Source organism: Streptomyces sp. NPDC029466, assembly GCF_055574515.1.
The window spans coordinates 141470-196335 of the sequence record NZ_JBVHZH010000003.1 but is presented as its reverse complement, the minus strand read 5'-3'; the positions used below and the strand labels follow the sequence as shown (position 1 = coordinate 196335).

53 protein-coding genes (1 of these 53 cut by a window edge) are annotated in these 54866 nt (G+C 71.0%); 25 read left to right on the top strand and 28 right to left on the bottom strand.

The annotated features are described in order from the left end of the window. The 5 genes in view from ACZ4XD_RS04460 to ACZ4XD_RS04440 are tightly spaced (at most 49 nt apart) and all read right to left on the bottom strand, a layout consistent with a single transcriptional unit that may run on beyond the window. Positions 1-1299, bottom strand: the 5' portion of a protein-coding gene (locus tag ACZ4XD_RS04460; protein ID WP_468038092.1) for an endo-beta-N-acetylglucosaminidase. It extends 795 nt beyond the left edge of the window; 1299 of the gene's 2094 nt are visible here — the first part of the coding sequence; its start codon is at positions 1297-1299; the stop codon falls past the left edge of the window. Then, positions 1296-2585, bottom strand: coding sequence for a glycoside hydrolase 5 family protein (locus ACZ4XD_RS04455; RefSeq protein ID WP_468038090.1), 1290 nt, complete (start codon positions 2583-2585; stop codon positions 1296-1298). The genes ACZ4XD_RS04460 and ACZ4XD_RS04455 overlap by 4 nt, the downstream gene beginning before the upstream one ends. A 49-nt stretch (positions 2586-2634) precedes the next feature. Next, positions 2635-3519 carry a carbohydrate ABC transporter permease gene (locus ACZ4XD_RS04450; RefSeq protein ID WP_468038088.1) on the bottom strand — a complete coding sequence of 295 codons (885 nt, stop codon included), beginning with the start codon at positions 3517-3519 and terminating at the stop codon, positions 2635-2637. Further along, entirely contained in the window at positions 3516-4469 is a 954-nt protein-coding gene (locus ACZ4XD_RS04445) for a carbohydrate ABC transporter permease (protein ID WP_468038086.1), read from the bottom strand. Before ACZ4XD_RS04445 ends, ACZ4XD_RS04450 begins: the two co-directional genes overlap by 4 nt. Before the next feature lie 27 nt (positions 4470-4496). Further along, positions 4497-5786 (bottom strand): ABC transporter substrate-binding protein, encoded by a 1290-nt coding sequence (locus tag ACZ4XD_RS04440; RefSeq protein ID WP_468038084.1) that lies wholly within the window; start codon positions 5784-5786, stop codon positions 4497-4499. 315 nt (positions 5787-6101) lie between these two features. Here ACZ4XD_RS04440 and ACZ4XD_RS04435 point away from each other — a divergent pair, with 315 nt between their 5' ends. Then, complete coding sequence (locus ACZ4XD_RS04435) at positions 6102-7214, top strand: LacI family DNA-binding transcriptional regulator (RefSeq protein ID WP_468038082.1); 1113 nt, start codon at positions 6102-6104, stop codon at positions 7212-7214. 98 nt (positions 7215-7312) lie between these two features. Beyond that, entirely contained in the window at positions 7313-8863 is a 1551-nt protein-coding gene (locus ACZ4XD_RS04430; RefSeq protein WP_468038080.1) for an SDR family oxidoreductase, read from the top strand. A gap of 113 nt (positions 8864-8976) precedes the next feature. Here the strand turns inward: ACZ4XD_RS04430 and ACZ4XD_RS04425 are convergent, their stop codons facing one another. The 3 genes from ACZ4XD_RS04425 to ACZ4XD_RS04415 form a co-directional block, all read right to left on the bottom strand. Next, positions 8977-9429, bottom strand: a complete 453-nt coding sequence (locus tag ACZ4XD_RS04425) for a hypothetical protein (RefSeq protein ID WP_042158109.1) — start codon at positions 9427-9429, stop codon at positions 8977-8979. Between the two features lie 207 nt (positions 9430-9636). Next, positions 9637-10503: a lysozyme gene (locus ACZ4XD_RS04420; protein ID WP_468038077.1), complete on the bottom strand. Its 867-nt coding sequence runs from the start codon at positions 10501-10503 to the stop codon at positions 9637-9639. Positions 10504-10890: 387 nt separating this feature from the next. Beyond that, positions 10891-11544 (bottom strand): transglycosylase SLT domain-containing protein, encoded by a 654-nt coding sequence (locus tag ACZ4XD_RS04415; protein WP_078885925.1) that lies wholly within the window; start codon positions 11542-11544, stop codon positions 10891-10893. 711 nt (positions 11545-12255) lie between these two features. Between ACZ4XD_RS04415 and ACZ4XD_RS04410 the strand changes: the two genes are divergently transcribed. Beyond that, positions 12256-12453: a hypothetical protein gene (locus ACZ4XD_RS04410; RefSeq protein ID WP_468038075.1), complete on the top strand. Its 198-nt coding sequence runs from the start codon at positions 12256-12258 to the stop codon at positions 12451-12453. A gap of 164 nt (positions 12454-12617) precedes the next feature. Here the strand turns inward: ACZ4XD_RS04410 and ACZ4XD_RS04405 are convergent, their stop codons facing one another. From ACZ4XD_RS04405 to ACZ4XD_RS04375, 7 genes are all read right to left on the bottom strand, one after another. After that, entirely contained in the window at positions 12618-13334 is a 717-nt protein-coding gene (locus ACZ4XD_RS04405; RefSeq protein ID WP_468038073.1) for a transglycosylase SLT domain-containing protein, read from the bottom strand. Between the two features lie 479 nt (positions 13335-13813). Further along, positions 13814-14662, bottom strand: a complete 849-nt coding sequence (locus ACZ4XD_RS04400) for an SRPBCC family protein (RefSeq protein WP_468038071.1) — start codon at positions 14660-14662, stop codon at positions 13814-13816. Then, positions 14659-14976, bottom strand: coding sequence for an ArsR/SmtB family transcription factor (locus tag ACZ4XD_RS04395; protein ID WP_042158115.1), 318 nt, complete (start codon positions 14974-14976; stop codon positions 14659-14661). The genes ACZ4XD_RS04400 and ACZ4XD_RS04395 overlap by 4 nt, the downstream gene beginning before the upstream one ends. 58 nt (positions 14977-15034) lie before the next feature. After that, positions 15035-15934: an alpha/beta fold hydrolase gene (locus tag ACZ4XD_RS04390; RefSeq protein ID WP_468038069.1), complete on the bottom strand. Its 900-nt coding sequence runs from the start codon at positions 15932-15934 to the stop codon at positions 15035-15037. Between the two features lie 122 nt (positions 15935-16056). After that, a complete protein-coding gene (locus tag ACZ4XD_RS04385; RefSeq protein ID WP_468038067.1) occupies positions 16057-17295 on the bottom strand; it encodes a beta-ketoacyl-[acyl-carrier-protein] synthase family protein in 1239 nt (412 codons plus the stop codon). After that, a complete protein-coding gene (locus ACZ4XD_RS04380; RefSeq protein WP_042158118.1) occupies positions 17292-17525 on the bottom strand; it encodes an acyl carrier protein in 234 nt (77 codons plus the stop codon). Before ACZ4XD_RS04380 ends, ACZ4XD_RS04385 begins: the two co-directional genes overlap by 4 nt. Before the next feature lie 270 nt (positions 17526-17795). Then, positions 17796-18257, bottom strand: a complete 462-nt coding sequence (locus tag ACZ4XD_RS04375) for a MarR family winged helix-turn-helix transcriptional regulator (RefSeq protein WP_468038065.1) — start codon at positions 18255-18257, stop codon at positions 17796-17798. 128 nt (positions 18258-18385) lie between these two features. On the opposite strand from ACZ4XD_RS04375, the gene ACZ4XD_RS04370 reads away from it, so the two are divergent. Beyond that, positions 18386-18796: an organic hydroperoxide resistance protein gene (locus tag ACZ4XD_RS04370; protein WP_388186863.1), complete on the top strand. Its 411-nt coding sequence runs from the start codon at positions 18386-18388 to the stop codon at positions 18794-18796. A gap of 65 nt (positions 18797-18861) precedes the next feature. Here ACZ4XD_RS04370 and ACZ4XD_RS04365 read toward each other — a convergent pair whose 3' ends face one another. From ACZ4XD_RS04365 to ACZ4XD_RS04350, 4 genes are read right to left on the bottom strand one after another with little or no spacing between them, the layout of a single operon-like run. Further along, complete coding sequence (locus ACZ4XD_RS04365; protein ID WP_468038063.1) at positions 18862-20253, bottom strand: GH1 family beta-glucosidase; 1392 nt, start codon at positions 20251-20253, stop codon at positions 18862-18864. Then, on the bottom strand, positions 20250-21143 hold the full coding sequence (locus tag ACZ4XD_RS04360) for a carbohydrate ABC transporter permease (RefSeq protein WP_468038061.1): 894 nt from the start codon (positions 21141-21143) through the stop codon (positions 20250-20252). Before ACZ4XD_RS04360 ends, ACZ4XD_RS04365 begins: the two co-directional genes overlap by 4 nt. After that, positions 21136-22059, bottom strand: a complete 924-nt coding sequence (locus tag ACZ4XD_RS04355) for a carbohydrate ABC transporter permease (protein WP_468038059.1) — start codon at positions 22057-22059, stop codon at positions 21136-21138. Before ACZ4XD_RS04355 ends, ACZ4XD_RS04360 begins: the two co-directional genes overlap by 8 nt. Beyond that, positions 22056-23372: an ABC transporter substrate-binding protein gene (locus ACZ4XD_RS04350; RefSeq protein ID WP_468038057.1), complete on the bottom strand. Its 1317-nt coding sequence runs from the start codon at positions 23370-23372 to the stop codon at positions 22056-22058. The genes ACZ4XD_RS04355 and ACZ4XD_RS04350 overlap by 4 nt, the downstream gene beginning before the upstream one ends. Before the next feature lie 153 nt (positions 23373-23525). Here ACZ4XD_RS04350 and ACZ4XD_RS04345 point away from each other — a divergent pair, with 153 nt between their 5' ends. Then, positions 23526-24854 carry an ROK family transcriptional regulator gene (locus ACZ4XD_RS04345; RefSeq protein ID WP_468038055.1) on the top strand — a complete coding sequence of 443 codons (1329 nt, stop codon included), beginning with the start codon at positions 23526-23528 and terminating at the stop codon, positions 24852-24854. A 139-nt stretch (positions 24855-24993) separates the two neighbouring features. On the opposite strand, the gene ACZ4XD_RS04340 is transcribed toward ACZ4XD_RS04345, so the two are convergent. Next, complete coding sequence (locus tag ACZ4XD_RS04340; RefSeq protein WP_468038053.1) at positions 24994-26691, bottom strand: amidohydrolase; 1698 nt, start codon at positions 26689-26691, stop codon at positions 24994-24996. 83 nt (positions 26692-26774) lie between these two features. Then, on the bottom strand, positions 26775-28301 hold the full coding sequence (locus ACZ4XD_RS04335; protein ID WP_468038051.1) for an APC family permease: 1527 nt from the start codon (positions 28299-28301) through the stop codon (positions 26775-26777). A 291-nt stretch (positions 28302-28592) separates the two neighbouring features. On the opposite strand from ACZ4XD_RS04335, the gene ACZ4XD_RS04330 reads away from it, so the two are divergent. The 4 genes from ACZ4XD_RS04330 to ACZ4XD_RS04315 all read left to right on the top strand — a co-directional run bounded on the left by ACZ4XD_RS04330 (position 28593) and on the right by ACZ4XD_RS04315 (position 31495). Further along, positions 28593-29297, top strand: coding sequence for a TetR family transcriptional regulator (locus ACZ4XD_RS04330; protein WP_468038049.1), 705 nt, complete (start codon positions 28593-28595; stop codon positions 29295-29297). A gap of 102 nt (positions 29298-29399) precedes the next feature. Then, positions 29400-30632 (top strand): PP2C family protein-serine/threonine phosphatase, encoded by a 1233-nt coding sequence (locus ACZ4XD_RS04325; protein WP_468038047.1) that lies wholly within the window; start codon positions 29400-29402, stop codon positions 30630-30632. Between the two features lie 378 nt (positions 30633-31010). After that, complete coding sequence (locus ACZ4XD_RS04320; protein WP_042158132.1) at positions 31011-31262, top strand: DUF6400 family protein; 252 nt, start codon at positions 31011-31013, stop codon at positions 31260-31262. Between the two features lie 2 nt (positions 31263-31264). After that, positions 31265-31495 (top strand): hypothetical protein, encoded by a 231-nt coding sequence (locus tag ACZ4XD_RS04315; RefSeq protein ID WP_386682650.1) that lies wholly within the window; start codon positions 31265-31267, stop codon positions 31493-31495. Positions 31496-31627: 132 nt separating this feature from the next. On the opposite strand, the gene ACZ4XD_RS04310 is transcribed toward ACZ4XD_RS04315, so the two are convergent. Further along, a complete protein-coding gene (locus ACZ4XD_RS04310; protein WP_468038045.1) occupies positions 31628-32515 on the bottom strand; it encodes a S41 family peptidase in 888 nt (295 codons plus the stop codon). Positions 32516-32657: 142 nt separating this feature from the next. Here ACZ4XD_RS04310 and ACZ4XD_RS04305 point away from each other — a divergent pair, with 142 nt between their 5' ends. After that, a complete protein-coding gene (locus tag ACZ4XD_RS04305; RefSeq protein ID WP_468038043.1) occupies positions 32658-33530 on the top strand; it encodes an SCO6745 family protein in 873 nt (290 codons plus the stop codon). A 35-nt stretch (positions 33531-33565) separates the two neighbouring features. Here the strand turns inward: ACZ4XD_RS04305 and ACZ4XD_RS04300 are convergent, their stop codons facing one another. Beyond that, positions 33566-34432 carry an SCO4651 family lipoprotein gene (locus ACZ4XD_RS04300; protein ID WP_468038041.1) on the bottom strand — a complete coding sequence of 289 codons (867 nt, stop codon included), beginning with the start codon at positions 34430-34432 and terminating at the stop codon, positions 33566-33568. Positions 34433-34669: 237 nt separating this feature from the next. Here ACZ4XD_RS04300 and ACZ4XD_RS04295 point away from each other — a divergent pair, with 237 nt between their 5' ends. Further along, on the top strand, positions 34670-35524 hold the full coding sequence (locus ACZ4XD_RS04295) for a hypothetical protein (RefSeq protein ID WP_468038039.1): 855 nt from the start codon (positions 34670-34672) through the stop codon (positions 35522-35524). 587 nt (positions 35525-36111) lie between these two features. Here the strand turns inward: ACZ4XD_RS04295 and ACZ4XD_RS04290 are convergent. Continuing rightward, on the bottom strand, positions 36112-36984 hold the full coding sequence (locus ACZ4XD_RS04290) for an undecaprenyl-diphosphate phosphatase (protein WP_468038038.1): 873 nt from the start codon (positions 36982-36984) through the stop codon (positions 36112-36114). A gap of 195 nt (positions 36985-37179) precedes the next feature. Further along, positions 37180-37881, bottom strand: coding sequence for a TVP38/TMEM64 family protein (locus ACZ4XD_RS04285; protein WP_468038036.1), 702 nt, complete (start codon positions 37879-37881; stop codon positions 37180-37182). 94 nt (positions 37882-37975) lie between these two features. Between ACZ4XD_RS04285 and ACZ4XD_RS04280 the strand changes: the two genes are divergently transcribed. The 4 genes from ACZ4XD_RS04280 to ACZ4XD_RS04265 all read left to right on the top strand — a co-directional run bounded on the left by ACZ4XD_RS04280 (position 37976) and on the right by ACZ4XD_RS04265 (position 41371). Then, positions 37976-38164 carry a hypothetical protein gene (locus ACZ4XD_RS04280; protein WP_468038034.1) on the top strand — a complete coding sequence of 63 codons (189 nt, stop codon included), beginning with the start codon at positions 37976-37978 and terminating at the stop codon, positions 38162-38164. Between the two features lie 109 nt (positions 38165-38273). Beyond that, the gene (tuf, locus tag ACZ4XD_RS04275; protein WP_468038032.1) at positions 38274-39446 is read left to right on the top strand and encodes an elongation factor Tu; all 1173 of its coding nucleotides are present in this window, start codon (positions 38274-38276) and stop codon (positions 39444-39446) included. 166 nt (positions 39447-39612) lie between these two features. After that, complete coding sequence (locus ACZ4XD_RS04270; RefSeq protein WP_468038030.1) at positions 39613-40455, top strand: patatin-like phospholipase family protein; 843 nt, start codon at positions 39613-39615, stop codon at positions 40453-40455. A 61-nt stretch (positions 40456-40516) separates the two neighbouring features. Continuing rightward, positions 40517-41371, top strand: coding sequence for a spermidine synthase (locus tag ACZ4XD_RS04265; protein ID WP_468038028.1), 855 nt, complete (start codon positions 40517-40519; stop codon positions 41369-41371). A gap of 36 nt (positions 41372-41407) precedes the next feature. Here ACZ4XD_RS04265 and ACZ4XD_RS04260 read toward each other — a convergent pair whose 3' ends face one another. Then, the gene (locus ACZ4XD_RS04260) at positions 41408-42694 is read right to left on the bottom strand and encodes an MFS transporter (RefSeq protein ID WP_468038026.1); all 1287 of its coding nucleotides are present in this window, start codon (positions 42692-42694) and stop codon (positions 41408-41410) included. A gap of 244 nt (positions 42695-42938) precedes the next feature. Between ACZ4XD_RS04260 and ACZ4XD_RS04255 the strand changes: the two genes are divergently transcribed. Then, complete coding sequence (locus ACZ4XD_RS04255; RefSeq protein WP_468038024.1) at positions 42939-43394, top strand: DUF4442 domain-containing protein; 456 nt, start codon at positions 42939-42941, stop codon at positions 43392-43394. A 224-nt stretch (positions 43395-43618) separates the two neighbouring features. Beyond that, positions 43619-44269 (top strand): DedA family protein, encoded by a 651-nt coding sequence (locus ACZ4XD_RS04250; protein ID WP_468038022.1) that lies wholly within the window; start codon positions 43619-43621, stop codon positions 44267-44269. Between the two features lie 129 nt (positions 44270-44398). On the opposite strand, the gene ACZ4XD_RS04245 is transcribed toward ACZ4XD_RS04250, so the two are convergent. Together ACZ4XD_RS04245 and ACZ4XD_RS04240 are read right to left on the bottom strand one after the other, a co-directional pair. Then, positions 44399-44608 (bottom strand): hypothetical protein, encoded by a 210-nt coding sequence (locus tag ACZ4XD_RS04245; protein ID WP_468038020.1) that lies wholly within the window; start codon positions 44606-44608, stop codon positions 44399-44401. 55 nt (positions 44609-44663) lie between these two features. Next, positions 44664-46760, bottom strand: a complete 2097-nt coding sequence (locus ACZ4XD_RS04240) for an ATP-binding protein (RefSeq protein ID WP_468038018.1) — start codon at positions 46758-46760, stop codon at positions 44664-44666. A gap of 294 nt (positions 46761-47054) precedes the next feature. Between ACZ4XD_RS04240 and ACZ4XD_RS04235 the strand changes: the two genes are divergently transcribed. The 8 genes from ACZ4XD_RS04235 to ACZ4XD_RS04200 all read left to right on the top strand — a co-directional run bounded on the left by ACZ4XD_RS04235 (position 47055) and on the right by ACZ4XD_RS04200 (position 54794). Next, complete coding sequence (locus ACZ4XD_RS04235) at positions 47055-48047, top strand: alpha/beta hydrolase (protein WP_468038016.1); 993 nt, start codon at positions 47055-47057, stop codon at positions 48045-48047. Positions 48048-48672: 625 nt separating this feature from the next. Next, the gene (locus ACZ4XD_RS04230) at positions 48673-49905 is read left to right on the top strand and encodes an ATP-binding protein (protein ID WP_468038014.1); all 1233 of its coding nucleotides are present in this window, start codon (positions 48673-48675) and stop codon (positions 49903-49905) included. Then, positions 49902-50315, top strand: a complete 414-nt coding sequence (locus ACZ4XD_RS04225; protein ID WP_468038012.1) for a roadblock/LC7 domain-containing protein — start codon at positions 49902-49904, stop codon at positions 50313-50315. Before ACZ4XD_RS04230 ends, ACZ4XD_RS04225 begins: the two co-directional genes overlap by 4 nt. Then, positions 50312-50692 carry a DUF742 domain-containing protein gene (locus tag ACZ4XD_RS04220; RefSeq protein ID WP_042158149.1) on the top strand — a complete coding sequence of 127 codons (381 nt, stop codon included), beginning with the start codon at positions 50312-50314 and terminating at the stop codon, positions 50690-50692. The genes ACZ4XD_RS04225 and ACZ4XD_RS04220 overlap by 4 nt, the downstream gene beginning before the upstream one ends. After that, positions 50667-51257: a GTP-binding protein gene (locus ACZ4XD_RS04215; protein ID WP_042158150.1), complete on the top strand. Its 591-nt coding sequence runs from the start codon at positions 50667-50669 to the stop codon at positions 51255-51257. Before ACZ4XD_RS04220 ends, ACZ4XD_RS04215 begins: the two co-directional genes overlap by 26 nt. A 10-nt stretch (positions 51258-51267) precedes the next feature. Then, positions 51268-52623 carry a cytochrome P450 gene (locus ACZ4XD_RS04210; protein ID WP_468038009.1) on the top strand — a complete coding sequence of 452 codons (1356 nt, stop codon included), beginning with the start codon at positions 51268-51270 and terminating at the stop codon, positions 52621-52623. A 223-nt stretch (positions 52624-52846) separates the two neighbouring features. Continuing rightward, positions 52847-53980, top strand: coding sequence for a cytochrome P450 (locus ACZ4XD_RS04205; RefSeq protein WP_468038007.1), 1134 nt, complete (start codon positions 52847-52849; stop codon positions 53978-53980). A gap of 52 nt (positions 53981-54032) precedes the next feature. Continuing rightward, on the top strand, positions 54033-54794 hold the full coding sequence (locus ACZ4XD_RS04200; RefSeq protein ID WP_468038005.1) for an enoyl-CoA hydratase/isomerase family protein: 762 nt from the start codon (positions 54033-54035) through the stop codon (positions 54792-54794). Positions 54795-54866 lie beyond the last annotated feature (72 nt).

The following is a 54866-nucleotide window of genomic DNA, read 5'->3' as shown; positions in this document are numbered from 1 at the left end:
CCAGCGCAGGCCGTGCCCCGTGTTGAAGGTGGTGGCGAAGGGCAGCGCGGTGAGCGTCGAACGGTCGGCGACGGCCAAGGCCGGTGCCCGCCAGCCGTCGCCCGTGCCGCCCGGCCCGGCCGGATCCAGCCCCTCGCCGCACCAGAACCGGTCGTCCGCGGCATGGAACCGGCCGGGCGTACGCCCCGCGGGCAGATGGCGCAGCGTCCACTCGGGACGGTAGAAGCCGTACGAGACGACATGGTCCCGCCCGGTGGGGAGGATCGCCTCCCAGTCCGTGCCGCTGTCCCAGCCCGCCGATTCGACATCGACCCCGGCCCACAACTCATAGCGGCTGCGGCCGAGTTCCTCCGCCAGCCGCCCCGAGTCCGCCAGCCGCCCGGCGGTCCACCGGAAGTCCAGGAACATCGAGTCGGCGACCGGCCCGGCACCGTCCTGGAAGAACGGCCGGTTCAGCTCGTCGAGCGCGCCCTGCCAGCCGACCTGCCCGGTCCGGTTCATCGCGTCGTACCAGGTGATCCGCAGACCGTGCCGGGCGCCCGCGGTACGCAGGGCCCGCAGGAACGCCTGCGTCTCGGCGGCCAGCGCGGCGTCGCCGCCACCGGTCTCCGCGTTGAGGAACCAGCCGTCGAAGCCGTACACCCGCGCGACCTGCACCAGCTTCGCGGCCAGCGGGAAGCGCCCCGCCGCGTCCCGCCGCACCAGATCGCGGGTCCAGCGCAGCTGCCCGCCGTAGGCGACCGGCGGGAGGAAGACCGTGCCCAGTACGGGGACACCGTTGCGGTGGGCGGCATCGACGACCGGGGCGTTCGGCGCCAGGATCAGGCCCTCGCCGGACGAGCCGCCCCAGAAGACCAGCTCATCAAGGTAGGCCCAGTGGGTCGGCGCGTAGTAGTCGGCGGTCGCCGAGCCCTGCGAGGGATTGCCGGCGGTGTGGTCGAAGGCCGCCAGCGCACTGATCCGGGCCTGCCCGGCGCGGGCGGTGGTGTGCGCCGGGACCGGCGTGAACCGCTCGGCCAGCGGCACCGTCGCGGTGTTGAACGGCAGATCACGGTCGGCCCCGGGCGTCCAGGCCGCCAGGCTCCGCCAGGTGATGCCGTCGCCCGGGGTGCCCGACGGCAGCGAGTCGGGGAACCAGTACGAGGCGTAGGGCTGCAAGGAGTCCGCGGCGCCGGCCCCGGGCGGTCCGGCGGCTGCCGCCGCACCGCCCCCGGGGGACGGCCCGAGCAGGGCGGCCGCGGTGCCCGCGCCGGCCAGCAGCACCCGGCGGCGGGAGACGGGGGACGGGTGCCGGTTCATGAGGTGCTCCTCCGGTGGGGGACGTCCGGTGACGAGCGGCGCCGGATCCGTCCGACGTCCTCGGGTGTGCAGACCTCGGTGATGCCACGTGACGTCATATGTGCGGTGTCCGTGGCGAGTTCGGACAGTACGAGGGCGGGCCGGGCCCCCTGGGCGGTGAGCTCGGCCCAGGCCTCGAAGACCGGGCCGCCGGGGGCGCACACCGAGCGGCGGGGCGCGGCCTCGGCCCCGCCGGCATCGACGGTCAGCGCGGTGCTACGGACCGGCGGCCGGTGTGCGCGGCCGCGCTGCTCCGCGATCAGCGCCGCGAGGGCCCGCCCGGCCGGCTTGAGCGTACGGTCGCTGCCGAGCAGCCCCAGCCCGTACTCCAGCTCGGGGAAGTCCGCGAGCGACCGCGGCACATCGTGCGAACACCACCAGGTGACGCCCCAGACGTCCGGGCAGTCCAGCGCGGCGGTGACGGTGGCCTCGGTGAACCGCGCCGCGCCCGCCGCCGGGATGTGCGGGGCCGGCGCGCCGACCTCCTGGAGCCACACCGGGCGGTGCGGGTCCGTCGCCCACGCCTTGGACAACTCGATCAGATAGGCGGCGTGCTGTTCGGTGGCGGTACCCGTCGGACCGTGCCGCTGCGCGGTGCCGTTGAAGACCCAGGAGTGCACGGCCGTGACGGCGCCCAGCCGGGCGGCGTGCGCCGGGGTGAAGGGATGCCCGTCCCGGTACCAGGCCGCGTCATAGGCGGCGTGCAGATGCGTCCGGCCCGGCGCGCCCCGCTCGCACGCGGCCAGCATCCGTATCAGCCAGGCCCCCGCCTGCTCGTCGGTGATCCGGTCGGGGTCCGGGTGCGGCCGGTCCGAGAACTGGTTGATCTCGTTGCCGAGCGTCATGCCGAGGAAGTGCGGCCGGTCGGCGAGCGCGGCCGCCAGCGTCCGCAGATACTCCTCCTGGCCGGACAGCACCTCGGGGTCGGTGAAGAGGTTGCGGCGGTGCCAGGTCCGGGTCCAGGCGGGCAGGAAGTCGAAGCTCGACAGATGGCCCTGCAACCCGTCGACATTGACGTGCAGCCCGCGTTCGCCCGCGGCGTCCACGAGCTGCACCAGCTGTTCCACGGCGCGCGGCCGGATCAGCGTGCGGTTGGGCTGGAACAGCGGCCAGAGCGGGAAGACCCGGATGTGGTCCAGGCCCAGGCCGGCGAGGGAGTCGAGGTCGGCGCGTACGGAATCCAGGTCGAAGTCCAGCCAGTGGTGGAACCAGCCCTGGGTGGGCGTGTAGTTGACACCGAAGCGCATGGGGCTCCTGTGGGTATGGGGGTGGGGACGCACCGGCGGGGCGGGCAGGTCAGCCCTTGACGGCGCCCTCGCCGACGCCGCGGAAGAAGAAGCGCTGGAGACACGCGAACAGCACGAGCAGCGGGAGCACGGCGATGACGGAGCCGGCCGCGACCAGCCGCTGATTGTCCGCGAAGGTGCCGTGCAGAAAGTTCAGCCCGATGGTCAGGGTGAACTTCGACTGGTCGCTCAGCACGATCAGCGGCCACAGGAAGTCGTCCCAGGCCCCCATGAAGGCGAAGATCGCGACCACCGCGAGGGTGCCCTTGACCGACGGCAGCGCGATCCGTACGAACCGCTGCCAGGCGTTGACGCCGTCGACATACGCGGCCTCCTCCACCTCGTACGGCAGCGCCGCGAAGGCATTGCGCATCAGCAGCACATTCATCGCGCCGACGCAGCCGGGCAGCACCACCCCGAGCAGGGTGTTGTTCAGCTGGAGCGCCCGCATCGTCACGAACTGGGCGATCAGGATGCTCTCGACCGGCACCAGCATCGCCATGATGAACACCACCAGCGCGCTCCGACGGCCCGGGAAGCGCAGTCGGGCCAGCGCATAGCCCGCGAGCGCCGCGCCCGCGCAGTTGGTGAGCACATTGGTGACCGCCACCTTGACGGAGTTCAGCGCGAAGTCCCAGACGGGGACGGTCTCGGCGACGCCGGCGTAGTTGTCCAGGGTGACCTGGTGCGGCAGCAGGCTCGGGGGAGAGCGGTAGAGGTCCTCGCCGGGGCCCTTGAGGGAGGTGGACAGCTGCCACAGGAACGGCCCGATGGTCAGCGCCAGTACGGCGAGCAGCAGCAGATAGCGGAGCAGCAGCCGCCACCGCGGCATCCGGCGCCCGGCGCGCGCCCACCCGGCCCGGCACTCCGGCTCCCGCTCAACGGTGGCGCTCATGCGTCCTCCTTGCGGTGGGCCCGCAGCACCAGCAGCATCAGCCCGAGCGTGAGGACGAAGACCACGACGGACAGCGCCGAGGCATAGCCGACCCGGCCGCTGAGGCCGGTGCCGACCTGCTGGACGAGCATCACCAGTGTGGTGTCGTCACCGCCGGGGCCGCCGGTCGGACCGGCCATCAGATAGACCTCGGAGAACACCTTGAACGCCGCGACCGAGGACAGCGCCGCCACCAGCACCATCGTGGAGCGCACCGCGGGGACGGTGACGGTCAGGAAGCGGCGCACCGCCCCCGCGCCGTCCACCGCGCAGGCCTCGTGCAGCTCCCGGGGGACGTTGGCCAGCGCCGCCAGATAAATGATCATGTAGTAGCCGAGGCCCTTCCAGACCGTGACCGCCATCGCGCTGAGCAGCAGCAGCCAGGGATCGCTGAGAAAGCCGACCCGGCCGAAGCCCAGGCCCTCCAGCAGCGCGTTGATCAGCCCCCGGTCGTCCAGCAGCCATACCCAGATCAGCCCGACCACCACGACGGAGGCGACCACCGGGGTGTAGAACGCGGCCCGGAAGAAGGCCATCCCGGGAAGGTGCCGCTGCACCAGCATCGCCAGCAGCAACGGCAGCATGACCAGGAGCGGTACCACCCCGAGGACATAAAGCAGGCTGTTGCGCAGCCCGGTCCAGAACATCGCGTCATGGATCAGCTCCTGGTAATTGGCCCCGCCGACGAATTGCCCCGCGGTGAGGGTGCGCGCATCGGTGAAGGAATGGGCCACCGTGCTCAGGAACGGATACAGGCTGAATGCGGCCACGATCAGCAGCCCGGGAGCCAGAAAAAGCCAGGGGCTGGACGGCAGTTGGGTACGGGTGCCTCCGGCGCGCCGCCGTGACGGGGCCGGCGGGGGAGCGGGGGCCGGTGCCCCGGCCGTCGCGCCCCGGGGGCGCGCGGTCATTCCGGTCTTCACCGAAATACCCCCGGCTCAGGCGGTCTTGAGCAGGCGATTGCACTCGGCCACCGCGCCGTCCAGTGCCGCCTGTGGGGACTGCTTTCCCTGTACGGCCTTGGCGACCGCATTGCGCAGCACGGTCTTCATCTGGTCACTGAGCAGTACCGGGGTGTAATTCACCGCGGTCTTCAGCGACTTGGCCGCGGCCACCCGCACCCGGGTCGCATCGGTGCCGTCCTCCTTGGTGAAGTACGGATCGTCCAGCGAGCCTTTGGTGCTGGGGAAGACCGTGACCTCCTTGGCGAAGGCCATCTGGTTCTTCCTGTCGGTGACGAAGTGCGCGAACGCGACCGCCGCCGGCTTGACCTTGCTCCGCGCATGCACCATCAGGCCCTGGACGTACATATTGGCCTTACCGGTGTTGTTGACCGCGTCGGTGATGCCGATGTGCCGGTAGAGGCCCGGCGCCTCCTTCTTGAAGTTCTCCAGGTCGTGCGCACTGCCCGGATTCATCGCCACCGACTGCTGCTGGAACTTCCGGCCCGCGGACTCGGCCTGCGCGGTCAGCGCCTGGGAGTCCAGGGCCCCGGCGGCATACAGCTTCTTGTAGTGCTCCAGCAGCTCGACGCCCGTCGGCTCGTTGAAGGTGAACTTCGTGCCCCGGGCGTTCATCAGCCGCACGCCATAGCGCCCGAAGTCCTCGATCGAGGGCGTGCCGGCGAGCATCGCTATCTTCCGGTCGCTCTGCCGCGCCATCGTCAGGGCGTCCCTGAAGAGCTGGTCGTACGACGTCGGCGGCCGCTCCGGATCGAGCCCGGCCTTGCTGAACAGCTCCTTGTTGTAGAACATCGGGCCGGTGTTCAGATACCAGGGGAAGGCATAGACGCCCGTCATCCCCGGCATCTTATGGCTCGCCCAGGCGCCGTCGAGATACTCCTTACGGTATTTCCCGGCGGTCTTTTCCAGATCGAGTGCGAGCCCGGCCTTGGCCAGCGGATAGGCGAGATCCGGCGACACATTGACGACATCGGGCAGCGTGCCGCCGGCCGCGTCCGCGCTCAATTTCTCCGGATATCCCTCGGCCGGCTGGTCGACCCAGGTGACCTTGGCATCGGGATACTTTTCCTCGAAGTCCGCGATCACGCCTTCGAAATATTTCTTGAAATTGGCCTTGAGGTTCCAGGTCTGGAAGGTGACCCGGCCCTCGACCTTCCCCGAGGCACTGTCCGGTCCGCCGGCCCCCGTGGAGCCGCATGCGGTCAGGGCGAGCGCCGAGGTGACCAGGGCCGCGGTGGTGGCGGCTGCTCGACGGAGTGGACGCATGGCTGGCGCTCCTTTGCTCGGACCGGACACCAGGAGAATTGTCACGAGCGGCCGGGAATTCCCATTGTTTTATGGCAGCCAGAAACGACGTGGCGACCTCTTCGGCCGTTGAGCAGGTGATTGCGCGAGTCCTCGGGCGACGATGCGGGTGACGCTACTAATGCGTTTTAGTAGGTGTCAACACCCCGACGGTCAACTTCCCTTACGGTGCGACGGACCGACCTGATTCCGGACACCCCGGCGACGTTTGACAGGCCACTCGGCGCTGATCAAACTGTGCGCACTAATGCGGTTCAGTACGAGGGAGAGCCCGCCATGACAGCGCCCGGTGAGGCGGCCCGGCGGAAACCGGCCCGCCGCCCGACGATCAAGGACATCGCCCGCCGGGCCGGGGTCTCGGAGAGCGCCGTCTCGTTCGCGCTCAACGACCGGCCGGGTGTCTCCCAGGACACCCGCGCCCGGGTACGCCGGGTCGCGGAGGAACTCGGCTGGCAGGCCAACAGCGCCGCCCGCGCCCTGTCCGGCGAACGCGCCGGCGCCCTGGGACTGGTGTTCGCCCGGCCCGCCCGGACCCTGGGTGTGGAGTCCTTCTTCCTCCAACTTGTCTCCGGCATCCAGGAAGTGCTCTCCGCGCGGCAGATCGCGCTCCTCTTCCAGGTCGTCGAGGACCTCGACACCGAGTGCGCGCTCTACCGCCGCTGGTGGGCCGAACGGCGGGTGGACGGCGTCCTCGTGGTGGACCCGCGCACCGAGGACCCCCGCCCGGAACTGCTCACCGCACTCGGCCTGCCCGCCGTCGTCGTCGGTGGCCCCGCCACACCCGGGCCGGGCCCCTCGGAACCGGCCGCCGCACCCGCCGCCGACCCGGCCCACCCGCTGCTCTCCACCGTCTGGGCCGACGACGCCAAGGCCATGGCACGGATCCTGGACCACCTCCACGGCCTCGGCCACCGCCGGATCGTGCATATCGCCGGACTGCCCGGCCTCGCCCACACCGCACGCCGGATCCACTCGCTGCGTACGGAAGCGGACCGGCGGGGCCTCGACCACCGCCAGGTCCACTCGGTGACCACCGACTACTCCGACGCCGAGGGAGCCGAGGCCACCCGCCGTCTCCTCGACGCCGAGCGGCCGCCGACGGCGATCGTCTACGACAACGATGTGATGGCCGTGGCCGGCGCCTCGGTGGCCGCCGAGCGCGGTATCCCCGTACCGGGCGCGCTGTCGATCGTGGCCTGGGACGACTCGGCGCTGTGCCGGGTCACCCACCCCCGGCTCACCGCACTCGTCCGCGACACCCCCGGCTTCGGCAGGCTCGCCGCCCAGGAACTCCTCGCGGTCCTCGACGGCGGCCCGCTGCGCACCGTCCAGGGCGAACTGCCGCACCTGGAGGCCCGGGAGAGCACCGCGTCGCCTCCGCCCCGCTGACCCCCTGACCCGCGCCGTGATGCCTGGCAGCGGAACCGGTGACAGACTTGGCGGGCAGGCTGATCATGCTGCTAACGAGCCCGGAGGAGGCCGCGCGGATGGCCGGCACAGGCGGCAGGCGGCGCGCCACGTCGCCCCCGTGCGCCCTGGTCACCGGCGCCACCGGCTATATCGGCGGCCGTCTGATCCCCGAGCTGCTGGCCGCCGGATACGCCGTACGGGCACTGGCCAGGACACCGGAGAAGCTGCGCGATCACCCCTGGGCCGGGCGGACGGAGGTGCTGCGCGGCGACGTCACCGACGAGGACTCGGTCCGTACCGCGATGGCCGGTGTCGAGGTCGCGTACTACCTGGTGCACGCCCTGGGCAGCGGGGGCCGGTTCGAGGACACCGACCGCCGGGCCGCGCAGATCTTCGCCCGGCAGGCCCGCGCCGCCGGAGTCCGCCGGATCGTCTACCTCGGCGGCCTCACCCCCGAGGGGATCCCGGAGCGGGAGCTGTCGCCCCACCTGCGCTCCCGTGCCGAGGTCGCGGACATCCTGCTGGCGTCCGGCGTCCCCACCGCCGTGCTGCGCGCCGCCGTCATCATCGGCTCCGGCTCGGCCTCGTTCGAGATGCTGCGCTACCTCACGGAGCGGCTGCCGGTCATGGTCACCCCCAGCTGGGTGCGCACCCGCATCCAGCCGGTCGCCGTCCGCGATGTACTGCGCTATCTGGTGGGCTGCGCCCGCCTCCCCGACGACGTCAGCCGGGCCTTCGACATCGGCGGACCCGACATCCTCACCTACCGCGACATGATGCAGCGCTACGCACGGGTCGCCGCACTGCCGGAACGGCTGATCCTCCCCGTGCCCATGCTCACCCCGCGCCTCTCCAGCCTCTGGATCGGCCTGGTCACCCCCGTGCCGCCCGGCCTGGCCCGCCCGCTCGCCGAATCCCTGCGCTACGAGGTCGTCTGCCACGAGCACGACATCGCCCGCTACGTCCCCGACCCGGACCCGCCGGGGCACCCCATCGCCTTCGACGACGCACTGGAACTCGCGCTGCGCCGGGTACGGGACGCCGAGGTCGCCACCCGCTGGTCCAACGCGGCGGTGCCCGGAGCGCCGAGCGACCCGCTGCCGACCGACCCCGACTGGGCCGGCGGCAGCCTCTACACCGACCGGCGGGAGCGGGCCGTGGACGCGCCGCCCGAGGCGCTGTGGCGGGTGGTCGAAGGCATCGGCGGCGACAACGGCTGGTACTCCCTTCCGTTCGCCTGGGCGGTGCGCGGCTGGCTGGACCGGCTGGTCGGCGGGGTGGGGCTGCGCCGCGGCCGACGGGACGCCGGCCGGCTGCGCGTCGGCGACTCGCTCGACTTCTGGCGCGTCGAGGAGGTCGAGCCGGGCCGGCTGCTGCGGCTGCGCGCCGAGATGCGGCTCCCCGGCCTGGCCTGGCTGGAACTGACGGTCGGCCGCGACGCCGAGGGCCGTACGCTCTACGGCCAGCGGGCCCTGTTCCACCCGCACGGACTGACCGGCCACGCCTACTGGTGGTCCGTCTCCCCCTTCCACGCCGCGGTGTTCGGCGGTATGGCCCGCAACATCGCGGCCGCCGCGGCGGCCGAGCACCGGAGCCGCCCGGAGCGATCGGACCGCGCCCAACCCTGAGTGCCGTCAAGTGGCCGCACAGTCAAGTGAGTTGAGGACGGCGACCCGCCCCGCGATACGCCGAAGGCGGGTTCCCGGGCGGACGCTGCCCCGGGAACCCGCCGTCGTGGGGATCAGTGGTGTGTCACCACACCGGGCGCCATCCGGCCGCAGTTGGAGCCGGAGACGCTGACGCTGACCGACTCGATCGCGCCGCCCCAGTCCACACAGATGCCCTTTCCGGGCAGATAGACGGGACCGGCGTACGAGGTGTACTGGCCGCTGTCGTAAACCCAGTCGGAACTGCCGTCGGTGGCCGTGAGATAGGTGTACATGTACACCCGCTTACCGGGACTGTTCCGCACGGTCACGACACAGTTCTTTCCGGTCCTGGCGCTGTACGTCAGGTACACGGTCCCCTTTCCGGTGACCGGTACGGAATTCACTACGCTGTAGCCGCTTCCGCAGGCTCCGTTGTACGCGGCGGCGGCCGTCGGTGCGGCGGACGCGGTGGTGGCTGTCGCCATCGTGGCGATACCGGCCACGGCCAGTGCCGCGGCTCCTGCGATGGCACGAGAACGCTTCATGGAAAACCCCCCGTTGGGTGAAGTGCGTCGCGTGGTCGTTTCACCGTGTTGGACAGCGTTCGGCCGTGGATGGTTGTATCGCGGCGGGAATTCGCGGTGCTCCCGCAGCAGTTGTCCAAAAACGGTGCCCGGCCGTCGCCGCGCACCGGAAAAGGCCGGTCCCCGGCGCCGCAGTGGCGCGCCGGGGACCGGCCGTAACGTGTGGGGTCAGTTGCCGTCCGCGAGGACCTTGAGGCGGGTGTACGAGCCGTTGAAGCGGTTCCGGTCGCCGACCACATGGCCCGAGGAGGTGTGCTGCCAGATGCTGTGGAAGTGCCAGCCGGCCGGCAGCGCGCCGACGGACGAGCCGTACCGCGGGATCCACAGCGGGTTCGTCCGGCCGAACTTCCCGGAATTGCCGGTGCACTTCTTCCACCAGTTGGTGGAGGTGTAAATGACCGCGTGGCGGCCGGTCTCCTCCCGGTAGGTCCGCACGAAGTCGCGGATCCAGCTGACCATCGCCCGGTGGCTCTTGCCGTAGCAGGTCGCGCCGTAGGGGTTGTACTCCATGTCGAGCGCGCCGGGCAGCGTCCTGCCGTCCCGGGACCAATCGCCGCCGTGGTCGGCGAAGTACCGCGCCTGGGAGCCCCCGCTGGAGTGGTCGGGCAGGGCGAAGTGGTAGGCGCCGTGGATCATGCCGGAGTTGTACGAGCCCCTGTACTGCTGCGTGAAGTACGGGTTCGTGTAGCTGGTCCCCTCGGTGGCCTTGACGTACGCGAAACGCACGCCGGACCTGCGCAGCGAGTGCCAACCGACCTTTTTGTTGTGGCTGGAGACGTCGACGCCGGACACGCCTCTTCTGGACGAGGCCCGCGCCCCGGAACCGCCGGCCACCGCCCGGTCGCCGCCCTCGTGGGCCATGATCGTGGACCCCATCCAGTCCTGCTCGGGGTGGGCGGGTCTCTTCTCGGCATCCGACGCCGTGGCGGAGCCGGGCAGCGCGAGGGGCAGAGCGAGCACGGAGAGAAGAGAAACGAGAGTTCCGGCCGCAAGAGGGACTGTACGGCGGGCCGGACCGGATCTGCGCAAGGGCATCGCATGCCTCCGAAGGCCTTCGGTTGAGTCAGGTTCGGCAGCTTTTGAGCAGAATCCTGCCGATAAGTGACATATACGCAGAACCGCCTGACTCTATGACCCAATGGCCCGTCAGTCCGCCGACCGGCTCTGCATCTCACTCGTCCGGCGGGCGGAAACGGTCACCCACGCCCCCGATGCGGGCCTCCGGGTCGCACGACAGAGCGAAGCGGGCCCCGGCACCAGCCAGGACCCGCTCCACCGCGCAGCGGCGAACGCGCCATTCCGCCGCTTCGCAAGCTGCTCTATGCCGAGCCTGCCGGCTCGCTTGTGTGGTCCGTCATGTCCCTCGCCTCATCTGGCTCGGCCGGCCTGGGGTGCCGGTGACGGCTCTTCCGCTCGGTCGGCTCAGTAGGCCGAGTCGACGTTGTCGATCGAGCCGTACCGGTCGGCGGCGTAGTTGGCCGCTGCGGTGATGTTGGCGATCGGGTCGGTGAGCTTATGGGGGGTGCCGGCGACGTGGTAGGCGTCGAAGGTGGGCTGGATCACCTGGAGGAGGCCCTTGGAGGGCACGCCGTTGATGGCGTTGATGTCCCAGTCGTTGACGGCGTTGGGGTCACCGGCGGACTCCCGCATGATGTTGCGGTGCAGTCCCTCGTAGGAGCCGGGGATGCCCTTGGCCTTCATGATGTCCAGGGACTCACGGATCCAGCCGTCAAGGTTGTTCGGGTACTCCTTGACGTCCTTGCGCTCGGCGGAGCGGTTGGCGGCCTGCTGGGCGCTGTGCTGCTTCTCGACGGCGGTGACCTTCACGTGGTCGGCGACCGAGGCGGTCACCGGACGGCTGGTCTTGGCGTCGTCCGCCTTTGCCGGCTGACCCTTCGCGCTGACGGGCTTGACCGCGGCGGGGGCGTGCTCAGAAGCGGCCTGAGCGGTGTCCGGGGCGGAGGTGAGGGCCAGGCCCGAGGTGGCACCCGCGGCGGCCAGGACGGCCACGGCGACCTTGTGGGTACGGGTGATGCGGGTGATACGGGCAGCGCGGGGCAGGGTGAAGCTGGGCATGCAGAGTGACCTCTTCCAGGTACTGGGGACGGGGAGGCGGCCTTTTTTGGCGGCGCGTAACGAACCGGAGGTCTTTGTTGCGTCCGCCTTGGGGCGTGACCCGCAAACTCGCTCTCGGTGCGTCGGAATCCATGGTTAACGCCGGTCCCGAATCGAGGCAATGGTGCTCTGTACTACTCATCTTCGTGAGATAAACCCGTATCCCGGAAGTGGTAAGCGTTTCCGGCGGCGTTGGCCCGGAATGGGCGCACGAGTATCAACTAGGCAGGGTCGTAAGTGACATACATCGCGTGCCTCGGGTCACCCGATAACACCCTCAAAGGCCGCTCGTACCCCGCCCATAAGTTGCCTGGTTCACACCGGATTTAGCGTCATCCGGCACCGGTTCGGGCACCGCTGGCAGCGAATTCAGCCGGATGCGGGGACGGCGGGGCGGGCCGGTAATCCGTAAATGTGGCGCAGGGCACTGTGGCGGCGCCCAAAAGGGCGGCAATTGTGCCCCGATTCACGATCGGCCACGGCCGGATTTCGCTGCGGTGCGGAGCAGGAGAAGGCCGGGTGGGCTCGGCCGTTGGTGAGAGCTCCGCTACGGCAATACGGCGGTGCCGCTGGTCCGTTCGCAGCAGCGCCCGGAGCTGTCGCATGACTCCGGGCCCGCCGCCCCGGAAGGTGGCAGCGCACACAGTCACCACTCACCGTAGGGACATTCATATGCTCCGTCGTATTTCCGTCGTGCTCACCGGCCTTCTCGTCACCGGCTTCCTCGCGACCGGTGCGGCCGCCGCGGCGCCGGTCGATGGCCGCCACCAGGACCGCCTCACGGCCAAGGAACGGCAGGGACTCCGGATCGCCGCCGAGGTTCTCGACACGCTCTTCGGCGAGGGCCTGCACCGGCACGACCGCTACTGACCGGCGGCGCCGGGCGTCAGAGCCCGGCGCCGGACGGCACATGGCAACGGCAGTGGCCCCACCCGCGGGATGCGGGCAGGGCCACTGCCGTTGCTGTGTTCGGGGCCGCGCGTGGCGCCCGGATCAGTCTGCTCCGACCGTCCTGACGGTCGCCTCTCCCCGGCTCAGTAGGCCGAGTCGACGTTGTCGATCGAGCCGTACCGGTCGGCGGCGTAGTTGGCCGCTGCGGTGATGTTGGCGATCGGGTCGGTGAGCTTATGGGGGGTGCCGGCGACGTGGTAGGCGTCGAAGGTGGGCTGGATCACCTGGAGCAGGCCCTTGGAGGGCACGCCGTTGATGGCGTTGATGTCCCAGTCGTTGACGGCGTTGGGGTCACCGGCGGACTCCCGCATGATGTTGCGGTGCAGGCCCTCGTAGGAGCCGGGGATGCCCTTGGCCTTCATGATGTCCAGGGACTCACGGATCCAGCCGTCAAGGTTGTTCGCGTAGCGCTTCGGGGCGTCCTTGTGAACCTTCGGGGCGGCCTTGGGGGCGGCCTTCGGCGCGACCAGGGCCTTGCGCTCGATGGAGCGGTTGGCGGCCTGCTCGGCGGTGTGGCTCTGCTTCTCGGCCGGGGCCGCCTTGAGGCCGACGGCGACGGAGGAGGCGACCGCACGGGCCTGCTTGCCGTCGTCGGACCGGTCCTTCGCGGTGAGCGGCATGCCGTTGGCGCTGACCGGCTTGACCGCGGCCGGCGCGTCGGCGGCCGTGGTGGTCTCGGCGTTGCCGGGCGCCGCGGTGAACGCCAGGGCGGCGGCGCAGCCCGCGCCGGCCACGAGTGCGGCGGAGACCTTGTGCGTACGGGTGAGGCGGGCAGCGCGGGGCAGGGTGAAGTTGGGCATGCGGAGGTGACCTCTTCCAGGGCTTGGTGGCGGGGGAAACGGCCTTCGGTTGGCGCGTGAGGACCGAGGGTCATTGCCGCGTTACGCCGCTCCGGCTGAGATCGCGGGCTCGTTCTCGGTGCTAACGGGAAACATGGTTAGCGCGGGCCCGGGATGGTGGCAAAGATGCCTTGTACTACCTATCTTCGTGAGATTGGGCGGAATGTCCGTTGTAAATGCCGAACATCGCGGTAAGCGCGGGGTGGGCCGCGACTAGGAATGCTCGTACGTGACGTACGTCGCGTGCCACGCATCACGCGGCCCGGGCACGGCATTCCGTTTCGCGGCACCGCGGAGTTGCCTGGCTCACACCTCGCGGGGGCGATTTCCGCGGCTGTTGCCGACGGCTCGGCAATGCCGAGGAGCGGCACCGTGCGCGACGCCCCCTATGGAGTCCATAGGGGGCGTGAGTATGCGGCGGTAAACGGGGAGGCGGGAATTCAGTCCGCCATCAGCTGCGCGGCGAGCTGCTCGATCCGTTCGTGCCAGGCGTCCAGCGCGGCCTCGGTATCGAAGTTCTGCGGGCCGGTCTGGGTGAGGATGAGCCGCGGGCCGTGGCCGGTGCCCCGGCCCAGCTCCCAGCGGACCGTGCCCTCCGGGTGCCAGCGGTACGCGAGCACCGCCGGGGCCGCGACCTCGGTGACGGGCCCGGCCGGCGCCTGCCGATTGGTGAAGCCCGCCGGCGCGGGCGCCCCGGCGGCGGGCTCGTCCCCCGAGGTCAGCGCGGCCCAGACGGTCTCGGTCGACCGTACGAGCTGACGCTCGAAACGGACCCGCGGCCCGTCCGCGGTGTCCTCGACCACCCCGCGCCCGAGGTCGAACTGCTCCAGATACGCCTCGTGCAGCTCACCCCTGTCCCGCTCGACATGCGGCGAGTCGCCGTCGAGCAGCTGTGACAGCGCGGTGAGGCACAGATGCCAGCCGGAGGCGAAGCTGGCGCCGCCGAACCGGTCGCCGAACGTGTGCACCAGGACCAGCAGTGAGCCGTCGCCATCCGGGGTGATCTCCCAGCGCAGATGGTCCTCGCCCCAGGTGAAGGCGAACAGCCGGGGCTCCTCGGCGTCGGTGACCGTGCCGGTCATGGCGATATCGCTCACCCCGGGCATGGCGAAGGTCATCGCGCCGCCGGGGCGGAGCTCCACGGTGACCTCGGAGGGGAACCACTGTCCGAGGTGCGCCGGGTCGGTGATCGCCGACCAGACCTTCGCGGGCGGATGGGCGAGTCTGCGCTCCATACGCAGTCGGTTGCGGCCGTCGCCGCTGGTGAGGGTGTCGGAGTGCGGGTTCATCGGGGGTCGTCCTCCATGGCGTCGAGGTGCCGTTCCAGGGCATCCAGGCGGCCGGTCCACAGATGCCGGTAGTGGGCGAGCCAGGCGTCCAGCTCCGCCAGGGGCTCGGGCCGGAGCTCGTACCAGCGGCGCTGAGCGTCCTGCCGGACCTGGACGAGCCCGGCCTCGCGCAGCACCCGGAGGTGCTTGGAGGTGCCGGGCTGGCTCAGCCCGAGCTGCTGCGTGAGCTCACCGACCAGTCGCGGGCGCTCCAGCAGCAGGTCGAGGATCTTGCGCCGGCTCGGCTCCGCGAGTACGTCGAACGGTAGGGGCATGCAGCCAGCATGCCACTCGGGTTATATAGCCGCAAGGGAATGATGTGGACCCGGGGGCTCACACGCAGGCCGGATCGGCCGGCGACGGCTCCTCGCGCACCACCGGCGCCAGGCAGGGCGCCGAGCTCAGCGGGCCGTCGGTGAAGAACCGGGCCGCCAAGTCCGCGACCTCCTGCGGGCGTTCGAGCACCACCCAGTGATCGGCATCGGGAATCGTCAGAAAGCGGCTGTCCGAGATGGTGGCCGCGAAGTCCCGCTGGCGGGCCGGGGAGGTCACCGTGTCGTGCTCGCCGCTGAAGACGAGGGTGGGGACGTCGGTGAGCCCGCCGGAGAAGTCCGGACGGTCCAGGATCCCGCGGCGCAGCGAGTCGAGCGCATGCCGGGAGTTCCGGGCCGCATGCAGCATCGAGCGCCGGACATAGCGATAGGCCAGCTTCCGGCGGGCGACGTGCCGACGGTCGTCGAGGCACATCAGGCCCTGGGCGACCAGGGTGGCGAAGGCCTCGTTGTCGCCCTCCGCGAGGTGGTCGGAAGCCCGCCGCCACAGCTCGACCTGGGCGTCGCTGATGTGGGCCGGCACCCCGCCGAGGGCGAGCCGTGCGATGCGCCCGGGAAACCGCCGGGCACACCCGTAGGCCAGACCTGCCCCGTACGAGAACCCGAAGAGGTTGATCCGCGGGACCTCCAGATCGTCGATGATCCGCTCGATCGCCGCGCACACGACATCGATGCTCGGCCCCGGGGGGAGCGGGTCAGCGCTGCCCATGCCCGGCAGATCGGCGGTGACCACGTCCGCGACCGGCCCCACGTGATCCTCCATCTGCGGCCAGCCGTACATCCCCTGGAGGGCGCCGCCCAGCACCAGAACGGGCTCGGTGATCCGCTCCGGCTGGCACAGCCGCCGGTAGGAGTAGGACACCCCGCGCACCGACAATGAACGGATCATTTCCTCGGACATGGCAGATTCCTTCTCGGGGCACCGGCGGGAGGGGCGCGCCGGCAAGGGCGCGCGGTGGCGGACAGGCCCTAGGGGGTGTCTCCGCGATCTCCGTGGGCCTGCGGACATCGAAGAGACCCCCGCTAGCGGGTCAGTACGAGCGCGGCATTGTGCCCGCCGAAGCCGAGCGACGTCTTGACCGCGCAGTCGAACGCCGCCTGCCGGGCCTCCTTGCGGACGATGTCGATGGGGATCCGCGGATCCGGTACCTCGAGGTTGGCGGTCGGCGGCACCAGCTGCTGTTCCAGGGCGAGCACGGTGAGCGCGGTCTCGATCCCGCCGGCGGCGCCCAGCGCGTGCCCGGTCATCGCCTTGGTCGAGGTGACCAGCGGATGATCGCCGAGGACCCGCCGCAGCACGGTGGCCTCGACGCGGTCGTTGACGACCGTCGAGGTGCCGTGCGCGTTGACATGGCCGACGTCCCGGCCCTGCACCTGCGCGTCCGCCAGCGCGCTGCGCAGCGCCCGCTCGATGCCGTTGCCCTCGGGGTCCGGGGCGACCGCCGCATAGGCATCGCTCGACGCGCCGTAGCCGCGGATGCGGGCACGGACGGGGGCCCGGCGGGCGCTCGCGTGCTCGGGCCGTTCCAGTACGAGGAGCCCGGCGCCCTCGCCGACCACGAAGCCGTCCCGGCCCGCGTCGAAGGGGCGGCAGGCGGTGGCCGGGTCGTCCCGGCGGGTGGAGACCGCCTTCATCTGGCAGGCGCTGGCGATCAGCAGCCGGGACAGCACCGACTCCGCGCCGCCGGCGATGGCGATATCGCAGACCCCGGCGCGCAGCAGCTGGTGTGCGGTGCCCACGGCGACCGTGCCGGAGGAGCAGGCCGTCGCCACGCCCATGCTGGGACCCTGCGCGCCGAGGTCCATACAGACGCTGCTCGCGGCACTGTTGACGACGGTCAGCGGGGCGAGCTTGGGGGAGACCCGGCGGGCGCCGCGCCCGGCCATCGCGACATGCTGCTGGTCGTAGAAGGGCAGCCCGCCGTGCGCGGAGCCGATGACCACCGCGACCCGGCTGCTGTCCCAGGACTCCGGGTCCAGCCCGGCATCGGCGACGGCCTCCCGGGCGGCGATCACCGCGAGCTGCGAGAAGCGGTCCATCAGCCGCTGAGTGGCCACGCCGAGCAGCTCGGTCGGGTCCAGATCCGCGATGGTGTACATGAAGTCGCAGGGCAGATCGGCGAGTTCTTCCTGGTGGCTCACGCCGCCGGGCACGGTTTCCTGGGTGACGGTGTGCCAGGTGGCCTTCGCCCCCACGCCCGCCGCGGTCACCAGTCCCAGTCCTGTCACGGCCGCGGAGAACGGCTCCTGGCGGGCCGTCATGCCGGCACGTTGCCGTCGACGGCCGTCACCAGCTGGCCCACGGTGTTCCGCGGGGTCAGCGACACCTCGTCGAGGTCGATGTCCAGTCGCTCCTCGATGAGGACGCGGAGCTCCTCCAGGGCCAGGGAGTCCAGGCGCAGGCTGCGCAGCGGAGTCTCATCGGTGATGTCGGCGGGGGAAACCCCGAATCGTTGGACCAGCAAGGTGTTGACAACTTCTGCCGCGTTCACGTGGCGCTCCTCCGCTTGTCGTAGGCGATGCTGCCAACCGCGTCGTGGGCGGGATATCACCGGCGGCTCCGGCTGGTTTGACCACCCTTTATACGCCTTTGTCCCGATGACTCCCCAACCTTGGTAGCTCAATGGGGTGATGAGCGACCGGGGTGGACAACGTGTCCGCACCTCGCCTTGCGGACACCGCGGAAAGCACCTACGTACGTAACGCCGCGGGCCACCGAGAGGTACGGGGCGAAGGCCGGCGGACTCGGGGAGCGTCCGGGGTCAGGCCTCGTCGAGGGCGCTCGTCACCCGGCCCAACAGGCTCTGGAGCGTGCGCAGTTCCTCGATCGTGAGGCCGGTCGCGGCCAGCATCCTGCGGGGGACCGGCAGGGCCTGTTCGCGCAGCTCGTCGCCGGACGGGGTGAGGTGGATGGTGACCGACCGCTCGTCCTCGGTGCTCCGTTCGCGGCGGACCAGACCGGCCGACTCCAGGCGCTTGAGCAGCGGGGAGAGGGTTCCGGAGTCCAGCCGGAGCTGTTCGCCGATGGTTTTGACCGGCTGGGGGCCGTGCTCCCACAGGACCAGCATGACCAGGTACTGGGGGTAGGTCAGGCCCAGACCCTTGAGGGCGTCCCGGTAGACGCCGCCGAAGGCGCGCGAGGCGGCGTGCAGGGAGAAGCAGACCTGGTGGTCGAGGCGGAGCAGTTCGGCGTCGGGTACCGGGGGCCTGGTCGCAGGGGTCATGGCCCCAGGTTAGCCCGCCGAGTCATTTAGTTGTGCACAACTGAGTTGCGTGCAATTTAGATGTGTGCGACGGTGTGGGACATCGGGCGGCCGGGGAACGGCCGCCGCGCTACCGAAGGGGAACCGTGATGGACGCGCTGTACACCGCTGTCGCCACCGCCAATGGCCGTGAGGGCCGGGCCGTCAGCTCCGACGGCCGGATCGACCTGGCCCTGGCCATGCCTCCCGAGCTCGGCGGCAACGGCGCCGGCACCAATCCGGAGCAGCTCTTCGCCGCCGGATACGCGGCCTGCTTCGCCAGCGCGATGGCCAATGTCGGCCGGCAGATGAAGATCGACACCAAGGACGTCTCGGTCACCGCCGAGGTCTCCATCGGCAAGGACGACACCGGTTTCGGCCTGGGCGTCGTCATGCGGGTGGAGCTGCCGGAGACCCTCGCGGGCGAGACCGGCCGGCAACTGGTCGAGGCGACGCACCAGTACTGCCCGTACTCCAAGGCCACCCGCGGCAACATCGAGGTCGAGCTGGTCATCGAGTAGCGGCGCGCCGCCCGGCGGACGGACCCGGCCGGGGTGCGGGGGCCGGTCCGCCGGGCGGGGACGGCTCAGGAGATGTGCGGGGCGCCGCGGCGCGCATGGCCGCGGATCAGCCCGGCGTAGTGCCGGCCGCTGTCCTTGAGGGTGCGGACCTGGGTCTCCCGGTCGACATGGAACAGGCCGAAGCGCTGGTCGTAGCCGTAAGCCCATTCGAAGTTGTCCATCAGTGACCAGGCGAAATACCCGGCGAGCGGGGCACCCTTGCGGGCCGCGCGGGCGCAGGACGCCACATGCCGGTGCAGATAGTCCGTGCGCTCGGGGTCGGCGACGGTGCCGTCGGGGCGGAGCACGTCCGGGTAGGCGGAGCCGTTCTCGGTGACATACAGCGTGCGTGCCCCGTATTTGTGCGTCAGCCGCAGCAGCAGGGTCTCGATGCCGGCCGCGTCGATCTCCCAGTCCATGCCCGTACGGGGGACCTGTGGCCGGCGCATCGGGCGGGCGAACGGGGGTGGGCCGTCCGGATCGGCGGTGACCACGGCCGGGAAGTAGTAGTTCAGCCCCAGCCAGTCCAGTGGCCGGGCGATGGTCTCCGCGTCACCGGCGCGCTCCGGCAGCGGCACGCCGTACAGCTCGCGCATGTCCGCCGGGAAGCCGCGGCCGTGCACCGGATCGAGCCACCAGCGGTTGGTGTGCCCGTCCATCCGCCGGGCCGCCGCGGCATCGGCCTCGGACCCGGTGGCGGGCTCGACGGTGCTGAGGTTGTTGACGAGGCCGACCCGGGCGTCCGGCGCCGCTGACCGGATCGCCTGGACGGCCAGACCGTGCCCGAGCAGCAGGTGGTACGAGGCGCGGACCGCCGCGGTGAGATCCGTGTGGCCGGGCGCCATCCGGCCTTCGAGATGGCCGATCCAGGCCGAGCACAGCGGCTCATTGAGCGTGGCCCAGTGGGAGACGCGGTCGCCGAGCTTCCCGGCGACCACGGCGGCGTACGCCGCGAAGTGCTCGGCGGTCTCCCGCACGGGCCAGCCGCCCCGGTCCTGGAGGGCCTGCGGCAGATCCCAGTGGTAGAGGGTGACGAAGGGGGCGATGCCCGCTTCGAGGAGCCCGTCGACCAGCCGGTCGTAGAAGGCCAGGCCCGCGGCGTTGACCGGGCCGTCCCCGGCCGGCCGGATCCGCGGCCAGGCGATCGAGAACCGGTAGGCGCCGACGCCCAGTTGACGCATCAGGCCGATGTCCGCGCGCCAGCGGTGGTAGTGGTCGCAGGCCCGGTCACCGGTGTCGCCGTTGTCGGTCATTCCCGGGGTGTGGGCGTAGGTGTCCCAGATGGACGGGCCGCGGCCGTCCTCGGCGACCGCTCCCTCGATCTGGTACGCCGATGTGGCCACGCCCCAGGCGAAGTCGTCCGGCAGGGCGGCGAAGTCGATCCGGTCGCTCACGGAGGTCCTTTCGGCAAGGGTCATTTGACGGCTCCGGCGGTGAGCCCGGCCACCAGATAGCGCTGGAGCAGCAGGAATCCGGCGACCACCGGGACGCTGACGACCAGGGAGGCGGCCATCACCTGGTTCCAGTAGACGTCGTTCTGCGTGGCGTAGCCCTGGAGGCCGACCGAGAGCGTGCGGGTGGTGTCGTTGGTCATGACGGACGCGAAGAGCACCTCGCCCCAGGCGGTCATGAAGGCGTACACGGCGACCGCGATGATCCCCGGCAGCGCGGCCGGCACCACGACGCGGAAGAGCGCACCGAGCGGACCGCAGCCGTCCACATACGCGGCCTCGTCCAGCTCGCGCGGCACCGAGGCGAAGTAGCCGGTCAGCATCCAGAGGGAGAAGGGCAGGGAGAACGTCAGATAGGTCAGCACCAGCCCGCCGCGGGAGCCGTAGAGGGCGACACCGGTGGTGTTGCCGATGTTGACGTAGAGCAGGAAGAGCGGGAGCAGGAAGAGGATGCCCGGGAACATCTGCGTGGACAGGACCGTGACGGTGAAGATCCGCTTGCCGCGGAAGTGATAGCGGCTCACCGCGTAGGCCGCGAAGACCGCGACGAGCACCGAGCAGACGGTCGCCGAGCCCGCCACGATCAGCGAGTTGAGGAAGTACCGGGCCAGCGGCACGGTGTGCCAGATGTCGAGGTACGGACGGAAGGTCAGCTCGCTCGGCAGCCAGCGGAAGGCGCCCGAGACGTCCTCCAGGGGCTTGAGCGAGCTGCTGAGCATCACGTACACGGGGAGCAGTACGAAGCCGGTCAGCGCGGTGAGGAAGATCCGCCGGGTCCAGAGGAAGCTGCGGGGCGGAGCGGTGGGGGAGCGCCTGCGGCCGCCGGGGCGGGGCGCGCGGGCAGTGGGGCTACGCATCGGCGGCTCTCCTTCCGCGCGAGGTGGCCAGGAGGTAACCGGCCGTCACCACCAGCAGGAAGAGCAGCAGCAGGACGGACATGGCCGAGCCGGTACCGAAGTTCCAGGTGACGAAGGAGGACTGGTAGATGTGGATGGACAGCAGGTCAGCGGCCTCCGGGGCGGCCTTGCCGAACAGCACATAGGGCGTGTTGAAGTCGTTGAAGCTCCAGAGGAAGAGCACCAGCAGCAGCACCTGGTTGATGGGCCGTAAGGACGGCAGGGTGATCCGCCGGATCTGCCGGACGAGGCCCGCGCCGTCGAGCGCCGCCGCCTCGTAGAGGTCCTTCGGGATGCTCTGGAGCGCGGCCATCACCACGAGGAACGCGAACGGCCAGGTCTTCCAGACGGAGACCACGAGCAGCGCGGTGAAGCTGTTGTCACCGAGCAGCCAGAAAGGCCGGTCGCCGGTCAGCCCCAGTTGATCGTGCAGTACGTGATTGACCAGGCCGTTGTCCCGCTGGAAGAGGAAGGCCCAGGTGATGACCGCGGCGTAGACCGGCAGGGCGTACGGCGTGAGGAAGAGGGCCCGCAGCAGGCCGCGGCCGCGGAAGTTCTCCTGGAGGAAGATCGCGGCCGCGGTGCCGAGGAGCCAGCACAGGCCCACCGTCAGCACGCTGAACGCGCAGGTGACGACGAACGAGTGCAGCAGCGTGGCACCGGCCGGGGCATCGAAGTCCACGGTGACGCGGTAGTTGCCCAGCGCCTTCCAGGGGGCGTCGCCCCAGTGGGCGATGTGGAGCTGGGTCAGTTCCTTGAAGCTCATCACGATGCCGATGACCATCGGGACGAGGTGGACCAGCAGCTCCAGAAGCAGCGCGGGAAGCAGCAGGAGAGAGGGCAGGCCGAGGCGGCGCAGCCGGGCGCGGCCCCTCATTGCGCCATCTGCTGCTGGGCCTTGGCCAGCCGCGCCTTGACCGAGGCGGTGGTCACCGGGTGGCCGGCGGCCGCGTCGGCGAACAGGTCCTTGACGGCGGTGCCGACGGACGTCTCGAACTGGGACTCCTCGGCGATCTGGGGCAGCGGCGCGGCGCTCCTGGTGAGCGTTTCGCGCAGCACCTTGGTGTCCTTGCGGTCGAAGGCCGGATCCCGCTGGGCGGCCCTGACGGGCGGGATGGAGCCGTAGGTCTTGTTGAGCAGCCGCTGTTCGGTGTCGCTCGTCATGAACTGCACGAATTTCCGCGCGCCCCGGAGATTGCGGGTGTTCTTGAAGACGGCGATATTGATGCCCGCGAGCATGGAGTTGATCTGCCGGCCGGTGCCGGGCGTGCCGGACGGGACGGGGACCGGCGCGACGCCCCAGTCGCCGGGCTTCATTCCGTCGGCGCTGAAGGTGGTGGCCGCGGCCTGCCAGAGCACCATCGCGGTCCGGCCGGTGGCGAAGTCCCGGAGCGACTGGTTCTGTCCGTACTCCGCGTTGCCCGGGGCGATGATCTTGTCCTTGGCCATGAAGTCGATGTACTGCTTGACCGCCGCGACCGCGCCGTCCGAGGTGAAGGCGGGCTTGCCGGCGGCGTCGAAGAAGTCCGCGCCGTGCTGCTTGCCGAGGGTGAACGCCTGGTGGACGTTGTTGGTCAGCTGACCGCCCTCGGCACCCAGGCCCCACTTGCCGTCCCTGGCGATCCGCTTGCCGTCCGCGACCAACTCGTCCCAGGTGGCCGGGGGTTCGCTGATCCCGGCCTCCTGGAACATCCGCTTGTTGTAGTAGAGCGCGTAGGCCAGTGAGTAGAGCGGTACCGCGGCCGGGTCCTTGCCCGCCGCTCCCGTCGCGTCCAGCGCCGGCGCCAGGAACCGGTCGCGTCCGCCGATCGCCGCGAAGTTCTTCCGGTCCCAGGAGAGCAGCGCACCGGTCGCCTGGAGCGAAGCGGACCAGGTGTTGCCGATGTTGAGCACATCGGGGCCCTGGCCCGAAGTGGTGGCGGCCAGGATCCGGTTGAGCAGCTCGGGCCAGGGGATGACCTCCAGCTTGACCTTGATCCCGGTCCGCTGCTCGAACTTCTTCAGCTCGGGGCCGAGGATCTTCTTGTCCGCCTCGACGTTCGGCCCCTGGTTGGACGCCCAATACGTCAGCGACCGGGGGGAGTCGGCACTGCCACCGCCGCCGAAGTCCGACCCACCGCCACAGCCGGCCGCCACGGCGGCGAGTGCGGTCACGGTGGCGGTGACGGTCGCGGCTCGGAGTACGCGCATGACGGATACGCCTCTCTCTGAGGAGTCCGAAGGCCGGCCATGTTCCGTTCCTGAACAGCCTCATGGCTTAACTTAGGGTGTGAGTTAAAGCCCGGAGGAAGGGCGCGTCAAGAGAGCGAAAACCGGCAGCCGGCCGGCCGGGAGGGGAACCAGATGGCCGAACGCACCCAACGGACCGTGCGTGACCTGCGCAGGGCCAATCGCACCGCGGTGCTGCAACGGCTGTATGCCGACGGTCCGATGAGCCGGCAGGAACTCGGCCCCGCGACGGGTCTCAGTTCTGGCTCCGTCAGCAATGTGGTCGCCGAACTCACCGCGGACGGACTGCTGGAGGAGGCCGGCGTGGTCGGCTCCGACGGCGGCCGCCCGCGCACCCTGCTACGTGTCGCCCCGGGGAGCGGCTCTCTGATCGGGGTGGACGTGGGCGAGACCCGGGTCAGGGTCGAGCTCTTCGACCTCGCCATGGGCGAACTGGCCCGCGCGGACCTCCCGCTGCGGCACCACGGCTACGACGTGGACCTGGTCGTCCGCCATGTCGCCGACGGCATCGCGACCGTGCTACGGGACAGCGGGGCGCCGCCCGGCCGGCTGCTCGGTGTCGGCGTCGGCGTCCCCGGCATCCTCGACCGCAGCCGGCCCGGCGGCGCGGTCGTGCACGGCCAGACCATCGGATGGGACGCCGTCCCGCTGGAGGAGCTGCTGCACCGCAGTGTCGAACTCCCGCCCGGAGTGGGCTTCTTCCTCAGCAACGGCGCCAAGGCCCTCGGCCAGGCCGAGATGTGGTTCGGCGGCGGCCGCGGCGCCCGGAACGCGGCCATCGTGCTCTTCGGCTCCGGCGTCGGCGCCTGCCTCGTCACCGACGGCGTCATCGACGGCGGGGCACGCGACAGCGCCGGGGAGTGGGGACATCTGACGGTCAGCGTCCGCGGCCGGCGGTGTCGCTGCGGTGCCCGCGGCTGCCTGGAGGCGTACACCGGATCCGAGGCGCTGCTGGAGCGCTGGCAGGAGGCGGGCGGCCAGCCGCCCGCGGACGCCGACGAGGAGACGGCGCTCGCGGCCCTGGTCGCCGCCGCCCACCCACCGGAGGGCGGTCCGGCCGCTGACCCGGTCGCCCGCACCGTCCTGGACGAGACCGCGGAGTACCTCGGCGCGGGCATCTCCGGCCTGATCAACCTCTTCAGCCCCGAACGGGTCCTCATCGGCGGCTGGGCGGGCCTCCAGCTCGGCCCGCACCTCCTCCCCGCCGTCCGCGCCCATGCCACCGCCTACTCGCTGGCGCACCCCGCCGCCCGGGTCACCATCGACCTCGGCACGCTCGGCCCCGACGCCGTCACCGTCGGCGCGGCGACCCTGCCGCTGGCTTCCTTCTTCGCCAACGGGGGCCGGCCGCGCGCCGCCCCGGCCCCCGGACCGGGGGAGCGGGTGACGGTGCCGGGGTGGCGGACCGCACTGGAGGCGCGGGCACGGGCGGGGCGGGGCTGACGGGCGCGCGCGGGGCATGCCTGACGGGGTGTGGCGGTGCGGCGCGCTGACCCGTCCCCGAGCCCGCGGGACGGGAGGCCGGGCCGTCGGACGCCGTCCGGCCGGACGCTCCGACGGGTGAGCCCGCTACCCCGCGCCCTCAGGCGTCATCGGCCGCGTACACCCGCTCTCCCCCGACGAAGGTCTGCAGCACCCGGGTCGCGGCGATCTCCTCGTCGGCGCCGTCGAACGGGTCGCGGTCGAGCACCACCAGGTCGGCGAGCTTCCCCGGCTGGATGGTGCCGGTCTCGTCGAGGTGGTTGGCGTAGGCGCTGCCGGCCGTGTACGCGGCGAGCGCCGCACCCAGGTCGATGCGCTGCTCGGGCAGGAAGGCCGGCGCCGACGGCGGGTCCTCCGGCGCCCGGCGGTTGACCGCGACATGCAGTGCGGCGATCGGGTCGGGGGAGCTGACCGGCCAGTCGCTGCCCGCCGCCAGGGTGGCGCCGGAGCGCAGCAGATCACCGAACGGGTACTGCCAGGCGGCGCGCTCGGGCCCCAGGAAGGGAATGGTCAGCTCGTCCATCTGCGGCTCGTGGGCCGCCCACAGCGCCTGGATGTTCGCGGTCGCCCCGAGCCGGCGGAAGCGCGGGATGTCCTCGGGGTGCACGACCTGGAGGTGGGCCAGGTGCGGCCGGGTGTCGCGCAGCCCGTTCGTCCGCCGGGCCGCCTCGACGGCGTCCAGCGCCTCGCGTACGGCCCGGTCGCCCAGGGCGTGGAAGTGCACCTGGAAGCCTTCCGCGTCCAGCTCGGTGACGTAGCTCCGCAGCGCCTCGGGGTCGATGAAGGAGATGCCGCTGTTGTCGGAGGCACAGCCGCAGGCGGTGAGGTAGGGGGTGAGCATGGCGGCCGTGTGGTTCTCGGCGATGCCGTCCTGCATGATCTTGACGCTGGTCGCCCGCAGTCGCCCGGCCGTCAACTCCGCCCGTCGCGCGATGAGTTCGGGGATCTGCTCCGCCCCACGGGCCCGGTCCCACCACAGCGCCCCGGTCACCCGCGCGGTCAGCTTCCCGTCGCGCCGGGCGGCCACATACGCGGGGGTGACGTCGGGCATCCCCGGGGCGTAGCCCAGCATCGCGTCCTGCCAGGCGGTCACTCCGTACCCGTGGAGGAGTCGCTGGGCCCGGAGCAGCCCCTCGGTCTGCTCGGCGACCGTGGGTTCCGGGATCAGGCCGGCCACCAGCTGCATGGCGCCTTCCTGGAGCATGCCGGTCGGCCGGCCGTCGGCGTCCCGCTCGATCCGCCCGTCGGCCGGGTCCGGCGTACGGTCGGTGAGCCCGGCCCGCTCCAGGGCACAGGAGTTGGCCCAGCCGCCGTGGTGGTCGCGGTTGACCAGGAACACCGGGCGGTCGGGGACCAGCGCGTCCAGGAACTCGCGGGTCGGTGTGCCGCCGGGGAACGCCTCCATGGACCAGCCGCCGCCGGTGATCCAGGCCGCCTCCGGATGCGCCGTCGCGTACGCGCTGATCAGTTCGCGGTACGCCTCGGCCGTCACCGCCGCGCTCAGATCGCACAGCGCCAACTCCCGCCCGCCGCCGACCGGATGGACATGCGCGTCCTGGAAGCCGGGGATCAGCAGCTTGCCGTGCAGATCGACGATCTCCGTGGCGGGCCCGATCAGCGGGCGGACCTCCTCCTCGTGCCCGACGGCGAGGATGCGGTCGCCGCGCACGGCCACCGCGCTCGCCCGCGTACGCGCGGAGTCGACGGTGTGCACGGGACCGGAGAGGAAGACGAGGTCCGCGGGGCCGCCGTCGGCGGAGCCGGGGGTGCGGGCGTCCGGGGTGGTGCTGAGGTCCATGGGGTGGCTGCTCCAGTGGTGTGGGGAGTGTGGTGGAGGGAGAAGGGGCTCGGTGGCTCGGTTACAGGGGTTGTTTCGGGTGATCAGCCCTCCACGGGGTTCGGGAGCGGGCCGCCGTCCCCGTCCATCGGCAGGGCGATCGCATCGGCGTCCGTTCCCTGGCCGGTGCGGAAGTACGGGGCGCGGCGTACCCACTTGGCCCAGGCGGCGGTCGCCAGGCCGGCCAGGATGAACAGGGCGGGGAGCAGCAGCATGAACCAGCCGTTGTCCGGGCTCAGCTCGAAGTGGTCGCTCATGGTGGCGTAGTCCCAGACGAGATACCCGCCGAGACCGAACAGTGCCAGCGCACTCGCCGCCGGAACGACCACGTCCCGGAGCGCGCGCACGGCTCCGGCGCGCAGGCTGTCCCGGAAGCGCACCGCGCAGGCGAGCGCGGTGAGTCCGTAGTAGAGGGCCACGGTCAGACCGATCGAGTTGACGGCCGTGAGGATCATGTCGTTGAGCTTGGGGATGCCGACCGCGAGCACGGCGAGCAGCGCCGCGATGGCCATGATCAGCAGGGTGCCCACGGCGGGGGAGCCGTAGCGCGGGTGCACGCGCTGCCACACCGGGCCCAGCGTCCGGTCGCGGGCCATGGCCAGCGCGCCACGGGCGGTGGGGATGACGCTCGACTGGAGCGAGGCGAAGGCGGAGCACATCAGGGCGGCCAGGGGCAGCGAGGCCCAGGGTTCCGGGGCCAGGGCGCCGCCGAGGAAGGTGAGCGCCTGCGGTCCGTTGTGCAGGAGTTCCCCGGTGCTCATCACCCGCTGGAACGCGAGCGCGCCGACGAGGAACAGACCCATCATCACCACCAGCGCGATCAGTCCGCCGCGGGCCGCGTCGGTGGAGTTGCGGGTCTCCTCATTGACGCTGAACGCGGCGTCCCAGCCCCAGTAGAAGAACACCGCCAGCACCATCCCCTGGGCCACGGCTTGCAGTGAGCCGATTTCGAAGGGGTTGAGCCAGGACAGCGAGAACGGCTGGTCGCCGATGATCAGCGCATAGCCGCAGAAGACCAGCAGCACCGCGTACTCGAAGATCAGCAGCCCCATCTGGAGCCGGGTCGCGGCCCGCACGCCCGTGATGGCGGTGACGGTGACGACGACCAGTGCGGCCAGGCCCACGGCGGTGCTGATACCGGTCGAGGCCGGATCCAGCCGGAGCCCCCACACGCTGTACAGGCCCAGTTTGTTGAGGAACTGGAGGACGACGGAGCCGGTCACCGCCCCCGTGTACGCCATGAAGATCACGTTGCCGACCAACACCACCCAGCCGGTCAGGAATCCGGGCCAGGGGCCGATCGACCGGCCCACCCAGGTGTAGCCGCTGCCGCAGTTCGGCTCGCTGCGGTTGAGCCGGGCGTACGAGAGCGCGATGCCGAGGATGGGCACGAAGGCCAGCAGCAACAGGGCGGGCGTCTGCCGGCCGGCGTACGCGGCCAGGGTGCCCATACCGATGCCGATGCTGGTGGTCGCTGCGGTGCTCGACGCGGCGATCGCCACCCCGTCCTTCACACCCAGTGAGCGGCGCATGCTCGGTGGGCCGGGGTCCTGCTGCACTGCGGAAGGCATGGCACTCACTCCTTGGACGGGCGGGCCGGGCCGGTCTCGGCCGGACCTGGGGGGAACGGGGAGGTGCGGGGGGGTGGCGGAGCAGGGCGGCGCGGGCCGGGCCCGGGATCGGGGCCAGGCCGCGTCGTACGGAAGGGGGTGGTGCGGGATGCGGCACCGCGGTGGTCCGTGTATGTCCGCCGATGAAACAGGCCGTTGATTCTTGTGTCAACGGTGTTGACGTAACCTGGTGATTAACTGGCTCCGAGAACGGCCCGGGGGCCGGGGCGAAGCGAGGCGGAGGGGTACGGCGTGGCGGAGAGCGAGCGCGTCCCGGTCGAGCGCAAGCGGCGCCGGCCGACCAGTTCAGGCGTGGTCCTGTCGGCCGACCTCATCATCGACGCGGCATGTGAACTCATCGATGCCCAGGGGGCGCAGGCCTTCACCGTGCGCAAACTCGGCGCGGCGCTGGGCGCCGACCCCTCCGCGGTCTACCGCTACTTCCGCAACACCGAGGACCTGCTGCTGGCGCTGGCCGACCGGCTCATCGGCGAGTCCATGGCCGACTTCGCACCCGGCGGCGACTGGGCCGCCGATCTGCGCGACCTCGCACTGCGGGCCTACCGTTCCGCGCTGCGGCACCCGCAGATCGCGGTGTTCAGCACCGTGCGGGTCACCGGCCGGCCCCATGAGCAGCGCGCCGTCGACACGGGCGTCGGTCTGCTGCTCCAGGCCGGCTTCGACGACGCCACCGCCGTCCGGCACTACCACGCCCTCGTGGACACCGCCCTCGGTCACGCGGCCGTGGACGCCGGTGTCCTGCGGCTGGCCCCCGCCCAGCGCGCGGCGGACGAACAGGCCTGGCAGGACGCGTACGGCAATCTGCCCGCGGACGAGTACCCCAGCCTGCACCGCGTACGGGAGCAGCTGCCGCTCATGGGGGGCTCGGCCGTCGAGCCGGCGCTCGATCTGCTCATCGCGGCCATGCGGCAGGAGGCGGCGGAGCGCTCGCGATAACGGGATGATCCGGGCATTCCGCCCGCCCCGGTGCCACCATGAGGCATGCCCTTTCCATGGCCGAGGCAGCTCCGGGGGCGACGGGAACTGAGTCGCGTCCTGGTGCTGATCCCGGTCGGGATCATCGTGGCGGTCTGCACCATCGACGTCCTCGCGCCGCCGGACATCCACCTGGGGCCCCTGCTCGTCGCGGCTCCCGCGATCACCGCGGCCTTCGCCGGGCCACGGCTGACGGCGGCGATCGGTGTGCTGGCGGTGGCCGCCCAGGTGTTCATCGGCATCGCGCGCCATGTGCTGTTCACCGAGAACCTGGAGGCCCAGATCGCCGCGCTGGTGGTGGTCTCCGCGCTGGTCGTGCTCTTCACCGTCGTCCGGGACCGTAACGAGCGACGGCTCACCCGGAGCCGCTCGGTGGCCGGGGTCGCCCAGCAGGTCCTGCTCCGGCCGCTCCCCGCGCGCAGCGGCTTCCTGGAGATCGCGTCCCTGTATCTGGCAGCCGAGGAGGAGGCGGAGATGGGCGGTGATCTGTTCGCGGCCGCCCGCACCACCAGCAGCACCCGACTGATCATCGGCGATGTCCGGGGCAAGGGGCTGCCCGCCTACAGCCATGCCGCCCTGATCCTCGGCGCCTTCCGCGCGGCCGCCCACCGCGAGGCCACCCTGCCCAGACTGGCCATCCACCTCGACGGCGCCGTCCGCTGGGACAGCAGCCAGTGGCGCCACGCACCGGGGGGCGAAGGCATGGCGGACGCGACGGCCGACCCTGCCTCGGACGTCGGCCCCGCCTCTGACGCCGGCCCCGCCCCGGACGCCGGCCCCGTCTCCGCCGCCACGGAGGCCGCACCCGGCCCCCTCATCGACACCGACGAGACCTTCGCGACCGTGATCCTGCTGGACATCCCCGACCACCGGCCCGTCGTGGACGCCATCACCTGCGGCCACCCGCCCCCGCTGCTGCTGGCCGACGGGCGGGTGCGCACCCTGGCGGCGGACCGGCCCGCGCTGCCGATCGGGCTCAGTGCTCTGCCCGGCGCCCCCGACTACGAGGTCGAGAGCTTCCCCTTCGAGCCCGGAGAGCTGCTGCTGCTCTACACGGACGGGGTGAGCGAGGCCCGCGACGACAGGGGCACGTTCTACCCGCTGGCCGAGCGCGCCAGGGCCTGGAGCGGCTTCGGCCCGCAGCAGGTGCTGCGGGCCCTGCGCACCGACCTGCTGGCACATACGAACGGCCGGCTGGGCGATGACGCCGCCGCGGTCGCGGTACGACGCCTGCCCGCCCGGCCGTCGGACGGTGGAGTTTCAGGCGCCCGCAAGGGATCACGGGACAGCCCTTAGCGCCGCTCGCCGCCCAGGCAGTCACCACAGTTGTCGGGGCATGGATACCTCCTGGGAGAGGGGTGGAGGCCCGAGCACGGCCCGGCCGGGGGCGCGTCAACAGGGCCGCTGACCCCCGCGCCCCGACGGGCAGCCTATTTGATGCGGATGAATTTCCTCACGCCATGAATTCCCGAACGTATCGGGCATATCGTGATGAATATTCCGCCAGCTATTCCGAATTACCCCTCTCTATGCCCCTTCACCTCATCACGCTCTGTCACCACACCTCCCCTCCGTCGCCCCCCTCCCCAGGCCCGCCCCCTCTGACGCTTCCTCAGTGCCGCCCCGCTTGATAGACACGTCCGAATCATCCGCAAGTGGCATGGGACGCGCACCATGAACGACCGCAACACCTCGGAACCCCGGATACCGGAACACCGGACATTCGAGTTCGACCTCACCGCGCACGAAACCCAGCGGCGGACCGAGGTCCTCGCGGCGCTGGGCGACACCTGGGACCCGATCGCGGTGATGGAGGGCGAGGCGGACGCGTACCGGCTCCTCTACTCCGGCCTGGACGCGGAGCAGCAGGCCACCTACGACGCGCTGGTCGCCGCCGGGGTGCTGCCGGCCTCCGGTCAGGGCTGAGCATGCTGCCGCTCGACCCCACCGCCGATATCGGCCGCCGGGCCTGGGTCCCCTGCCCCGGCTGCCAGGATCACCGGGACTGCGGAACCTGCCTCGACGGCCGCACCTGCGCCGACCACTGGCGCTACCTCCTGTCGAACAAGGGCAGTGTGCTGCATCTCCAGTGCCCCAACTGCACCCACCTGTGGGCCTGGCAGTCGGGCTTCGGAGCCGGCGGCCGTACGGACGGCTGACGGTCGACGGCTGAGGCGCGACGATCGGCCGACGACCGACGACCGACGACCGACGACCGACGACCGACGACCGACGACCGACGACCGACAGCCGAGGCGCCGCCCGCCTCCCCTCCCGTCGCTCCGCCCCTGTTACGCCAGGCGTCGTATCGCCTCCTGATAGGCCGTTTCGAGCGCCTTGTCGGCCGCCACGGCACGATCCGGCCGCACCCCGACGCCCTCCCAGTTGGTGCCCGTGACGGCATTGATCGTCCGGGCCGTCGGGACCGTGACGGTGATGTGCGCGGTCACCGGATGCCGCTCGGTGGGGTGCGCCCCGCCCCTGGTCGTCTCACCGACCAGCTCGGCACGGCCGAGCGCCTGCAAGGTGTACGCCACGTCCTCGCCGCCCGAGAACGTGGTCGCGCTGGTGAGGACGTACACCGGCCGGCCGAGATAGCGCGGCGCGGGCAGCTGCGACAGGGTCCAGAACTGCCGCGTGGAGTCGGTGGGGCGGTGGTAGAAGTCGTTGAGGTGCACCTGATCGTCCGGGAAGAAGTAGCTGCACCACATCGCGCCCCCCGCGGGCGAGCCGCCCCGGCACTCCCGCAGATCGAGAATCAGGGCGCGGGGGTGGGCAACCAGTTCCATGGCGGCGCCGATCGCCCGGGCCCCTTCGCCCGCGTCGGCGATCCACCGGATATCCAGGCAGCCGATATTGCCGTCGAGCTGCTCGACCCTCCGGATGCCCTGGTTCTGCTCCTGCAGCAGTGCGAGGAAGGCGCGACCCGCGGCAGCGTCCTCGGGCTCGGTGGACTGCGGCTCGTCCTGCCACAGCAGCCTGAGGTGTCGGTCCGGGCAGACTTCCTGAAGATGCGCGGTCACCGCCTCGCAGAGCGCGGCCCCGCCCAGCGCGTCGTACGCACCGGTAGCCAGCCGGGCACGGATCGCCCGGTCGACCTCCTCGGCGCGCTGCGGAGAGACATAGCCCGCGACGATCCGGCCGAGGGCACGGTCAATGATCTGCACGTTGTCGGTCATCGTTAGCGCCTTGCTTTGTGCCTTGTCGGTCATGGACGGTGCCTTTCGATGCGGGTCGGGTCCGCCGACGGGGCCGGCGGACCGGGCGGTCTTCGCCCTCCGTGTGCTGCGGCCGGCGTCCGGCGGCGGTAGCGTGCGCTGCATGGAGCTGCAAGCACGATCGCTTTGGCTGTTGACCGAGCCGCTGCACGCCGTGTGCTACTTCGACGAGGGATGCCGCGGCCTGGGCAAAGACCTCGGTCTCAAGGGTTTCTGGATGGGGTATTTCGCCTCGCGCACCGCGCCGTTGGGAGCCGTCGAACCCGCGGCGGCCACGGCCATCCTCGGGGGCTTCGCCCCGGGAATGGTCGCCCGTGCGCTGCCGGCGGCCTGGAGCATCGTCAGCCCGGCACATGTCCTCGACGAACGCGGCAGCCGCGCGGCGGACGCCCTGCGCCGGATCGACCCCGAACTGGACGACGCGGCAGCCGAGCTGCTGCCTCCGCTCCAAGCGGTCGTGGACGAGGCACCGGCCACCGCGCGGCCACTGTTCGCCGCCAACCGCGCGCTGTGCGACCACGCCGACCCCGTCGAGCGCCTGTGGCAACTGGCGACGACGGTCCGGGAGTTCAGGGGCGACGCCCACCACACCGTGCTCGCCGACGAGGGCCTGGACGGATGCGAGGCCCTGGTCCTGGCCGCCGCTTCCGGACGCGTTCCCAGGGACACCATGCGGGAGGACCGCGGCTGGACAGAGGAGGAGTGGTCCGCCGCGGCGGACCGGCTGCGTTCCCGTGGCCTCGTGGATGCACACGGCGACGCGACCGACCACGGCCGCCGGGAGCGCGAGCGCATCGAGGAGGCCACCGACCGGCTGGCCGGCCGACTGCTGCGCGCACTGCCCGAGGCGGAGACCGAGGGCCTGCTGCACGGCTTGGAACCCGTGGTCCGACGCATCCTGGCCGCTGATGTCCTCCCCTTCCCCAACCCGATCGGCCTGCCCCACCTCGACGAGCCGGTACGCCGCGACACCTGAGGTGTGCCCGCGAAGTCCCGCCCGGTCCGCGACGCCTAACCCAGCCGCCGCCTCGCCTCCTTGAGCTTCTGTTCCGGATCCACCGTGTCGGACGCGGGCGGCGCCTGGACCGTGACCGGCTTGTTGACGTCGAGGAACCATATGGACACGTCCAGCGGCCCCTGGGTCGCCCGCGCCCGCTGACGGAACTTCACCGTGCGGTCGCCGGGACCGACCCAGAGGTCGAGCTTCAGCTCGCTCACCCCGAGCTCCTTGTACTGCTCGATGACCTTCCTGCGGCGCTCGCCGGCCGACGGACGCTTGCCGGCCGGCTGCTTCGCCGCCTCCGCCACCTCGACCACCCCGGCGTAATGCGCCGTCCGCACCCCGTCGACGAGCTCCTCGCCGACCTTCCGGACGTCATCGGACCCGGGGAGCAACGCCGCCTGCGCCGCCGGGTCCTGGTCGGCCTGCCGCTGCATGCCCCCGAAGCCGCCGGCCCCCTGGTCCGTCAGGGCGAGCTTGAGCCAGTGCTTGCCGCCCAGCACGGCAGCCGCTTGCCCGCCCCCGCCGACATACACCGCATCTCCCAGGAGCCGCACCGAGAACTCGCCCTCCCGCACGCCCCCGGTCGCCGACATCCGCATCTCGGCGACCCGCGGGCGGAGGCTGAACGACGCCTTGCCCTTGACGGACCCCTGCCCGGGGACCTGGCCGGAGACGCGATACGAAAGGGAGTTGAGCCCCGCGCCCTTGCTGACGGCCCGCTGGACCGCGGCAACCGTGGTGGCGTCGGGACGCCGCGACGCGCCGGAGCGGTCCCCGGCCGCGCCGTCGGCCGTGCACGCCGCCGTGCCGCCCAGCACGGCGCCGGTGAGCAGCGCCCCGACGACGCGGGACGCGCTGCGGGAGCGATAAGCCATGGTCCCCCCATGAACACCTGGAAATGCGAAGATGCGACTGATCGGGACAATAACTCACGGCACTGACAATCCGCGTTGCGTATTTTCGCGGGCCTGTGGCCAGGGCATATGACCCCGGACGGGGTACGGAGCGATGCGGAGTCGCGCACCCGGGACGATTTTCATCTGGTGGTTCGATGGGTGCTTTGGGGTGCTTTGCTGAGCCAGATCGGGACACCTGCGCCGAAGAGGCGTTGAATGAGTATGGATCCTAGAGAGTTGTGGGACCGCAACGCCGTGCTGGCAGAAGCGTTTTGCCTGGGGGACGAGCGTGTGCGTGAGGCGCAGGCCAGGCTTGACGAGGCCCAGGCCGACCGGTCGCGGGTTCTGGCGGCATTCGCGGTGACGGTGGGGAGTACCGGCGCGGTGGCCGGGCTGTTCGGTTTGAACGAGCGGGAAGTGCGCATCGCCCGGCGCACGGTGGGCAAGGAGGACGCCCGCGCCGTCGCCGACGAACTACTGGCGGCCGCTACGCCCGCCGCACCCCCGCCCGAGGAGGCCACCCCGGCTCCGGAGCCCGCGGCCGAATATTCCCACCAGAACCCGTCCGCCGGAGCGCGCCCGGCCGGTGCCACCCGCGAGGCCACCGGCGGCGTAGGGGCCGCGGAGCAGACCTGGTCCCCGGCGATGGACGCGGTGCTCATCGGCAGTTGGCAGACCGGCGTGGATCTGCGCGAACTCGCCGCTGAATTCGGGCTCGACCTCACCCGCTTGGTCACCCGGGCCCAACAACTCTCCGCCCAGGGGCGGTTCTATCCCGGCCCGGTGGAAACCCATGGGGGACGCCACCGGCGCGGCCCCGGCGATGTTCATGAATCCGATTACTCCATCCCCGCCCAGCAGACCGCCTCCTGGAACGGCGCCCACTCGGCGCACCACATGGCGTCCGCGTGGCACACCGGCACGATGCCCTCCACGGACTCCGTCCCGGACATGGCCGCCCTGGCCTCCGACTGGGACAACGCACTCGCCCCGTGGGGCACCCTCGCGCCCTCACACGAGGAGACCGCGCCGGCCCATCAGCCCTGGGCCCAATATCACCTCAGTTCGTGACACCACCCCGGTTCCTGACGGAACCCGATTCGATGCCGATACGTACCCACCCTGCCTCGCAGACCGTCCCCGGCCGGCCCGGGACGACGCGTCCCCGCCCGGGATTCCCTGGCGCGGGCGAGGAACAGGACGACAAGAGAGCAGGCCACAGACCTGATGGGCGCGACGCGCGGGCAGGCGCGTCGGACCCAAGGGGGAGGACGGGAGGGGGAGGTGGCGCCGCGGGCCGGCGCCACTGGTGTTCGCCGGCCACGCGGCGGCGTTTCACCCCGTGAGCAGAGACGAGTAAGGCTCGCCCTCCGGCGTGAAGATGAGGACAAAGTCCTTGCCGGCTCCGACGGCCACCTCCCGCAGGCGGGAAGGATCGCCAGGAGCGCCGCACGCCCCTGTATGACGCCGACTCCGGGCTGTCATCCCACCTCCCAAGTAGGTGGCTCGGGTCGGCTTTTGCGTGCCCGGGAGTGGGAGATGGGAGACCAATGGGAGACGATCACGCAAACGCGTGCATCTAGCTGCGAAGTTCTGCGAGAACCTGCCAAGAAGTGGCGGTCAGAATGCGGTCTGGAATGGCGCTTCCGCCCCCGGCCCTAGCCCGCCATCTCTCCCGCATGGGGCGACAGCGTCCCCGCCGCGACCAGGGCGAAGAGGGCTATGCCCAGGAGGATGCGGTAGATGACGAAGGGCATGAAGGACTTGTTGGAGATGAACTTCATGAACCAGGCGATCACCGCGTAGCCGACGGCGAAGGCGATGATCGTGGCGAACACGGTGGGGCCCCAGGTGACATGGCCCTGGCCGGCGTCCTTGAGTTCGTAGACGCCGGAGGCCAGTACGGCGGGGATGGCGAGCAGGAAGGAGTAACGGGCCGCGGATTCACGGGTGTAGCCCATCAGCAGGCCGCCGCTGATCGTGGCGCCGGAGCGGGAGACGCCGGGGATGAGCGCCATGGCCTGGCAGACGCCGTACAGGAGACCGTCCTTGACGCTGAGGTCGGTGAGGGTCTTGCGCTGCTTGGCGGCGCGGTGGCGGCCGCCGGTCTCGTCGCGGGCGGCCAGCCGGTCGGCGATGCCGAGGACCACACCCATGACGATGAGGGTGGTGGCGATCAGCCGCAGATCGCGGAACGGGCCCTCGATGGCGTCCTTGAGCGTGATGCCCAGCACACCGATCGGGATGGAGCCGACGATCACCAGCCAGCCCATCTGGGCGTCATGATCGTGCCGCAGCTCCCGGTTGAAGAGGGAGCGGGACCAAGTCGAGATGATCCGCCCGATGTCCTTGCGGAAGTAGATGATGACGGCCGCCTCGGTGCCGATCTGCGTGATGGCGGTGAATGCCGCACCGGGGTCCTGCCAGCCGGCGAATGCCGCGGTCAAACGGAGATGCGCGCTGGAGGAGATGGGCAGAAACTCGGTCAGCCCTTGGACAAGTCCGAGGACGAAAGATTCAAACCAAGACATGGAAACTACGCTATCCAAGGGTGATCAAGCGCTGACCTGCGCGAGACGGGAGAAAGCGGACAGTGGCGGCGGATGCGGATCACCGCCGACCCGGGCAGCGTAACGTCCGAAGATGTCCGGCCGTCCAAAGGGTCCTGGACTGCCGTACCCGCCCCGCGGCGGCGGAGGTGACATGCGTCTCCTGCCCTGCCGTGTTCAGCGCCCGCGCAGTGCCTTCCGTTTGCGCCACGCCACCGCCAGCGCGCCCAGACCGCTGACGGCGATGAAGCCCAGGGCGAGGAGAAAGACCGGCGAGGTGGGCGTCGCGGCCCGGGCACCGGCGACGGTGTACGCCGCGGTGTTCGGGATGCTGCCGAGGGCCGTCGCGAGCAGGAAGGGGAACCAGCGCATCCGGGACACCGCGGCGCAGTAGTTCGTGGCGCAGAACGGCAGGCCGGGGAAGAGCCGGAGGGCCAGCATCGAGCGCAGGCCGTGCTCGCTCAACTGCCGGTCGGCAGCGGTCAGCCAGCGGGCGCGCAGCAACGGACGCAGGGCGTCCTGGCCGAGGAGCCGGCCGAGCCCGAAGGCCAGCCCGGCGCCCAGCACCGTCCCGGCGAGGGCGGCGGCCAGGCCGGCCTGGCCGCCGAAGAGGGCGCCCGCCGCGAGGTTGAGGACCGGGCGCGGCACGAAGGCGGTGGTGCAGCCGCCGTAGACCAGCGCGAAGAGCAGGAGAGCGGTCGGGCCGGACAGCCGGCCGGGCCAGCCACCCGTCAGGAGGTGCTGCGGCTGCCAGAGCAGCATGGTGGTGGCGGCGCAGGCCAGCAGGGCCAGCAGCAGCCCCAGCCGGGCCCAGGGGGAGAACAGCACACGCGTGCAGCGCGCGGCGAGGCCGTCGGGCGTTGCGGCGGGCGGGAACATCCCGGGAGCGTAACCGACCGGGGCGCCCGGGAGCCGTCACCGGGCCCGGATTAATCGTTCGACGCCGGGGCGGCCGACCGGCACCATATGACGCATGTTCCGGCACGCCTTCCTCGCGCTCCCGTCCGCAGTCGCGGACGCGCCGAAGGCTGCCGTCGATCTTCTCGCGGCCCTCGCCGCAGCGGACTTCGCACCCGCGGGTGCCGATGCGGTGGCAGCGGCCACCGCCGTCGCGGCAGCCGCCGTCCCGGCCGCCGCAGCGACCGACGGCGCACGAAGCTGACCCTCTCCGGATCGTCCGGCGGACCCCGCAGGGGGAGGGTCGGCCGGTCTCAGGGGTCCCCACGGCGCCAAGTCGCCGTTCTCACCGCACTGTTGCGAGGAAGAACACCATGCCCAAGACGGCATATGTGCGCACCAAGCCGCACCTGAACATCGGCACCATGGGCCATGTCGACCACGGCAAGACCACGCTGACCGCGGCCATCACCAGGGTCCTCAGCGACCGGGGGAGCGGGACGTTCGTGCCGTTCGACCGTATCGACCGGGCCCCGGAGGAGGCCGCCCGTGGCATCACCATCAACATCTCGCACGTCGAGTACGAGACCGGCACCCGGCACTACGCGCATGTCGACATGCCCGGCCATGCCGACTTCATCAAGAACATGGTGACCGGCGCGGCGCAGCTCGACGGCGCGATCCTGGTCGTCTCCGCGCTCGACGGGATCATGCCGCAGACCGCCGAGCACGTACTGCTCGCCAAGCAGGTGGGCGTCCGGCACATCGTCGTGGCCCTCAACAAGGCCGACGCCGGTGACCCGGAGCTCACCGACCTGGTGGAGCTGGAGGTGCGTGAACTGCTGAGCGGCCACGGCTACGACGGGGAGCATGTGCCCGTCGTACGCGTCTCGGGGCTGCGCGCGCTGGAGGGCGACCCGCGCTGGACGCAGGCGATCGAGGCGCTGCTGGACGCCGTGGACACCTATGTCCCGATGCCCGAGCGGTATGTCGACGCGCCGTTCCTGCTGCCGGTGGAGAACGTGCTGACCATCACCGGGCGCGGCACGGTCGTCACCGGAGCCGTCGAGCGCGGCACGGTGCGGATCGGCGACCGGGTCGCGGTGCTCGGCGCGGAGACCGAGACGACGGTCACCGGGCTGGAGACGTTCGGCAAGCCCATGGAGTCCGCGGAGGCGGGCGACAATGTCGCGCTGCTGCTGCGCGGTCTCCACCGTGACCAGGTGCGCCGCGGGCATGTGGTCGCCGCGCCCGGCAGCGTCACACCCCGGCGCCGTTTCACCGCCGAGGTGTATGTGCTCTCCACCGAGGAGGGCGGCCGCCGGACGCCGCTCTCCACCGGCTACCGGCCGCAGTTCTACATCCGTACCGCGGACGTGGTCGGCGACCTCGACCTCGGCGAGCGGGGCATCGCCCGGCCCGGCGAGACGGTGACGGTGTCGGTGGAACTCGGCCGCGAGGTGCCGCTGGAGCGGGGCCTGGGCTTCGCCATCCGTGAAGGCGGCCGGACCGTCGGAGCGGGCACCGTACGCACCGTCGAGGAGTGAGACACCGCAGGTCATCAGGCTCCGCCCGGCGCCTCTCGGTGCCGGGCGCAGCCGCCCACTGTCCCGTGGGCAGGCGGGGTGCGAGACTGCTCGCCACGGATGACGAGGGTGATCCGGCCGCGCCGTACGGGTGCGGCCGGTCGGCCGGAAGGCGCGAGGGAGACCCATGGCGGGTACGGCACTGGTCCTGGGCGGCGGCGGGCTCACCGGGATCGGCTGGGAGATCGGGATGCTGGCCGGACTCGCCGAGGCGGGCGTCGACCTCACCGGGGCCGATGTCGTCATCGGCACCTCCGCCGGCTCGATCGTCGGCGCCCATCTCACCTCCCGGCAGCTGTCCCTGGAGGAGATGTACGAACGCCAGCTCGCCGTACCGGAGGCCCGCTCGGCCGCCCGTATGGGCCCGGCCGCCCTGGCCCGGTTCGCGGCCATCGCGCTGCGCTCCCGTGACACGGTCTCCTTCGGCGTCCGCATGGGAAAGCTGGCGCTCGCGGCCCGTACCGTCCCCGAGGAGGAACAGCGCGCGGTGATCGCCCGCACCCTGGGGATGACCGACTGGCCGGCCCGCCGGCTGGTGATCACGGCGGTGGAGGCGGCGACGGGGGAGCGGACCGCGTTCGACGTCACGAGCGGGGTGCGGCTGCTCGACGCGGTGGGCGCGAGCTGCGCGGTCCCCGGTATCTATCCGCCGGTCACCATCGACGGCACCCGCTGGATCGACGGCGGGGTGCACTCCAGCGCCAACGCCGATCTGGCCGCCGGATACGACCGGGTGGTGGTCGTCGCGCCGATGGCGGCCTCCGGCGGGCCGATCGCCGGACCGCGGGCGCAGGGCGCGCGACTGGCGCGCGGCGGCGCCGGGGTGTGTGTGATCACCCCGGACCGGGTGGCGAGGTCGGCGTTCGGCCGTAACGTCCTCGACCCGGCCAAGCGCGCGGACGCGGCCCGTGCGGGGCGCCGGCAGGCCGCCGCGCATCTGGCGGAGATCCGGCGGGTCTGGTCGGACTGACCGGCAGGTACCGGGGGCGACCGTGGCCGGGGCGCCCCACCCGCACCGGCACAATGGGACGGTGGACGAAGCACCCGAGCCGATACCCGTCACCAGGACCGTGGACTGCGGCACCGCCAAGCTGCTGCCGGACGTCGACCGGCCCCGCGCCTGGCTGCTGACCGTGGACGGCGCACCGCAGTCGTACGTGGACCTCGACGCGCCCGCCCATCTGGAATTCGAGTATGTGCGCCGGCTGGCCTACGTCCTGGACGAGGCGGCCGCGCCGGGGCAGCCGCTCGACGTGCTGCATCTGGGCGGCGGGGCGCTGACCCTGCCGCGCTATCTCGCCGCCACCCGTCCGCACTCCCGGCAGGACGTCGTCGAAGCCGACCGCGGGCTGCTCGCCCTGGTCACGGAGCATCTGCCGCTGCCCGGCGACTGCGGGATCACCGTGCATGCCGAGGACGCCCGCACGGCGCTGGAGGCCGCGCCGGAGGACAGCGCCGATGTCATCGTGGCGGATGTCTTCGGCGGGTCGCGGGTGCCGGCCCAGCTCACCTCGGTCGAGTACGCACGGGCCGCCGCGCGGGTGCTGCGTCCGGACGGCTGCTATGCGGCGAACCTCGCGGACAGCGCGCCGTTCGCCTTTCTGCGCGGCCAACTCGCCAATTTCGCCACGGTCTTCGAGCATCTCGCCCTGATCGCCGAGCCCTCGGTGCTGCGCGGCCGCCGGTTCGGCAATGCCGTGCTGCTCGCCTCGCGGGAGCCGCTCCCCGTCGCCGGCCTGGCCCGGCGGACGGCCGGTGACGCCTTCCCGGCCCGGGTCGAGCACGGCGCGGCGCTGCGGCGGCTGATCGCGGACGCGGCTCCCGTACGCGATGCCGAGGCGGTGGCGTCCCCGGTGCCGCCGGACGGCGCGTTCAGCGTGGGCTGACCGCGGCCGGCCACGGCGCGGCGCCGCCGTGACCGGCTACTCCGCCGCCGCGGTGTCGGGTTCCGTCGCCCCGGCCGCGCGGGCGGCCGGCACCCCGGCGGCCGGCTCCGCCGTCGTACGCCGCGTCAGACGCCGGATATCCGGTACGCACAGCACCGCCGCCGTCAGCAGCACGATCAGCGCGGAACAGCCCCACAGCGCGGCCCGCCGGCCGATGGCGTCCTGGACGGGGCCGGCCAGTGCGGTGGCCAGTGGGACCAGGGCCAGGGACCCGAGCCAGTCGTAGGACGAGACCCGGGAGAACTTCTCCTCGGGGATCTCCTGGTGCAGCGCCGTCATCCACGTCACCGCGAAGACCTCGATCGCGATCCCGGTGACGAACATGACCGTGGTGAGTCCGGCCGCGGGCAGCGGGACGGCGAGCGCGGCGGACGGGAGGGCGAGCGGGAAGACGCACAGCGCACCGGTCAGCAGCATCCGGCGCGGTCGCACCCGGGCCATCAGCAGGGCGCCGCCCACGGTGCCCACCCCGAACGCGGCCAGCGCCAGCCCCCAGGGGCCGGGGCCACCCAGATGCTGCTCGGCGACCAGGGGCCCGTAGACCGCCTCGGCGGCCGACACCACCGCGTTGACGAGGGAGAACTGCACCACGACCGCCCACAGCCAGGGCCGGGAGGCGACCTCGCGCCAGCCGTCCCGCAGATCGTGCAGCATTCCGCCGCCGCGGGCCCGCTCGGGGACCCCGCTGACGTCGAGGAACGCGCGCAACGCCGCCGCGAGCGCGAAGGCGGCCGAGTCGACGGCCAGCACCCAGCCGGGCCCGACCGCGGCGACCAGCGCGCCGCCCAGGGCCGCACCGCCGATGTTCGCGCCGTTCATGCCCATGCGGAACACGGCGAAGGCGCGCCCGGCCTGATCACCGGAGACGCTGGCCAGCACCATGCCCTCGGAGGCCGGCGCGAAGAACGCCTGCCCGGTACCGCCGAGCGCGGCCAGCAGCGCCATCTGCCACAGCCGCGGCTCCCCGGCGAGTACGAGCAGCGCGAACAGCCCCTGGGAGAGACAGCTGAGGACGTTCGCGGCGACCATGACGCGATGCCGGGGGAACCGGTCGGCGACCGCGCCGCCGATCAGCAGGAAGCAGAGCAGCGGAACCGTCCGTGCGGCGGCGACCAGGCCGACATCGGTGCCGGAGCCGCCGGCGGCGAGCACCGCGAAGGCGGTCGCGATCAGCGCGCCGGAGCTGCCGAGGTTCGCGATCACCGTGGCGCCGGTGAGCAGCAGATAGTTGCGCCCCGCCCACGGGGGGACGGTCTTCACCACGGCTGCACCGGCCGGGAAGGTGTGGCGGACCGCTTCCGGCTGGATTCGTCCGGTCGGTGCACGGGGTGTGCCGGGCACCTCACCCGTCCGTCTCCGCTGTGTCGCTGTCCTGGCCACATGAGCGTCAACGATAAGGCGGGCGGGGCACGGGCAGCACCGGGTGATGACCGGGCGTCCGGTGAAGAGCCGCCCCATGAAGCGGCCGCCTCTTCACACCTAAGCTACCGCTAGGTAACATGACCGCATGTCCTCCGAGACCCTGCCGTCGATCGGCGCAATGATGGCGGCATCCGTGCCGATGGCCCGCACCCTGAACCTCGAGTTCACCGAGACCACCGCTGAGCGCGCCGTGGTCCGCATGCCCGACCAGCCCGACTTCCACAACCATGTCGGCGGCCCGCACGCCGGCGCGATGTTCACCCTCGCCGAGTCGGCGAGCGGTGCCATCGTGATGGCGGCCTTCGGTGACCAGCTCGGCCGCGCGGTGCCGCTCGCGGTGCGCGCCGAGATCGGCTACAAGAAGCTCGCCATGGGGCCCGTCACGGCCACCGCGGAGCTGGGCCGGCCGGTGGCCGAGGTCGTCGCCGAGCTCGACGCCGGAGAGCGCCCGGAATTCCCGGTGAACATCGCCATCACCCGCGAGGACGGCGCGGTGACCGGCGAGATGAGCATCGTGTGGACCCTGCGCCCCAATAAGTGAGCCGCCTCTCCACCGGGCTCTCGCGGCCCGCCGTGCACCACGCGGCGGGCCGTCGTCGTGTCCGGGCGCCAGATGTTGCGTAGCGCACGTGGATTCGGTCCCCGGGCAGCCCGATCGAGTACGCTTCCCGGGGCGCGCTGACGTGCGCCAGGGGACTGATCGGCACGGTGTCACGGACGTCGGGCCACGGCCCACGGGGCCCTACACCAGCGGAGGAATCGGCGTTGCACATCCAGGAGTGGCTCGAGTCGGTGCCGGCCGTGAGCGTCTACCTCCTGGTGGGGGTGGTCATCGGTCTGGAGAGCCTGGGCATTCCGCTGCCCGGCGAGATCGTCCTCGTCAGCGCGTCGATCCTCGCGGCGACCCAGGACCACATCAATCCGTACGTGCTGGGCGCCTGTGCGACCGGTGGCGCGATCATCGGTGACTCCATCGGGTATCTGATCGGACGCAAGGGGGGCCAGCCCCTGTTGCAGTGGGCCGGCCGCAAGTTCCCCAAGCACTTCGGCCCCGACCATGTCGCGATGGCCGAGGCGAAGTTCGACAAGTGGGGTATGTGGGCGGTCTTCTTCGGCCGTTTCATCGCGCTGCTGCGCATCTTCGCCGGCCCGCTCGCCGGTGTCCTCAAGATGCCGTACTGGAAGTTCCTGATCGCCAACGTCCTGGGCGGCATCGTCTGGGCCGGCGGTACGACCGCGCTGATCTACAGCGTGGGTGTCGTCGCCGAGGAGTGGCTCAAGCGCTTCTCCTGGCTCGGGCTGGTCGCCGCCCTGCTGTTCGGCCTCGGCTCCTTCCTCCTGATGAAGCACCGGGCGAAGAAGGCGGCCGCCGCCCGCGAGGCCGCCGAGAGCCCGGTCCCGGCGACGGTCGACTGACCGCGCGGCCGCTTCCCGCGGCCCGGCCCGTGGCGTTCAACTGCTGGTGAACACCGGTAGTTGAACGCCCGAGCACGGCAACTCACCTACAGGCGACGCCCGTTCGGTCCGTCACGGACGGGCATCGCGTCAGGGCATCATCCAGACGTCGGGTCCGCCGTCGCGCCATTCGAAGACGCCGGTGTCGTCCCAGACGAAGGTGGCGGCGCAGAAACCGGCCCGGCGCAGGATCGCGGCCACGTCACCGGGGCGCAGCGCCCGGCCCAGATCCTGTCCGTAGAGCGTCACACGGCGACCGCCTGTGCAGGGCGGATGCACGATCACGGGGGCACGCTTCATACGCCCCAGCATGCGACCGGCACGGCGCCCCCGCATCCCGAATGCGACCGGCCCGTCACCCACCGTGTCCGCCTTCCGGGCGGCCACCGGCCGCCCCGCCCTTCATGGCCCCCGTCCGCAGCCGCGAGAAGAACGGCTGCGGCGGTACGTCCGGCCCGCCGGGCCGCCACCACGGTGCCTCCTCGTCAGGGTCCGGCGGCGGCTCCCCGTCGCGCACCTCACGCCGCAGACCGGCCAGCAGATCGCGGGCCCCGGCGATGAACAGCGGGTCACCGATGAGCTTTGTGGCTGCCAGCGCCGCATGGCAGGCCCGCAGCGCCGCGGCCGGCTCCCCATGGGCACGCTCGGTCGCCGCACAGGCATACAGGACCGTGGAGTACAGCCAGAAATCGCCGTCCGAGTGCCGGTTCTCCCAGGCGCGACGGGCCGCGTCCCGGGCCCGCTCCGGGTCGGTCGACGACAGGGCCACGGCGAGCAGCGCCCAGCTGTGGGCGGGCCCCGGGCCGAACCACGGGTCCCGGGAACGGTGCCGGGCCGCCTCCTCCAGACAGGCCACCGCCGCCTCGGTGTTCCCCCGGTGCAGCGCCAGTACGCCGTGCGCATGCGCGATACGGGCCAGCCCGTCGGAGTCCGCATGCATCACGGCCGCCGTCCACGCCTCGTCGAGCAGCGCCTCCGCGGCGCCGGGCGCGTGCTCCTGCGCCGCGAGGTACCCGGCCAGCCACAGCGCGCGGGCCCGCAGCGCGGTGTCGTCCCGGGAGAGCAGCAGCAGCCGGTCCAGATGCGCCCGCCCCTCGCGGCGGAAGCCGCAGGCCGCCCAGTGGAACCACAGCGATACCGCGATCTCCAGCGCGCCGAGCGCATCCTCCGCGTCCTGCGGGGGCCGGGTCAGCGCCGCGTCGAGATTGGCCTGTTCGTCCTCCACCAGACGTACGGCGATCTGCTGATGGGGGCCCTGCCAGGCGATCTGGGCCTCGGCCGCGAGCGCCGCGCAGGCCTGCCGGAACCGTCGCAGCGCCGCGGCCTCCTCGCCCGCCTCACGCAGCTGCGTCCGCCCGAAGTCGCGGGCGGCGCGGGAGAGTCGGTAGCGCGGCGGCAGCGCCGCCCCGGTGTCCTCCTGTGTGCCCCCGGCGTCCCGTACGCGCTCCACGACCGAGGCGGTGCGCAGTCGTTCCAGCGCGCCCTCGACCGCGGCCGCAGGAACGTCACAGCTGGTGCAGACACAACCGGCGAGCCAGGGATCGAAGTCGCCGGGCAGCACCGAGAGCCGCGCCCAGACCCGTCGGTCGAGGGGCGAGCAGAGTGCGTAACCCGCGGCCTGCGCGGCGTAGAGCGAGGTGTGCCGCACGGTCGCCGCCGGCCCCGAGTAGTACAGCGGACCGTCCGACCCCACCTGTGCCGCGAGCTGTGGCAACGACATCCGGTCCAGCTGTTGCGCGGCCAGCGCGATCGCCAGCGGCGAGCCCTCCAGCGCCTGGCACACGGCGACCAGGAGCTCCGGCGTGGCGGCCCCGGCCCGTGCGGCCAGCAGCTCGACGGCCGGCCCGGCGATCCCCTCTCCCAGCGTCACCGGAAGCGGTGCGAGGGCGACGGTCCGCTCCTCGGGCAGTCCGAGCGCACCGCGCGCGGTCGCCACGATGCGCAGCGTGGGATCGGCCCGCAGCAGCCGGCGTACGAGCTGGGCGCATTCGTCGCGCAGCGGATCGCAGTCGTCCAGCAGCACGGTCGCGCGATTCCGCCGGCAGTGCGCGGCGAGCGCGGCGATCGCCGTATCGCCCGCCGGGGCATGCCCAGTTGGGGCCTTTGCCGACCCTGTCCGGCCGTGTTCGCCGACGCAGGACGGGGCGGTCCGCCGGACGAGGGCCGTCGTGGTGTCCCGGTGGGTGCCGTCCGCCGGCCGCGCCGCCCCGAGCAGCGCCTCCGTCAGCCCGCCGGCGGGCAGCCCGTCCCAGCAGCCGACGCGGAGGACCGTGCCGTCGTGCCGGGCGGTGTGCTCCTCCAGGACGGCGCGGGCCAGCACGCTCTTGCCCACTCCCGCGGCTCCGGTGAGCGTCACGAGCGGCGCGCTGCCCAGCAGCCCGGACACCAGCTCGTGCTCAACGGCCCGCCCCACTACGCCGGGCAGCGGCCGGCGATCGGCCCTCGCGGTCATCGGTCATCCCCAACCACGGCACAGCGCCGCGCCCTTCGAATTGGGAACCCACCTTGCCAGAACCGACCGACCGGTAAACAACCCGTGGCCTCATCGAACGAGGGAAACCCGGCCGGTGTACTTGACGTGCCGGTGCGTCGTTGCGCGGAACCGGGCGCGCGGACCACCAGGTCAGGCCCCCCGGGGACGGCATCGAGGGCGCCGCGGGCGATCTTGAGGTGATGTCTTGCGACCGGTGGCTTGGTGGCAGCGTGACTGCCCGCGGCCGGCCCGAGCAGCCAAGGAGACGTCCCGATGAAGTGCCTGCGCGTCCGCGCTGTGGTGAGTGTGCTGGCCCTGGGGCTGCTGGCCGGCTGCGGCGACGGCCGGGACACCGTCCACGCCTCCGGTATGCCGCAGCCGCCGGCCCATGCCGCGGACGCCCGCAACGGACAGCCCCGGGTGGTGCCGCCCAGCGGACCGCGCTCGTCCTTCACCGTCTTCCGTCCGACCGGGGGCGGGACCCGGGTCGTGTCGACGACGTGGCACGGCCGCAAGTCCGGTTTCACCGGCGGCATATGGGCCTGGGTGCCACCGGAGTACCACCAGGCGCGCTACGCCAAGAGCGGCTTCCCGGTCCTGATCGCGCTGCCCGGCGCCTACGGCTTTCCGTTCAACTACTGGGCGGGGGAGGGCTTCGCGCTGGAGGAGCGGATCGCGAAGTGGTCGCGACAGGGCCGGACGCTGCCGTTCATCGTCGTGATGCCGGTGCTCAATCCGGGCCGGACGTACTACGACGGCAGCGACATCCCCGGGCAGCCCAAGATGGGCACCTGGCTGACCGAGGACGTGCCGGACTTCGCGCGGGCCAACTTCCGTACGTACGACAGCCGTGACGGCTGGGCCTTCATGGGCTCCTCGTCCGGTGGCTTCGCCGCGTTGAAGGCCGTCCTCAAGGAACCGCGGAAGTTCAAGGCGGCCGTCGTCAACGGCCCTGATACCGCGCCGGATTCACCGCTGTGGCAGGGACACCCGGCGGAGATGCGCGCCAACGACCCACGCCATCTGGCCCGTCGGCTGGCCGCGCGCAAGGACTTGCCGGTCTATCTCGCCTTCGAGTTGGGAAGCAGGGAGGCGGCGGTGCCCGATGTGAAGCGCTTCATCAAGGACTACACCGGCGGGCCGGTCCACTCCACGCTCTTCGTGATACCGGACGGCGTGCACAGCGGGCACACCTACATCCGGCGGATGGCCGAGTCGCTGCACTGGATCAGCCGGCGGATGCGGGGCCCGGTACCGTCCGCGTGACGCGCCGTCGCCCGGCCGGGCGCACGACGGGGGCTCCTGCTGCGCGAAGGACCTGCGGGCCGTCAAGGCGGCCCGGACCCGGTGCACGACCCACTATCTGCAGGGCACCGACCGGGACATGACCGTACGGGTCGTACGGGTCCGCGGCGGCGAGATCACCTATGTCCATGACGCGCCCCATCGCTGACCTTTGCTGACCCCGGTTGCACGTTGCGTTCGCTACGGCGCAGGGGGCAGCGCATCAACGGTCCGTCAGGAAGCGGGCGCTCCGGTTGCGCCGCCAGGACCGGCATCAACGCCCAATGGACCCAAAGTGGGCCTTTGTTGAATCTGCTTCAGATGCTGCAACTGTTCAGATCGCCGTTGGACGGCGGGTGTTGCTGTGATGCTAAGATCATCGCACTTGCCAACCGGGTAGTCACCTGCTAAGGCAAGGAAGAAATTCCGCGCATTGGCCTAAGAAAACCGCCACCCCGGGGAGAACTATGCCATTAGCCGGCCCTTCGATGGCTTTCTGGCAGGCGACTCTGCGCGGCCGTACACGTATGTCTGGGGTCGTGGGTGATTCTCTGCGTCGCAGCCAGGCATACGACACCTGGTGGCTCCGTCGTCCGAAGAGAGTCCTATGACGCAATATTTCCAGGATCCAGCTTTCTGGGGATTGATCGCTGGTACCCCTGTTGCTGCAACCGCGGTTATTCGCGGCAGAATGAAGATCGCGGATCTTCGAAAAGAAAAGGCCGAGCTCAAGCAGCACTACGCCAATCTTGAAGATCACTACACGGAGGCCGTCGAAGAGGCCAAGGACCGGGCCGAAGAGGCAACCAAGACGACCCTGAAGGCCGCCATGCGGACCCTCCAGGGGCTGGCGAGCGAACAGCAGCTGGCGATTTCCAAGCTCCAGGAAACCTATGGCGAGCACAAGATCCTTCAGGATCTGCTCGACATCGACCACATGAACTCGCAGTTCGCGCGACGGGCCCAGTCCATCGCCGTGCTCTGTGACGGCTGGCTCGGCCGGCGCCGGAACAACGCCTCGCTCTACGATGTGGTCCGCAGCGCCAAGGGTCGTATTCGCCACTTCACCCGCGTCGAGATCCGGTCGCAGAGCAATTTCGCCATCGTGAGCCGCGCGGTGGAACCGGTTGCGCTGGTGCTTGCCGAACTGCTGGACAACGCCACCAGCTATTCGGCACCGGAAACGATGATCGAGATCAATATCCGGCCGGTGCCCAAGGGTGTCTGCATCATCGTCGACGACGCCGGTGTCGGTATGAACGAGGAGGAGAAGGCACGAGCCGCTCAGCTGCTGTCGAGCGAGAATGCGGCCAGTGTCTCCAGCCTCGGTAACCCGCCGCAGTTCGGATTCACCGTCATGGGTGTGCTTGCCGCCCGCTACGGCTTCAGCGTATCGGTGGATTCGACCTCTCCCTACGGTGGCGTGCGCGCGGTCGTCCTGCTCCCCGACGATCTACTGACGTCTCTGCACGAGCCCGAGGAGAGCCCTGCCGTGGCCGCGTCCGCTCCGTTGCCGCCTGAGAACGCCCCTGGTCACCCGGCCCCTGGCGCCCCGGCGCGGGCCGTGCCCGGATACCCGCAGGCCGGTCCTCCGGCTCCCGGCCCGTTGCCGCTGGGACAGCCGGCCGGTGCCCGTCCGGTTCCCGAGACCACGGCCGGCGGTCTGCCGAAGCGCCGCCGCCGCGGGGCGATTTCCATCGTGCCGACCGAATCCGAGAGCACGGAAACCCCGGTGCGTGACAGCGCAAAGGCGGCGTCCGTCATGGGCGCATTCCAGCGCGGCACGCAGTCCGGCCGACGTTCCACCAATGCAAGCAGTGAAGGGCCTGAGGTTCAGTGAACTACGATCTGTCGTGGATGCTTGACAGTGCTCTGGAATTGCCGGAAGCACAGCATGCCATCCTCGTCTCCGCGGACGGTCTGCTCATGGCCCGTTCGAAGGACGTCGGCCGGGACCACGCCGATACCGTCGCGGCGGCCATGAGCGGAATGCAGTCGCTGAGCCGTACGGTCGCCGACTTCTGCTACGGCGGGGCGCCTGCCAACCGGCCGCAATGGCGGCAGACACTCGTTGAGTTCGACCATGGCTGGGTCTTTCTGATCTCGGCCGGCGAAGGCGCCTATCTCGCGGTTTCGGCGTCGCCCGATGTCGACATGGCAGAGATCACGTTCCGTATGCAACAGCTGGTGGGCCAGCTCGGTAAGGCACTGACCAGCCCGCCTCGTGAGAGGGCTGATATCCAGCCATGACCACTGACGACGAGCCGGAGCTGGAACACGAAGCAGCGGAATTAGTACGGCCGTACGTCATCACCAACGGCCGCGATCTTCTTGACGGCAGTGACTTCTCGCTGATCACCCTGGTCACCGTGCACGCGGATCCACCGCGCACGAAACCCCTCGATCCGGAGAAGCTCAGCCTGCTGGAGCTGTGTTCGGGGGGTTTCCTCTCGATCGCCGAGATAGCCGGGCACACCCGGCTGCCGGTGGGCGTCGTCAAGATTCTGGTGTCCGATCTCGCGCGCGAGGGATATCTCTTCTCCCGCGCGCCCATCCCAACCGCTCAGCTTGTCGACCGGCAAATCCTAGAGGAGGTGCTGAATGGGCTCCAGGCTCGCTTTGGATGACGGCGTGTACCTGCGCAATTCAGTGCAGACCGCGGCAAAGATCCTCGTGGTCGGACACTTCGCCGTGGGGAAGACGACATTCATCGGGACCATGTCCGAGATTCCGCCGCTGCGGACCGAAGAGATAATGACCCAGGCAGGCGCCGGAATTGACGATCCGAAAGGCGCGCCCGACAAGACGACGACCACGGTCGCCATGGACTTCGGCCGGCTCACGCTCAGCGAGAAGCTGGTCCTCTACCTGTTCGGAACGCCCGGTCAGCAGCGCTTCGTTCAGGTGTGGGAAGACATGACGCGTGGTGCGCTCGGGGCGCTGGTCCTGGTCGACCCCCAGCGGCTCGACGAGTCGTTCCCTGTCATGGACCTGGTGGAACACTACGGAATCCCCTACGCCATCGCCGTGAACCGCTTCGACGGGACGCCCGCGCACTCGCTCGACGAGATCCGGGAGGCTCTGGACCTGCTTCCCGAGACGCCTGTGGTCAGTTGTGACGCACGGGACCAACGTTCCTCGGCCGATTCACTGATCGCGCTCGTCCGATATCTCCAGTCCCGCCTCAACTAGGAGTCCAGGCATGCAATCTCACTCGGAATTCCAGAGCCCGCCGCCCGGCTGCCCCGCACATGCCGGCGGCGAAAGGGCGCCGCTGCACGGGCCGGAGTTCGCCGCCGCACCGGAAGCTTTCTACGACATGCTGCGGCAGTACGGACCCACCGCGCCCGTCGAGCTGGCTCCCGGAGTGGAGGCCGAACTCGTCACGGAGTACGCCACGGCGCTCCATGTCCTGCAGAACCCGGACACGTTCGCGCGGGATTCCCGCCGTTGGCGCGCGCTGAACGAGGGGCGGGTTCCGCTGGACAGCCCCGTGCTGCCGATGATGATGTACCGGCCGAATTGCATGTTCTCGGACGGTGCGGAGCATCTGAGGCTGCGTCAGGCAGTGACGGAGAGCTTCGGGCGCCTGGACATGCACCGGGTGAGCAGGCATGTCGACCGCGTCGCGGCGTACCTCACCGACCAGTTCAGTGCCCGGGGCAAGGCCGACCTGATCAGCGACTATGCGCAGCTGCTGCCGCTGCTGGTCTTCAATGATCTCTTCGGCTGCCCGGCGGAGGTCGGTGACCGGCTGATCAGTGCCATCTCCAACCTCTTCGACGGGGTCGACGCGGAGCGGGCCAACGAGGTCATGGCGGGCGCCCTGTTCGAGCTGGTCGCCCTCAAGCGCGTCACGCCGGGTGAGGACATCACCTCGTGGCTGATGCAGCATCCGTCGCGGCTGACCGACGAGGAGATGGTCCATCAGCTCGCCCTGCTCATCGGGGCCGGCACCGAGCCGGTGCAGAACCTCATCGCCAACGCCCTGCGGCTGCTGCTGTCCGACGAGCAGTTCGCCGGCGGCGGGGGCGATCTCCTCGTCGAGGACGCCATCAACGAGGTGCTGTGGAACAGCCCGCCGATCGCCAACTACGCGACCCACTACCCGGTGCACGAGGTGGAGCTCTCCGGGAACAAGCTGGCAGCCGGAACCCCGGTGCTGGTCAGCTTCGCGGCGGCCAACGGGGACCCCAGCTTGTCCGCGACCCGGCAGACGTTCAGCAAGCGGGCCCATCTGGCCTGGGGAGCCGGGCCGCATGCCTGCCCGGCGAAGGATCCCGCGCTGCTGATCTCCATACGGGCGATCGAGAAGCTGCTCAACACGCTGCCCGACATCGAGCTGGGCGCGCCGGCCGAGACGCTGACCTGGCGGCCCGGCCCGTTCCACCGGGCGCTCAACGCGCTGCCCGCGCGCTTCACTCCCGTACGCAGCGAGCGGCGGGGCCCGCAGCCCGGCGCGGCGGGTCCGGGCGGGGATGGCCGCAACCAGGGGCAGCAGAACAAGCCGCAAAAGGGAAGTTGGTGGAGCGGATTCCTCAGCTGGTGGCGGGTGTGATGTTCACGACAGCTTGAATGTCCGCACGTCGCATGAACGTTCGGCAGCAGGGGTATGCAGGGCAGGCGACTTATTCAGTGATCTTCCGAAAGAAGGTGTCGCCTTGCAGCCCGCCCTGGCCGCTGCCCCCATTGACCGACGCAGTGTGGTTTCGCTTTTCTCCCGTCTGCGCACGGCCGATGGCCAGTCGAATTCATTGCCGTTGTACGCGAAACTCAGGGCGATGGGGGATATCGTTCAGGCGCCCTGGGGAGGCTACTTGGCGACCTCGTACGGGCTGTGCCATCAGCTTTTGCGAAGCAGATCCTGGCGGGTCCCGGACAGTGCCTGGCGGGCCCGCCAGGACGATGCGGCCCGCTGGAACGCCTCTGCGTCACGCCAGATGGGCGACACGCTGCCGATGCTCAACCCGCCGCACCACACACAGGTGCGGCGCTCGTTGGGTAACGTTTTCGACCGTAAATCCCTGGCCGACATGAAGAGTTCGGTCGAGCAGACGACGAGCCGGCTGCTCGACCGTTTCGAAGCGGAGCTCGCGTACGGCCCGGCCGATTTCTGCGCCCTGGTGAGTGAAGAACTTCCGGTCATCACCATCGGTGAATGGCTGAAAATCCCGCCCGCCGACTATGCGCTGCTGCGTTCGCTCACCCATGACCAGGTGTACACCCAGGAATTGTTTCCGACGCCGAGTCAACTCGCGCTCTCCGATGGATCGACTCATCAATTGCGGGAGTATTTCACCGCCTTGGTGAGGGAACGAAGGCGAAAACCGGGCAATGATCCGGTCTCGTCATGGCTGCGCGTCTGGGACGCCCAGGAGCCCGACCGGGAAGCCGCCGACGAGGCGGTCTACGCCCTCACGCTGTTCATGGTCCTGGCGGCACTGGAGACGACCGCGCATGTCCTGTCCACCGCGGTCCGGCTGCTCCTGGAGCACCCCCGCCAGCTGAACTGGCTGCGGGTCCACCCCGAGCAGATACCGGACGCGGTCGACGAGGTGCTCCGCTACGACGCCCCGATCCACATGATCAGCCGGGTGGCTCCCGAGGACACCGAACTCGCCGGGGTGACCGTGCGCAAGAACGAGATGGTGCAGCTCATGGTCGGTGCCGCCCATCACGACCCGAAGCACTACGCCGCCCCGGAGGACTTCGACATCCGCCGTGGGGCGTCCCATCTCAGCTTCGGCGGGGGAATTCACTTCTGCCTGGGCAACGCGCTGGCCCGTATGGAGGCGGACTGCCTGCTCACCGCGCTGCTGGAGCGGCTGCCGGGGCTGCGGATCAGCGCCCCGCCCCTCTGGGAACCCCGGGTGGCCTTCCGCCGCATGATCACACTTCCGGTCGTCCGTGGCTGACATCGGCGGGCACCGGTCTCCCGCACAGCGGAACAACGAAACAAGGAACCCCATGATCCACGACTTCAAGTCCCTCCTCGTGACACAGGAAGGGCCCGTCCTCACGGTGCAGTTGAACAGCGCCGAGACAGGTAACGCCATCTGCGGGGAGATGCTCGACGAACTCCTCACCGTATTGGGCGCCCTGGACGACGACTCCGGTATCAGGGTCCTGGTCTTCTCCGGCGCGGGCGAGGACTTCTGTCTGGGCGGTGACCGCGCGGAGTTCCCCGCTCTGCTCGCCGAGGACCCCACCGGAGTGGGGCTGCGCGCCCTCGGCAACAAGGCGCGCCGGGTGTGCGATGCCCTGGCGAGCACCGACGCGGTGACCATCGCGCGGCTGCACGGCGGGGTGGTCGGGGCCGGAGTGGGGCTGGCGGTCTTCTGCGATCTGCGGGTCGGCGCGGACACCTGCCGCTTCCGGCTGCCCGAGCTGGGGCTGGGGGTGCCGCCCGCCTGGGGCGGGATCATGCCGCGGCTGCTGCACGAGGTGGGCGCGGCGAGGATCCGTGAGCTGATATTGACCGCCGACAACTTCGACGCCACGACCGCGCAGGAGCTGTCCATCCTGCACAAGGTCGTCCCGGAGGAGCAGCTCGACAGCGCCGTCACGCGGTGGATCAAGCCGCTGGTCCGCCGTTCCCCCTCGGCCCTGCGCACCGCGAAGCTGATGTTGAACTCGTACGCCAACGCCAACCGCCTCGCGGACGCCACCCTGTTCGACGCCGAGCTGCTGTCCTCCGCGCTGACTGTCGCCGCCTCCACCCGGCGCTGAGCCGCCGGCCGGGGGGGGGGGGGGGGGGGGGGGGGGGGGGGGGGGGGGGGGAGGGAACGACCGTCCCTCCGT

Bases quoted from the DNA above. Each gene is read 5' to 3' on its own strand.
- ACZ4XD_RS04455 (WP_468038090.1), bottom strand. From the start codon at position 2,585: ATGCGCTTCGGTGTCAACTACACGCCCACCCAGGGCTGGTTCCACCAC.
- ACZ4XD_RS04450 (WP_468038088.1), bottom strand. From the start codon at position 3,519: ATGAGCGCCACCGTTGAGCGGGAGCCGGAGTGCCGGGCCGGGTGGGCG.
- ACZ4XD_RS04445 (WP_468038086.1), bottom strand. From the start codon at position 4,469: ATGACCGCGCGCCCCCGGGGCGCGACGGCCGGGGCACCGGCCCCCGCT.
- ACZ4XD_RS04440 (WP_468038084.1), bottom strand. From the start codon at position 5,786: ATGCGTCCACTCCGTCGAGCAGCCGCCACCACCGCGGCCCTGGTCACC.
- ACZ4XD_RS04435 (WP_468038082.1), top strand. From the start codon at position 6,102: ATGACAGCGCCCGGTGAGGCGGCCCGGCGGAAACCGGCCCGCCGCCCG.
- ACZ4XD_RS04430 (WP_468038080.1), top strand. From the start codon at position 7,313: ATGGCCGGCACAGGCGGCAGGCGGCGCGCCACGTCGCCCCCGTGCGCC.
- ACZ4XD_RS04425 (WP_042158109.1), bottom strand. From the start codon at position 9,429: ATGAAGCGTTCTCGTGCCATCGCAGGAGCCGCGGCACTGGCCGTGGCC.
- ACZ4XD_RS04420 (WP_468038077.1), bottom strand. From the start codon at position 10,503: ATGCCCTTGCGCAGATCCGGTCCGGCCCGCCGTACAGTCCCTCTTGCG.
- ACZ4XD_RS04415 (WP_078885925.1), bottom strand. From the start codon at position 11,544: ATGCCCAGCTTCACCCTGCCCCGCGCTGCCCGTATCACCCGCATCACC.
- ACZ4XD_RS04410 (WP_468038075.1), top strand. From the start codon at position 12,256: ATGCTCCGTCGTATTTCCGTCGTGCTCACCGGCCTTCTCGTCACCGGC.
- ACZ4XD_RS04405 (WP_468038073.1), bottom strand. From the start codon at position 13,334: ATGCCCAACTTCACCCTGCCCCGCGCTGCCCGCCTCACCCGTACGCAC.
- ACZ4XD_RS04400 (WP_468038071.1), bottom strand. From the start codon at position 14,662: ATGAACCCGCACTCCGACACCCTCACCAGCGGCGACGGCCGCAACCGA.
- ACZ4XD_RS04395 (WP_042158115.1), bottom strand. From the start codon at position 14,976: ATGCCCCTACCGTTCGACGTACTCGCGGAGCCGAGCCGGCGCAAGATC.
- ACZ4XD_RS04390 (WP_468038069.1), bottom strand. From the start codon at position 15,934: ATGTCCGAGGAAATGATCCGTTCATTGTCGGTGCGCGGGGTGTCCTAC.
- ACZ4XD_RS04385 (WP_468038067.1), bottom strand. From the start codon at position 17,295: ATGACGGCCCGCCAGGAGCCGTTCTCCGCGGCCGTGACAGGACTGGGA.
- ACZ4XD_RS04375 (WP_468038065.1), bottom strand. From the start codon at position 18,257: ATGACCCCTGCGACCAGGCCCCCGGTACCCGACGCCGAACTGCTCCGC.
- ACZ4XD_RS04370 (WP_388186863.1), top strand. From the start codon at position 18,386: ATGGACGCGCTGTACACCGCTGTCGCCACCGCCAATGGCCGTGAGGGC.
- ACZ4XD_RS04365 (WP_468038063.1), bottom strand. From the start codon at position 20,253: ATGACCCTTGCCGAAAGGACCTCCGTGAGCGACCGGATCGACTTCGCC.
- ACZ4XD_RS04360 (WP_468038061.1), bottom strand. From the start codon at position 21,143: ATGCGTAGCCCCACTGCCCGCGCGCCCCGCCCCGGCGGCCGCAGGCGC.
- ACZ4XD_RS04355 (WP_468038059.1), bottom strand. From the start codon at position 22,059: ATGAGGGGCCGCGCCCGGCTGCGCCGCCTCGGCCTGCCCTCTCTCCTG.
- ACZ4XD_RS04350 (WP_468038057.1), bottom strand. From the start codon at position 23,372: ATGCGCGTACTCCGAGCCGCGACCGTCACCGCCACCGTGACCGCACTC.
- ACZ4XD_RS04345 (WP_468038055.1), top strand. From the start codon at position 23,526: ATGGCCGAACGCACCCAACGGACCGTGCGTGACCTGCGCAGGGCCAAT.
- ACZ4XD_RS04340 (WP_468038053.1), bottom strand. From the start codon at position 26,691: ATGGACCTCAGCACCACCCCGGACGCCCGCACCCCCGGCTCCGCCGAC.
- ACZ4XD_RS04335 (WP_468038051.1), bottom strand. From the start codon at position 28,301: ATGCCTTCCGCAGTGCAGCAGGACCCCGGCCCACCGAGCATGCGCCGC.
- ACZ4XD_RS04320 (WP_042158132.1), top strand. From the start codon at position 31,011: ATGAACGACCGCAACACCTCGGAACCCCGGATACCGGAACACCGGACA.
- ACZ4XD_RS04315 (WP_386682650.1), top strand. From the start codon at position 31,265: ATGCTGCCGCTCGACCCCACCGCCGATATCGGCCGCCGGGCCTGGGTC.
- ACZ4XD_RS04310 (WP_468038045.1), bottom strand. From the start codon at position 32,515: ATGACCGACAACGTGCAGATCATTGACCGTGCCCTCGGCCGGATCGTC.
- ACZ4XD_RS04305 (WP_468038043.1), top strand. From the start codon at position 32,658: ATGGAGCTGCAAGCACGATCGCTTTGGCTGTTGACCGAGCCGCTGCAC.
- ACZ4XD_RS04300 (WP_468038041.1), bottom strand. From the start codon at position 34,432: ATGGCTTATCGCTCCCGCAGCGCGTCCCGCGTCGTCGGGGCGCTGCTC.
- ACZ4XD_RS04295 (WP_468038039.1), top strand. From the start codon at position 34,670: ATGAGTATGGATCCTAGAGAGTTGTGGGACCGCAACGCCGTGCTGGCA.
- ACZ4XD_RS04290 (WP_468038038.1), bottom strand. From the start codon at position 36,984: ATGTCTTGGTTTGAATCTTTCGTCCTCGGACTTGTCCAAGGGCTGACC.
- ACZ4XD_RS04285 (WP_468038036.1), bottom strand. From the start codon at position 37,881: ATGTTCCCGCCCGCCGCAACGCCCGACGGCCTCGCCGCGCGCTGCACG.
- ACZ4XD_RS04280 (WP_468038034.1), top strand. From the start codon at position 37,976: ATGTTCCGGCACGCCTTCCTCGCGCTCCCGTCCGCAGTCGCGGACGCG.
- tuf (WP_468038032.1), top strand. From the start codon at position 38,274: ATGCCCAAGACGGCATATGTGCGCACCAAGCCGCACCTGAACATCGGC.
- ACZ4XD_RS04270 (WP_468038030.1), top strand. From the start codon at position 39,613: ATGGCGGGTACGGCACTGGTCCTGGGCGGCGGCGGGCTCACCGGGATC.
- ACZ4XD_RS04255 (WP_468038024.1), top strand. From the start codon at position 42,939: ATGTCCTCCGAGACCCTGCCGTCGATCGGCGCAATGATGGCGGCATCC.
- ACZ4XD_RS04245 (WP_468038020.1), bottom strand. From the start codon at position 44,608: ATGAAGCGTGCCCCCGTGATCGTGCATCCGCCCTGCACAGGCGGTCGC.
- ACZ4XD_RS04240 (WP_468038018.1), bottom strand. From the start codon at position 46,760: ATGACCGCGAGGGCCGATCGCCGGCCGCTGCCCGGCGTAGTGGGGCGG.
- ACZ4XD_RS04235 (WP_468038016.1), top strand. From the start codon at position 47,055: ATGAAGTGCCTGCGCGTCCGCGCTGTGGTGAGTGTGCTGGCCCTGGGG.
- ACZ4XD_RS04230 (WP_468038014.1), top strand. From the start codon at position 48,673: ATGACGCAATATTTCCAGGATCCAGCTTTCTGGGGATTGATCGCTGGT.
- ACZ4XD_RS04220 (WP_042158149.1), top strand. From the start codon at position 50,312: ATGACCACTGACGACGAGCCGGAGCTGGAACACGAAGCAGCGGAATTA.
- ACZ4XD_RS04215 (WP_042158150.1), top strand. From the start codon at position 50,667: ATGGGCTCCAGGCTCGCTTTGGATGACGGCGTGTACCTGCGCAATTCA.
- ACZ4XD_RS04210 (WP_468038009.1), top strand. From the start codon at position 51,268: ATGCAATCTCACTCGGAATTCCAGAGCCCGCCGCCCGGCTGCCCCGCA.
- ACZ4XD_RS04205 (WP_468038007.1), top strand. From the start codon at position 52,847: ATGGGGGATATCGTTCAGGCGCCCTGGGGAGGCTACTTGGCGACCTCG.
- ACZ4XD_RS04200 (WP_468038005.1), top strand. From the start codon at position 54,033: ATGATCCACGACTTCAAGTCCCTCCTCGTGACACAGGAAGGGCCCGTC.